At 72.3% G+C, this 54,778-nt stretch carries 55 protein-coding genes and 1 pseudogene (1 of these 56 cut by a window edge); 33 read left to right on the top strand and 23 right to left on the bottom strand.

What is annotated here, in order from left to right:
- Both ACIQ8J_RS30155 and ACIQ8J_RS30150 read right to left on the bottom strand, forming a co-directional pair.
- Window positions 1-781, bottom strand: partial view of a glycosyltransferase family 39 protein gene (locus ACIQ8J_RS30155; protein ID WP_403272752.1) — the 5' portion only. The gene continues 428 nt to the left of window position 1, outside the view; the window shows 781 of its 1,209 coding nt (coding positions 1-781); it begins with the start codon at window positions 779-781; the stop codon falls past the left edge of the window.
- A 111-nt stretch (window positions 782-892) separates the two neighbouring features.
- Window positions 893-2,083, bottom strand: coding sequence for a pyridoxal phosphate-dependent aminotransferase (locus ACIQ8J_RS30150; RefSeq protein WP_403272754.1), 1,191 nt, complete (start codon window positions 2,081-2,083; stop codon window positions 893-895).
- 121 nt (window positions 2,084-2,204) lie between these two features.
- Between ACIQ8J_RS30150 and ACIQ8J_RS30145 the strand changes: the two genes are divergently transcribed.
- The 14 genes from ACIQ8J_RS30145 to ACIQ8J_RS30080 all read left to right on the top strand — a co-directional run bounded on the left by ACIQ8J_RS30145 (window position 2,205) and on the right by ACIQ8J_RS30080 (window position 16,372).
- Window positions 2,205-2,525 (top strand): hypothetical protein, encoded by a 321-nt coding sequence (locus ACIQ8J_RS30145; protein ID WP_403272755.1) that lies wholly within the window; start codon window positions 2,205-2,207, stop codon window positions 2,523-2,525.
- A 336-nt stretch (window positions 2,526-2,861) separates the two neighbouring features.
- The gene (locus ACIQ8J_RS30140; RefSeq protein ID WP_403272756.1) at window positions 2,862-3,386 is read left to right on the top strand and encodes a DUF2617 family protein; all 525 of its coding nucleotides are present in this window, start codon (window positions 2,862-2,864) and stop codon (window positions 3,384-3,386) included.
- A gap of 108 nt (window positions 3,387-3,494) precedes the next feature.
- On the top strand, window positions 3,495-5,048 hold the full coding sequence (locus tag ACIQ8J_RS30135) for a polyamine aminopropyltransferase (RefSeq protein WP_403608006.1): 1,554 nt from the start codon (window positions 3,495-3,497) through the stop codon (window positions 5,046-5,048).
- An 80-nt stretch (window positions 5,049-5,128) separates the two neighbouring features.
- A complete protein-coding gene (locus ACIQ8J_RS30130; protein WP_403272758.1) occupies window positions 5,129-5,896 on the top strand; it encodes an SRPBCC domain-containing protein in 768 nt (255 codons plus the stop codon).
- 34 nt (window positions 5,897-5,930) lie between these two features.
- Entirely contained in the window at window positions 5,931-6,719 is a 789-nt protein-coding gene (locus ACIQ8J_RS30125) for an aldose 1-epimerase (RefSeq protein WP_403272759.1), read from the top strand.
- Window positions 6,720-6,729: 10 nt separating this feature from the next.
- On the top strand, window positions 6,730-7,278 hold the full coding sequence (pyrE, locus tag ACIQ8J_RS30120) for an orotate phosphoribosyltransferase (RefSeq protein ID WP_403272760.1): 549 nt from the start codon (window positions 6,730-6,732) through the stop codon (window positions 7,276-7,278).
- Between the two features lie 213 nt (window positions 7,279-7,491).
- Entirely contained in the window at window positions 7,492-8,514 is a 1,023-nt protein-coding gene (gene fbaA / locus ACIQ8J_RS30115; RefSeq protein WP_114040713.1) for a class II fructose-bisphosphate aldolase, read from the top strand.
- Between the two features lie 72 nt (window positions 8,515-8,586).
- Window positions 8,587-9,732, top strand: a complete 1,146-nt coding sequence (locus ACIQ8J_RS30110; RefSeq protein WP_403272762.1) for a MalY/PatB family protein — start codon at window positions 8,587-8,589, stop codon at window positions 9,730-9,732.
- Between the two features lie 92 nt (window positions 9,733-9,824).
- Entirely contained in the window at window positions 9,825-11,282 is a 1,458-nt protein-coding gene (locus ACIQ8J_RS30105) for an MFS transporter (RefSeq protein WP_403272824.1), read from the top strand.
- Window positions 11,283-11,362: 80 nt separating this feature from the next.
- On the top strand, window positions 11,363-11,776 hold the full coding sequence (locus tag ACIQ8J_RS30100; RefSeq protein ID WP_403272763.1) for a DUF3151 domain-containing protein: 414 nt from the start codon (window positions 11,363-11,365) through the stop codon (window positions 11,774-11,776).
- A 215-nt stretch (window positions 11,777-11,991) separates the two neighbouring features.
- Window positions 11,992-12,882 (top strand): DUF3152 domain-containing protein, encoded by an 891-nt coding sequence (locus tag ACIQ8J_RS30095; RefSeq protein ID WP_403272764.1) that lies wholly within the window; start codon window positions 11,992-11,994, stop codon window positions 12,880-12,882.
- Window positions 12,883-12,983: 101 nt separating this feature from the next.
- Window positions 12,984-13,844 (top strand): tryptophan 2,3-dioxygenase family protein, encoded by an 861-nt coding sequence (locus ACIQ8J_RS30090; RefSeq protein ID WP_403272765.1) that lies wholly within the window; start codon window positions 12,984-12,986, stop codon window positions 13,842-13,844.
- Complete coding sequence (kynU, locus tag ACIQ8J_RS30085) at window positions 13,837-15,033, top strand: kynureninase (protein WP_403272766.1); 1,197 nt, start codon at window positions 13,837-13,839, stop codon at window positions 15,031-15,033. Before ACIQ8J_RS30090 ends, kynU begins: the two co-directional genes overlap by 8 nt.
- A 469-nt stretch (window positions 15,034-15,502) precedes the next feature.
- Window positions 15,503-16,372 (top strand): alpha/beta hydrolase family protein, encoded by an 870-nt coding sequence (locus ACIQ8J_RS30080; protein WP_403272767.1) that lies wholly within the window; start codon window positions 15,503-15,505, stop codon window positions 16,370-16,372.
- 48 nt (window positions 16,373-16,420) lie between these two features.
- Here the strand turns inward: ACIQ8J_RS30080 and ACIQ8J_RS30075 are convergent, their stop codons facing one another.
- Window positions 16,421-17,605 carry a GDSL-type esterase/lipase family protein gene (locus tag ACIQ8J_RS30075; RefSeq protein ID WP_403272768.1) on the bottom strand — a complete coding sequence of 395 codons (1,185 nt, stop codon included), beginning with the start codon at window positions 17,603-17,605 and terminating at the stop codon, window positions 16,421-16,423.
- Window positions 17,602-18,171: a TetR/AcrR family transcriptional regulator gene (locus tag ACIQ8J_RS30070; protein WP_403272770.1), complete on the bottom strand. Its 570-nt coding sequence runs from the start codon at window positions 18,169-18,171 to the stop codon at window positions 17,602-17,604. The genes ACIQ8J_RS30075 and ACIQ8J_RS30070 overlap by 4 nt, the downstream gene beginning before the upstream one ends.
- Before the next feature lie 74 nt (window positions 18,172-18,245).
- Between ACIQ8J_RS30070 and ACIQ8J_RS30065 the strand changes: the two genes are divergently transcribed.
- From ACIQ8J_RS30065 to ACIQ8J_RS30050, 4 genes are all read left to right on the top strand, one after another.
- Window positions 18,246-18,737: an FBP domain-containing protein gene (locus tag ACIQ8J_RS30065; protein WP_403272772.1), complete on the top strand. Its 492-nt coding sequence runs from the start codon at window positions 18,246-18,248 to the stop codon at window positions 18,735-18,737.
- A 108-nt stretch (window positions 18,738-18,845) separates the two neighbouring features.
- Complete coding sequence (locus ACIQ8J_RS30060) at window positions 18,846-20,231, top strand: sensor histidine kinase (protein ID WP_403272773.1); 1,386 nt, start codon at window positions 18,846-18,848, stop codon at window positions 20,229-20,231.
- A complete protein-coding gene (locus ACIQ8J_RS30055) occupies window positions 20,228-20,893 on the top strand; it encodes a response regulator (RefSeq protein ID WP_403272775.1) in 666 nt (221 codons plus the stop codon). The genes ACIQ8J_RS30060 and ACIQ8J_RS30055 overlap by 4 nt, the downstream gene beginning before the upstream one ends.
- Window positions 20,894-21,315: 422 nt before the next feature.
- Complete coding sequence (locus tag ACIQ8J_RS30050) at window positions 21,316-22,536, top strand: cytochrome P450 (RefSeq protein ID WP_403272776.1); 1,221 nt, start codon at window positions 21,316-21,318, stop codon at window positions 22,534-22,536.
- Here ACIQ8J_RS30050 and ACIQ8J_RS30045 read toward each other — a convergent pair.
- Window positions 22,526-24,142, bottom strand: a complete 1,617-nt coding sequence (locus tag ACIQ8J_RS30045; RefSeq protein WP_403272777.1) for an ABC transporter permease — start codon at window positions 24,140-24,142, stop codon at window positions 22,526-22,528. The genes ACIQ8J_RS30050 and ACIQ8J_RS30045 overlap by 11 nt on opposite strands.
- Window positions 24,139-25,068: an ATP-binding cassette domain-containing protein gene (locus tag ACIQ8J_RS30040; protein WP_403272779.1), complete on the bottom strand. Its 930-nt coding sequence runs from the start codon at window positions 25,066-25,068 to the stop codon at window positions 24,139-24,141. The genes ACIQ8J_RS30045 and ACIQ8J_RS30040 overlap by 4 nt, the downstream gene beginning before the upstream one ends.
- A gap of 114 nt (window positions 25,069-25,182) precedes the next feature.
- Between ACIQ8J_RS30040 and ACIQ8J_RS30035 the strand changes: the two genes are divergently transcribed.
- Window positions 25,183-25,683 (top strand): GbsR/MarR family transcriptional regulator, encoded by a 501-nt coding sequence (locus ACIQ8J_RS30035; RefSeq protein WP_403272825.1) that lies wholly within the window; start codon window positions 25,183-25,185, stop codon window positions 25,681-25,683.
- A 159-nt stretch (window positions 25,684-25,842) separates the two neighbouring features.
- Here ACIQ8J_RS30035 and ACIQ8J_RS30030 read toward each other — a convergent pair whose 3' ends face one another.
- Complete coding sequence (locus tag ACIQ8J_RS30030; protein ID WP_403272780.1) at window positions 25,843-26,658, bottom strand: diacylglycerol kinase; 816 nt, start codon at window positions 26,656-26,658, stop codon at window positions 25,843-25,845.
- 176 nt (window positions 26,659-26,834) lie between these two features.
- Here ACIQ8J_RS30030 and ACIQ8J_RS30025 point away from each other — a divergent pair, with 176 nt between their 5' ends.
- Window positions 26,835-28,118 (top strand): adenylosuccinate synthase, encoded by a 1,284-nt coding sequence (locus tag ACIQ8J_RS30025; RefSeq protein WP_403272781.1) that lies wholly within the window; start codon window positions 26,835-26,837, stop codon window positions 28,116-28,118.
- Between the two features lie 55 nt (window positions 28,119-28,173).
- On the opposite strand, the gene ACIQ8J_RS30020 is transcribed toward ACIQ8J_RS30025, so the two are convergent.
- From ACIQ8J_RS30020 to ACIQ8J_RS30010, 3 genes are all read right to left on the bottom strand, one after another.
- Entirely contained in the window at window positions 28,174-28,320 is a 147-nt protein-coding gene (locus tag ACIQ8J_RS30020; RefSeq protein ID WP_403272782.1) for a hypothetical protein, read from the bottom strand.
- Between the two features lie 103 nt (window positions 28,321-28,423).
- Complete coding sequence (locus tag ACIQ8J_RS30015) at window positions 28,424-28,630, bottom strand: acyl-CoA carboxylase subunit epsilon (protein ID WP_403272784.1); 207 nt, start codon at window positions 28,628-28,630, stop codon at window positions 28,424-28,426.
- Window positions 28,627-30,198, bottom strand: a complete 1,572-nt coding sequence (locus ACIQ8J_RS30010) for an acyl-CoA carboxylase subunit beta (protein WP_403272786.1) — start codon at window positions 30,196-30,198, stop codon at window positions 28,627-28,629. The genes ACIQ8J_RS30015 and ACIQ8J_RS30010 overlap by 4 nt, the downstream gene beginning before the upstream one ends.
- 201 nt (window positions 30,199-30,399) lie before the next feature.
- Here ACIQ8J_RS30010 and ACIQ8J_RS30005 point away from each other — a divergent pair, with 201 nt between their 5' ends.
- Together ACIQ8J_RS30005 and ACIQ8J_RS30000 are read left to right on the top strand one after the other, a co-directional pair.
- Window positions 30,400-31,053 (top strand): sensor histidine kinase, encoded by a 654-nt coding sequence (locus ACIQ8J_RS30005; RefSeq protein WP_403272788.1) that lies wholly within the window; start codon window positions 30,400-30,402, stop codon window positions 31,051-31,053.
- Window positions 31,050-31,703 carry a response regulator gene (locus ACIQ8J_RS30000; RefSeq protein ID WP_403272790.1) on the top strand — a complete coding sequence of 218 codons (654 nt, stop codon included), beginning with the start codon at window positions 31,050-31,052 and terminating at the stop codon, window positions 31,701-31,703. The genes ACIQ8J_RS30005 and ACIQ8J_RS30000 overlap by 4 nt, the downstream gene beginning before the upstream one ends.
- A gap of 34 nt (window positions 31,704-31,737) precedes the next feature.
- On the opposite strand, the gene ACIQ8J_RS29995 is transcribed toward ACIQ8J_RS30000, so the two are convergent.
- The 8 genes from ACIQ8J_RS29995 to ACIQ8J_RS29960 all read right to left on the bottom strand — a co-directional run bounded on the left by ACIQ8J_RS29995 (window position 31,738) and on the right by ACIQ8J_RS29960 (window position 38,434).
- Window positions 31,738-32,151 (bottom strand): nuclear transport factor 2 family protein, encoded by a 414-nt coding sequence (locus ACIQ8J_RS29995; protein WP_403272791.1) that lies wholly within the window; start codon window positions 32,149-32,151, stop codon window positions 31,738-31,740.
- Window positions 32,152-32,224: 73 nt separating this feature from the next.
- Window positions 32,225-33,841, bottom strand: coding sequence for an FAD-dependent monooxygenase (locus ACIQ8J_RS29990; protein WP_403272792.1), 1,617 nt, complete (start codon window positions 33,839-33,841; stop codon window positions 32,225-32,227).
- Window positions 33,841-34,083 (bottom strand): acyl carrier protein, encoded by a 243-nt coding sequence (locus ACIQ8J_RS29985; RefSeq protein WP_365435046.1) that lies wholly within the window; start codon window positions 34,081-34,083, stop codon window positions 33,841-33,843. The genes ACIQ8J_RS29990 and ACIQ8J_RS29985 overlap by 1 nt, the downstream gene beginning before the upstream one ends.
- A gap of 47 nt (window positions 34,084-34,130) precedes the next feature.
- Window positions 34,131-35,144 (bottom strand): beta-ketoacyl-ACP synthase III, encoded by a 1,014-nt coding sequence (locus ACIQ8J_RS29980; RefSeq protein WP_403272794.1) that lies wholly within the window; start codon window positions 35,142-35,144, stop codon window positions 34,131-34,133.
- Window positions 35,145-35,250: 106 nt separating this feature from the next.
- The gene (locus tag ACIQ8J_RS29975) at window positions 35,251-35,964 is read right to left on the bottom strand and encodes an AAA family ATPase (protein WP_403272795.1); all 714 of its coding nucleotides are present in this window, start codon (window positions 35,962-35,964) and stop codon (window positions 35,251-35,253) included.
- 40 nt (window positions 35,965-36,004) lie between these two features.
- A complete protein-coding gene (locus ACIQ8J_RS29970) occupies window positions 36,005-37,024 on the bottom strand; it encodes an AvrD family protein (protein ID WP_403272796.1) in 1,020 nt (339 codons plus the stop codon).
- Window positions 37,025-37,068: 44 nt separating this feature from the next.
- Window positions 37,069-38,004 (bottom strand): SDR family NAD(P)-dependent oxidoreductase, encoded by a 936-nt coding sequence (locus ACIQ8J_RS29965; protein ID WP_403272798.1) that lies wholly within the window; start codon window positions 38,002-38,004, stop codon window positions 37,069-37,071.
- A 37-nt stretch (window positions 38,005-38,041) separates the two neighbouring features.
- Window positions 38,042-38,434 (bottom strand): putative quinol monooxygenase, encoded by a 393-nt coding sequence (locus tag ACIQ8J_RS29960; RefSeq protein WP_403272800.1) that lies wholly within the window; start codon window positions 38,432-38,434, stop codon window positions 38,042-38,044.
- A gap of 221 nt (window positions 38,435-38,655) precedes the next feature.
- On the opposite strand from ACIQ8J_RS29960, the gene ACIQ8J_RS29955 reads away from it, so the two are divergent.
- Window positions 38,656-39,588 carry an NADP-dependent oxidoreductase gene (locus ACIQ8J_RS29955; RefSeq protein WP_403272801.1) on the top strand — a complete coding sequence of 311 codons (933 nt, stop codon included), beginning with the start codon at window positions 38,656-38,658 and terminating at the stop codon, window positions 39,586-39,588.
- Window positions 39,589-39,672: 84 nt separating this feature from the next.
- On the opposite strand, the gene ACIQ8J_RS29950 is transcribed toward ACIQ8J_RS29955, so the two are convergent.
- Window positions 39,673-40,560: a LysR substrate-binding domain-containing protein gene (locus ACIQ8J_RS29950; RefSeq protein WP_403272802.1), complete on the bottom strand. Its 888-nt coding sequence runs from the start codon at window positions 40,558-40,560 to the stop codon at window positions 39,673-39,675.
- A gap of 125 nt (window positions 40,561-40,685) precedes the next feature.
- Here ACIQ8J_RS29950 and ACIQ8J_RS29945 point away from each other — a divergent pair, with 125 nt between their 5' ends.
- From ACIQ8J_RS29945 to ACIQ8J_RS29910, 8 genes are all read left to right on the top strand, one after another.
- On the top strand, window positions 40,686-41,402 hold the full coding sequence (locus ACIQ8J_RS29945; RefSeq protein WP_403272803.1) for an SDR family oxidoreductase: 717 nt from the start codon (window positions 40,686-40,688) through the stop codon (window positions 41,400-41,402).
- A 77-nt stretch (window positions 41,403-41,479) separates the two neighbouring features.
- Window positions 41,480-42,019, top strand: coding sequence for a pyridoxamine 5'-phosphate oxidase family protein (locus tag ACIQ8J_RS29940; RefSeq protein WP_403272805.1), 540 nt, complete (start codon window positions 41,480-41,482; stop codon window positions 42,017-42,019).
- 157 nt (window positions 42,020-42,176) lie between these two features.
- Entirely contained in the window at window positions 42,177-42,572 is a 396-nt protein-coding gene (locus ACIQ8J_RS29935) for a carboxymuconolactone decarboxylase family protein (RefSeq protein WP_403272806.1), read from the top strand.
- A 277-nt stretch (window positions 42,573-42,849) separates the two neighbouring features.
- On the top strand, window positions 42,850-44,049 hold the full coding sequence (locus ACIQ8J_RS29930; RefSeq protein WP_403272808.1) for an acyltransferase family protein: 1,200 nt from the start codon (window positions 42,850-42,852) through the stop codon (window positions 44,047-44,049).
- 46 nt (window positions 44,050-44,095) lie between these two features.
- The gene (locus ACIQ8J_RS29925; protein WP_403272809.1) at window positions 44,096-45,562 is read left to right on the top strand and encodes an MFS transporter; all 1,467 of its coding nucleotides are present in this window, start codon (window positions 44,096-44,098) and stop codon (window positions 45,560-45,562) included.
- Window positions 45,563-45,680: 118 nt separating this feature from the next.
- Window positions 45,681-46,607 carry an NADP-dependent oxidoreductase gene (locus tag ACIQ8J_RS29920; RefSeq protein WP_403272810.1) on the top strand — a complete coding sequence of 309 codons (927 nt, stop codon included), beginning with the start codon at window positions 45,681-45,683 and terminating at the stop codon, window positions 46,605-46,607.
- Between the two features lie 115 nt (window positions 46,608-46,722).
- The gene (locus ACIQ8J_RS29915; protein WP_403272812.1) at window positions 46,723-47,490 is read left to right on the top strand and encodes a thioesterase II family protein; all 768 of its coding nucleotides are present in this window, start codon (window positions 46,723-46,725) and stop codon (window positions 47,488-47,490) included.
- 236 nt (window positions 47,491-47,726) lie between these two features.
- Window positions 47,727-48,395, top strand: a complete 669-nt coding sequence (locus ACIQ8J_RS29910) for an HAD family hydrolase (protein WP_403272813.1) — start codon at window positions 47,727-47,729, stop codon at window positions 48,393-48,395.
- A 33-nt stretch (window positions 48,396-48,428) separates the two neighbouring features.
- Here the strand turns inward: ACIQ8J_RS29910 and ACIQ8J_RS29905 are convergent, their stop codons facing one another.
- Together ACIQ8J_RS29905 and ACIQ8J_RS29900 are read right to left on the bottom strand one after the other, a co-directional pair.
- On the bottom strand, window positions 48,429-49,025 hold the full coding sequence (locus ACIQ8J_RS29905; protein ID WP_403272814.1) for a TetR family transcriptional regulator: 597 nt from the start codon (window positions 49,023-49,025) through the stop codon (window positions 48,429-48,431).
- Between the two features lie 166 nt (window positions 49,026-49,191).
- Window positions 49,192-49,815: a ScbR family autoregulator-binding transcription factor gene (locus ACIQ8J_RS29900; RefSeq protein ID WP_403272815.1), complete on the bottom strand. Its 624-nt coding sequence runs from the start codon at window positions 49,813-49,815 to the stop codon at window positions 49,192-49,194.
- Window positions 49,816-49,970: 155 nt separating this feature from the next.
- On the opposite strand from ACIQ8J_RS29900, the gene ACIQ8J_RS29895 reads away from it, so the two are divergent.
- Complete coding sequence (locus ACIQ8J_RS29895) at window positions 49,971-51,038, top strand: ScbA/BarX family gamma-butyrolactone biosynthesis protein (RefSeq protein WP_403608004.1); 1,068 nt, start codon at window positions 49,971-49,973, stop codon at window positions 51,036-51,038.
- Complete coding sequence (locus ACIQ8J_RS29890; protein WP_403608002.1) at window positions 51,035-52,165, top strand: acyl-CoA dehydrogenase family protein; 1,131 nt, start codon at window positions 51,035-51,037, stop codon at window positions 52,163-52,165. The genes ACIQ8J_RS29895 and ACIQ8J_RS29890 overlap by 4 nt, the downstream gene beginning before the upstream one ends.
- A gap of 75 nt (window positions 52,166-52,240) precedes the next feature.
- On the opposite strand, the gene ACIQ8J_RS29885 is transcribed toward ACIQ8J_RS29890, so the two are convergent.
- Window positions 52,241-53,101: an immunity 49 family protein gene (locus ACIQ8J_RS29885; RefSeq protein WP_403272818.1), complete on the bottom strand. Its 861-nt coding sequence runs from the start codon at window positions 53,099-53,101 to the stop codon at window positions 52,241-52,243.
- Window positions 53,102-53,113: 12 nt separating this feature from the next.
- Window positions 53,114-54,778, bottom strand: a pseudogene (locus tag ACIQ8J_RS29880) (hypothetical protein); the annotation flags it as partial.

The raw sequence follows: 54,778 nt of genomic DNA, 5'->3' as shown, positions 1-54,778 counted from the left end.
CCCCGACCCACAGCACGTATCCGCACCAGCCCAGCGGCGCGAGCAGCGCGGCCGCCCACGGCCGCCACGAGCGCCGCCCGCCGTGCCGGATCTCGTACGCCGCCGCCGCGAGCACCGCGGCCGCCACCGCGACGGCGTTCGGCCGGGACAGGCCGGCGAGCAGGGCGAGCGAGCCCGCCCACAGCCAGCGGCGCTCCAGGACCGCCCACAGCGACCAGGCGGCCAGCGCCGTCATCACCGGCTCGGTGTACGCCATCGTCAGGATGACGGAGTGCGGCAGCAGCCCCCAGAGCAGCACGAGCAGCGTGCCCACCCGGCGGCCGTACAGGCGCTCGCCGATCCGGTAGATCCCGCAGGCCGCGACCGCCGCCGCCGTCCACGACACGAGCAGCCCCGCGGTGCCCCCGGCGACCGGGAGGACGGAGGTCACGGCCCGGATCAGGCCCGGGTAGAACGGGAAGAACGCCATGTCGCTCTGGACCGAGCCGTCCGGCCAGGACAGCGTGCGGCCGTAGCCGTGCGCGGCGATCCGGGCGTACCAGTCGGCGTCCCAGGCGGTGGCGAGCCGCACGCGCGGCGAAAGACCCCGGTGCCAGGCCGCCGCCGCCACGACCAGGAGCCCGGTCAGCCGGGCGGCGGCGAACAGGCCGAGCGCGGGCGCCGCCCGGCGCAGCGCGTCCGTCCGGTGCCGGGCGCTCGCGCTGCCGCTGGCCCGGACGGTGGCGGTGATCTCGGCGGACAGGGGGCACCTCCGGGCGCGCGTGGTCGTCAGACCGACCATCAACGCGGATCCGGCTTCCCGCGACCGCTGCGCCCCCGACCGGGTGGAACTTGGCCCACCCGGCGGTGCCCACGCGTGTCGCCGTGACAGCGCGCGGCACCGGGGGACCGGTCAGGCGGCCAGTGCCTTGAGCCGGGTGACCGCCTCTTCGAGCACCGCCGTCCGCTTGCAGAAGGCGAACCGGACGAAGGGGGCGCCTTCTTCGCGGTGGTCGTAGAAGACCGCGTTGGGGATGGCCACGACGCCGCAGCGCTCGGGCAGGGCGCGGCAGAACGCGTAGCCGTCGCTCTCGCCCAGCGGGCGGATGTCGCTGGTCACGAAGTACGTGCCGGCCGGCCGGTGCACCGCGAAGCCGGCCGCCGCGAGTCCCGCGCTCAGCAGGTCCCGCTTGGCCTGGTGGTCGGCGCGGAACGCGGCGAAGTACGCGTCCGGCAGCCGCAGCGCCTCGGCCACCGCGTACTGGAAGGGCCCCGACGACACGTACGTGAGGAACTGCTTGGCCGAGCGGACCGCGGCCAGCAGCTCCGGGGCCGCCGTCACCCAGCCGACCTTCCAGCCGGTGAAGGAGAACGTCTTGCCCGCCGAGCCGATGGTGACCGTGCGCTCGCGCATCCCGGGGAAGGAGGCGAGCGGGATGTGCTCGGCGCCGTCGAAGACCAGGTGCTCGTAGACCTCGTCGGTGATCACCAGCAGATCGCGCTCGCAGGCGAGCTCGGCGACCGCGGCCAGCTCGGCGCGGGTCAGGACCGTGCCGGTCGGGTTGTGCGGGGTGTTGAGCAGGAGCAGCCGGGTGCGGGGGGTGACGGCGGCGCGCAGCTCGTCCAGGTCGAGCACGAAGCGCCCTTCGGACGGCCGCAGGGTGACCGGGACCCGGGTGGCACCCGCCATCGCGATGCACGCGGCGTACGAGTCGTAGTACGGCTCCAGGGCGATGACCTCGTCGCCGGGTTCGAGCAGGGCGAGCAGGGCCGCCGCGATCGCTTCCGTCGCGCCCGCGGTGACCAGGACCTCGCGGTCCGGGTCGTAGGCCAGCCCGTACCAGCGCTGCTGGTGTCCGGCGATCGCGGTACGCAGTTCGGGTACGCCCGGCCCCGGCGGGTACTGGTTGCCGTGGCCCGCGCGCAGCGCGCGGACCGCGGCTTCCCGCACGGACTCGGGGCCGTCGGTGTCGGGGAAGCCCTGGCCGAGGTTGATGGACCCGGTCCGCTGGGCGAGGGCGGACATCTCGGCGAAGATCGTCGTCCCGAACTCGGCGAGGCGGCGGTTGAGGAGAGGGCGCGCGCTGGAGGTCATGACGGCCATCCTGCGGGCAAGCTCTGGAGTTGCTCAAGTGTGCTTTGGCGTACGGCGGCCGGGGCATCCCCCTTCCACGCGGGACAACGGGGGCCGTGCGCCCCGACGGGACCGGAAGGGGGAGGCAGGGATGGGGTACCTCATCGTGTTCGGTGTGGTGGCGGTGTTCTTCGTGGGGTGGTGGATCTATCTGCTGGTGGAGAAGGGCGTCCGTCGGCGCCGCCGCAGGGAGCGGTTCCTCAAGTACCGGGCCCGCGCGGGGAGTTCGGGCTCCGGTTCGGGTTCGGGTTCGGCGGGCGCCGCCGGCTGGTGGGCGGCCGGCGATTCGGGCGGCTCGTCGTGCGGGGGCGGGGGCGGCGGTCACCACGGGGGCCACCACTCCTGCGGCGGGGGCCACTCGGGGTGCGGCGGCCACTCGGGCTGCGGGGGCGGCGGCTGCGGTTCCAGTTAGCGCAGGGGGCCGGGCGGGGGTCGCGGCTGACACGGGGCAGCCGATTCCGCCGCCTGGTCCGCCCGTTGTGCGCCGGGTGGGCCGGCGACGACCGGGTGCTTTCTTTCCCGCCCGTAGTTGAACGTTTGAACCCAGTGGCCCCCCAGGGGATGGAAACCCCATCAAGTTGGGTAAAAAAAGCTGTGAGCGCCGCGCACTTCATGATTCCCTCGCAGATGAGAAACGACGCAGCCCTCGGACCCTCCCGGGCGACCAGAGCCGGTCCCCCGTACTTCGTTCCGTCCGAGGTGACATCGGTCACCCACCCGCCACATGTGTGTTTTGCGGAGCCCACCCATGCTCACGACCCTCAAGACCGCCTACACCGACACGCGTGCCGCCGACCTCGCCTGGGCGCTGGGCCGGGAGCCGCTGCCCGCCCTCGCCGTACTCGATCTCGAACTCTCCGGCGCCACGGTCCAGTTGAGACTTCTGGGCGCCTCGCACCAGGTGCTCCTCGACGAGGAGTGCGGCACCTGCTCGGAGACCGTCGCCTGCATGCCCGGCAGCAGTACGCCGCTGCCGCTCGGGGTGGCCAAGCGGCTCGGCGAGTGGGACTACGAGTTCGCCGCACGCGTCGAGACGCTGTCGCGCGGCTCGTTCGCGGGGCGCGCGCAGGAACTCCTCGCGCTGGTCGCCGACCACCCCAACGGTCTGGCCGGAACGTTTCCCGGCTCCCCGCACGCGTTCACCGCGATGCTCGCGCAGCGCGGCGACGGCCAGGTGTGGTGGCGCACCTGGCACGCCTACCCGCAGGAAGGGCAGTTGGTGGTGACCCGGACCCGGGTCGGGGTGCGCAAGCCCGCGCCCGTCGGGCGCTGAGGCGCCCGATCCGCCGCCGACCCGCTCCAGTTGAACCCGTGTGGGTGACAGGAAGCGAACGGAGTGTCACGTAGCGTTCGCAACGTGATCGAACCGCTCCCCGCTCCCGTGAGTAGTCCGCGGTCGGGTCGGTTCCTCGTCCTGGCCGCCGTGTTCATCTGCGCCGCCTGCGGTCTCGTGTACGAGCTCGAACTGGTCGCCCTGGCCTCGTACTTGATCGGCGACTCGGTCACCCAGGCCTCGGTGGTGCTCTCGGTGATGGTCTTCGCGATGGGTGTCGGCTCGCTGCTCGCCAAGCGGCTGCGCTGCCGCGCCGCCGTCGGCTTCGGCCTCATCGAGACCACCCTCGCCCTGGTGGGCGGCTGTTCCGCGATGGCGCTGTACGCGACGTTCGCCTGGTTCGGCGGCTCGCGGTACGCGCTGGTCGCGTTCTCGCTCGCGATCGGCATGCTGATCGGCGCCGAGATCCCGCTCCTGATGACCCTCATCCAGCGCGTGTCGCGGCGCGCCGCGGGGGACGCGAGCGGCACCGTGGCCGACCTGTTCGCCGCGGACTACGTGGGCGCGCTCGTCGGCGGCCTCGCCTTCCCGTTCCTGCTCCTGCCCCAACTCGGCCAGCTCACCAGCGCGTTGCTCACCGGCGCGGTCAACGCAGTCGCGGGCGGCTCGCTCGTCCTGCTGCTCTTCGGCCGCGACCTGTCCCCGCGCGCCCGCTGGGTGCTGCTCGGCGCCAATGTGCTCGTCCTCGCCGTGCTCGCCCTGACCACCGCCCTGGTGGGCGACTTCGAACAGGCCGCGCGCCGGGCGGTGTACGGCGGCCAGGTGCGGGTCGCCGTACAGAGCCGCGTCCAGGAGATCGTCCTCACCGGCGAGAAGGGCGGCCCCCTCGACCTGTTCCTCGACGGGCGGCTGCGCATCGACGGCCGCGACGAGTCCCGCTACCCCGCGGCCCTCGTCGGCCCCGCGCTCGACGCGGGCCCGCACGGCCGGGTCCTGATCCTGGGCGGCGGCGACGGCCTGGCGGCCCGCGAGGCGCTGCGCCACCCCGGCGTGCGCTCGGTGACTCTGGTGGAAATCGACCCGGACGTCGTCCAACTCGCCCGCACCGACCCGGCGTTGGCGGCCCTGAACGGACACGCCTACCAGGACTCCCGGCTGCGCCCGGTGGTGGCGGACGCCTTCGGCTGGCTGCGCGGCGACGGCCGCACCTCGGGAACGTACGACGTCGTCGTCTGCGACCTGCCCGACCCCGACATCACGGCCAGCACCAAGTTCTACTCGCAGGAGTTCTACGGGCTCGCCTCCCGCGTCCTGGCCCCCGGCGGGCGGCTCGTGGTGTACGCGGGGCCCGTGGCGAGCAGGGAGCGCACCTTCTGGACGGCCGAGGCGACGGTCCGCGCGGCGGGCCTGGAGACCTATCCGTACCGGGCGACCGGGCGCGCCGCCGGGCCCACCACCGGCCCCGACCGCTCCGCCCGCCCGGCGGAGCCGGCCCGTGACTGGGGATTCGTCCTGGCCGCCCGCCCCGCGCCGCTGTCGCTGGCCGCGGCCGGTGCGCCGCCGGGGGTGCGGCTGCCCGCCGGCACCGAGCCGCTGACCGCGCCGCCCGAGGCGGCCGGATACCCGCCGTCGACGCTGGTGCATCCGCGCTACGCCGACTGAGCCGCGCCGCGCCGCCGGGCGCGTGTCCGGCGCCGCGTTTGCGCAGACGTGACGGCCGGTGCTGAGTAGGCTCGGTGGCTATGGAGCATGAGGTGTTCGTTCCGGTTGAGGCCCAGTCACTCCGGCAGACGCTGCGCGACCCCGCCCGGGTCGCGGGCTGTGTGCCGGGGCTCCAGCAGGATGCGGGCGAGCCGCCCATCGCGGGCCGGCTGAAGGTCCGCCTCGGCGGGAGCACCATCACCTACCGCGGTGCCCTGCGCGTCAGCGAGCGGGACGGCGAGGTGTTCGCCTTCGAGGGCGAGGGCGTCGAGGTGCGCGGGGCGGGCGCGGCCGAGCTGGCCCTGACGGTGCGGCTCGAACCGGCCCCCGGCGGCACCCTGCTCGCCTTCGCCGGGACCGCGCTCGCCGAGGGCCGGGCCGCCGACGTCCCGGCCGAGGCGGTCCGGGCCTCGGCGGCCCGGTTGCTCGACCGGTTCGCCTCGGCGCTCGCCCGGCCCGCACCGGCCGAGCTCGCCGACACCGACCTCAACACCGACCTCGACGCGGCAGAGCTCGCCTCGGTCTTCGACACGGAGGTGCCGCCGCCGTCCCTGGACCGGCTCGCCGACGAGGAGTTCGCCATCGAGGTCGACGAGACGATGCCCGCCGAGGCCGCGCACGCCCGCCGCACGATGATCGGCCGCAGCGCCGAGGAGGTCGACCACGCACCGCCGCGCGGCCGGTACGCCCCGGTGCCCGCGCCCACGGGGGCTGGCGCCGGCGTCACCCTGCGCTGGGTCGCACCCGCCGCGGCGCTCGCCCTCGCCTCGGCGGTCGTCGTAGGCCGCGCGCTCAGGCGCCGCCGCTGACCCGTCGACCCGCCCCACCGGCTAGGGTCGGGGCGTGAGCAGTGACCAGATCAAATTGGGCGCCGGCGGCACGGAATTGACCGTCGACGCGGGCAACGGCTGCCGGATCAGCAGCCTGCGGATCGACGGCACCGAGGTGCTGCGCCAGGGCGAGAAGTACGGCTGCTTCCCGATGGTGCCGTGGTGCGGCCGGGTCGAGAACGGCCAGTTCCGTGACGGCGGCGAGAAGTACCAGCTGCCGCTCAACGCGGCCCCGCACGCCATCCACGGCACCGGCCGCGACACCGCGTGGAAGACCGCCCGGGTCTCGGACACCGAGGCCGTCTTCACGTACGAGCTGACCGATCCGTGGCCCTACACCGGCAGGGTCACCCAGATCTTCGAGCTGACCCCGGACGCGCTGACCGTGCGGATGGGCGTCGAGACGTACGACAACTCCTTCCCCGCGCAGGCCGGCTGGCACCCCTGGTTCAACCGGGAGATCGACGGCAGCCGGGTCGAGCTCGCCTTCGCGCCCGAATGGCAGGAGGAGCGCGGCGACGACCACCTTCCCACCGGGCGGCGCATCGAGCCCCTGCCCGGTCCCTGGGACGACTGCTTCGGGATGCCCGACGGCGTGGACGTCACCCTGACCTGGCCGGGGCGGCTCGAACTGAAGGTGACCAGCCCCACCGAGTGGGTCGTGGTCTACGACGAGCAGGAGGAGGCCGTCTGCGTGGAGCCGCAGTCGGGCCCGCCCAACGGGCTCAACACCCTGCCCCGCCTCGTCACCCCCATCGACCCGCTGGAGCTGGCGACCACATGGACCTGGCGGCGGCTCTAAGCTGGCTGGCATGACTGACGTACGCGCTGACCTGCTCCAGCAGATCAAGGACAAGGCCGTGGTCCACGGCAAGGTGACCCTCTCCTCGGGGATCGAGGCCGACTACTACGTCGACCTGCGCCGGATCACCCTTGACGGCGTCGCCGCGCCGCTGGTCGGCCAGGTGATGCTCGACGTCACGGCCGAGTTCGACTTCGACGCGGTCGGCGGCCTGACCATGGGCGCCGACCCGGTGGCCGGCGCGATGCTGCACGCGGCCGCCGCCCGCGGCCGCACCCTGGACGCCTTCGTGGTCCGCAAGGCCGCCAAGGCGCACGGCATGCAGCGCCAGGTCGAGGGCCCGGACATCAAGGGCCGCCGGGTCCTGGTCGTCGAGGACACCTCCACCACCGGCGGCTCGCCGCTGACCGCCGTCGAGGCGGTCCGCGCGGCCGGCGCCGAGGTCGTCGCCGTCGCGACGATCGTGGACCGCGCGACCGGCGCCGCCGAGAAGATCACCGAGGGCGCGGGCGTGCCGTACGTCTTCGCCTTCTCCTCGACGGAACTCGGTCTCGCGTAAAACTCGTGACCTAGGTCCCGAGATCCGGCCATACGGGTGTTGACCTGCGCATTTTTCAAGGGGCGGGCTGTTTCACGTGAAACGGCCCGCCCCTCGCGCGTCCGCCGGGTGGAGCCAGGGCCAGAGTCTGGAAAGATAGGCCGCGACGATGACGTCGCCCCCAGGTCAGGGCCAGCACATATCGCACACCCGCACATCACAAGGAGCGGACAGATGCCCATCGCAACCCCCGAGGTCTACAACGAGATGCTCGACCGGGCGAAGGCAGGCAAGTTCGCCTACCCGGCCATCAACGTGACCTCGACCCAGACCCTGCACGCTGCGCTGCGCGGCTTCGCGGAGGCCGAGAGCGACGGCATCATCCAGATCTCCACCGGCGGTGCCGAGTTCCTGGGTGGCCAGTACAACAAGGACATGGTCACCGGCGCGGTCGCCCTGGCCGAGTTCGCGCACGTCGTCGCCGCCAAGTACGACATCACCGTCGCGCTGCACACCGACCACTGCCCCAAGGACAAGCTGGACGGCTACGTCCGCCCGCTCCTGGAGGTCTCCGCCGAGCGCGTCGCCAAGGGTCTGAACCCGCTCTTCCAGTCCCACATGTGGGACGGCTCCGCCGAGACCCTCGCGGACAACCTGGCCATCGGCCAGGAACTGCTCGCCAAGGCCGCCGCCGCGAAGATCATCCTTGAGGTCGAGATCACCCCGACCGGCGGCGAGGAGGACGGCGTCAGCCACGAGATCAACGACGAGCTGTACACGACCGTCGACGACGCGCTGCGCACCGCCGAGGCCCTGGGCCTGGGCGAGAAGGGCCGCTACCTGCTTGCCGCGTCCTTCGGCAACGTCCATGGCGTCTACAAGCCGGGCAACGTCGTGCTCCGCCCCGAGCTGCTCAAGGACCTCCAGGCGGGCGTCGGCGAGAAGTACGGCAAGGCCTCGCCGTTCGACTTCGTCTTCCACGGCGGCTCCGGCTCCACGGCCGAGGAGATCGCGACCGCGCTGGAGAACGGCGTCGTGAAGATGAACCTCGACACCGACACCCAGTACGCCTTCACCCGCCCGGTCGCGGACCACATGTTCCGCAACTACGACGGCGTTCTGAAGGTCGACGGCGAGGTCGGCAAGAAGTCGACGTACGACCCGCGCACCTGGGGCAAGCTGGCCGAGGCCGGCATGGCCAAGCGCGTGACCGAGGCGTGCGCGAACCTGCGCTCGACCGGCACCAAGCTGAAGTAACCACGTCTTGCCGCTCGGGCCCGGCCTCCCCTTCGGGGGTGGCCGGGCCCGAGCCGTATCCGGAGGCCTTGGATGACGTACGACTTCGACATACCCGTCGACCGGCGCGGTACCTGGAGCATCCAGTGGGACGGGGTGGCCGAGCGGTTCGGGGCGGCCGGGCTGCTGCCGTTCACCATCTCCGACATGGACTTCGCTTCCCCGCCCCCGGTGCTCGCGGCGCTCCAGGAGCGGGTCGCGCACGGGGTGTTCGGCTACACCGACTGGCAGAACGAGGAATTCCGCTCGGCGGTACGCGACTGGTACCGGGCCCGGCACGCGACGGAGATCGACACCGGCCGGCTCGTGTACGCGCCCTCCGTGCTCAACCAGCTCTCGCAGCTCCTGCGCATGTGGACCGGGCCGGGGGACGGGATCGTTGTCCACACCCCTGTGTACGACGGTTTCCGCAAGGCGGTCGGCGGGCTCGGGCGGGAGCTGCGCGGCGTCCCGCTCGGCGACCCGGCCGCACTGGAGGCGGCGCTGGCCCGGCACGACAGCCGGGTGCTGCTCCTGTGCTCGCCGCACAACCCGACCGGCCGGGTGTGGACGGAGCCCGAACTGACCGGATTCGCGGAGCTCGCCGAGCGGCACGGGGTCGCGGTGATCAGCGACGAGATCCACGCGGACTTCGTCCACGACGGCCATCGGCACCTGCCGTGGACGCGGTTCGGGCGGGGCCGCTGGGCGCTGATCACCTCCGGTACGAAGTCGTTCAACTTTCCCGCGCTGACGGGGGCGTACGGGATCGTCGGCGACGCGGCCGACCGTGCGGAGTTCGTCCGCCGCATGGAGACGGGGGAGGGGCTCGGCTCGCCCGCGGTGCTCTCGCTGACCGCGCACATCGCGGCGTACCGGGAGGGCGGAGGGTGGCTGGACGCGGTGCGGGCGTATGTGGCGGGCAACCTGTCGCTGGTCGCCGACCGCCTCAACTCGGCGTTCCCCACGCTGAGTTGGGCCCCTCCGCAGGCGGGCTACCTCGCGTGGATCGATCTTCGTCCACTGGGTGTGGACGACGCGGCGCTCCAGCGCGAGCTGGTGGAGGTCGAGCGGGTCGCGATCATGCCGGGCGAGGTGTACGGCGCGCCGGGGTTCGTCCGCCTGAACGTGGGGTGCCCACGGGCTAAGGCGGAGGCGGGGGTGGGGGCGCTGACGCGGGCGCTGGGCCGGCTGGCCTGACTTTTCCCCACCCCGACCTCTCCAGAACCGGAGGTCCGGGGGCGGAGCGCCCGGTTCTGGGGGACAGTTGTGCTGTGGCGGACGACGTACGCATGGGCACCCGTACCGGCCGGTGGGTGCTGCTCACCACCGTGCTCGGGTCCGGCATGGCCATGCTCGACTCGACCGTCGTCAATGTCGCCCTGCCCCACATCGGCGCCAGCCTCAACGCCGACATGGCCGTCCTGCAGTGGACCGTCAACGCCTACATGCTCACCCTCGCCGGCCTCATCCTGCTCGGCGGCGCCCTCGGCGACCGCTACGGACGGCGGAAGGTGTTCGTCATCGGGGTGGTGTGGTTCGCCGCCGGGTCGCTGCTGTGCGGACTCGCCCCCGACGCCGGGGTGCTCATCGCCGCCCGCGCCCTCCAGGGCATCGGCGGCGCCCTGCTCACCCCCGGCTCCCTCGCGATCATCCAGGCGAGCTTCCACCCCGACGACCGGGCCCGCGCGGTCGGCGTGTGGTCCGGGCTCGGCGGGGTCGGCGCGGCCGTCGGCCCCTTCCTCGGGGGCTGGCTGGTGGACGGCCCCGGCTGGCGCTGGGTGTTCCTGATCAACGTGCCGCTGGCCGCGCTCTGCGTACCGGTCGCCCTGCGCCACGTACCCGAGTCGCGCGACCCGCGCGCCCACACCGGCCGCTTCGACGCGCTGGGCGCCGCGCTCGGCGCGCTGACCCTCGCCCTCGTGACGTACGCGCTGATCGAGGCCCCGGGCCAGGGCCCGTCGCGGCTGGTCGTCGGGGCCGCGGTCGCAGGCCTCGGGCTCGGCGCGGCGTTCGCGCGGCGCGAGCGGCGGCTGCCCGACCCGATGCTGCCGCCGGACATCTTCCGCTCCCGGGTCTTCACCGCGGTCAACGCGGTGACGGTGTGCGTGTACGCCGCCTTCGGCGGATTCTTCTTCCTCGCCGCGCTCCAGCTCCAGGTCGTCGCCGGGTACTCCGCGCTCGGCGCGGGCGCCGCCCTGCTGCCGACGACCGTGCTGATGCTGCTGCTCTCGGCCCGCTCGGGCGAGCTCGGCCAGCGGATCGGGCCGCGCATCCCGCTCACCGTCGGGCCGCTGCTGTGCGCGGCCGGAATGCTGCTGATGCTGCGGGTCGGCGAGCACGCGTCGTACGTACGCGATGTGCTGCCCGCGCTGCTCGTGCTCGGCCTCGGCATGGTCACCCTGGTGGCGCCGCTCACCGCGACGGTGCTCGGGTCCGTCGACGCGGGGCGGGCCGGGCTCGCCAGCGGCATCAACAACGCCGCCGCGCGCGCCGCCGGCCTGATCGCGGTGGCCGCGCTGCCGCTGGCCGCGGGGATGGGGCCGGAGGCGTACCGCTCGGCGGCGGAGTTCGGGGCGACGTTCCGGCGGGCGATGCCGATGTGCGCGGGGTCGCTGGTGCTGGCCTCCGTGGTTGCCTTCCTGACCGTGCGCCGGCCGGGCCTGGCGGCTTCCGAGCCGCAGTGCCGGATGCAGTGCGGGGTTTCCGGGCCGGCGATTGAGCCTGGGCGGGATGCGGGCGCGCCCTGAGCCGCTGGGGGAGCTGCCCCCAGACCCCGCTCCTCGAACGCCGGAGGGGCTGGACATGGTGTTCGGGCAGACTGGGGCCCATGTCCATTCACGAGAACCTGCTCGGGGGCCCCGCCCCGACCCTGCTGCCCGACGACCCGGAGCCGCGTGAGCTGCTCGCCGGGGGTGCCGCGCCCGCCGATGTCGCCGCCAAGTACCCCACCTCCTCGCTCGCCTGGGCGCAGCTCGCCGACGACGCGTTCGACGGCGGCCGCACCGTCGAGTCGTACGCCTACGCCCGTACCGGATACCACCGCGGCCTGGACTCGCTGCGCCGCGCGGGATGGAAGGGGCACGGCCCGGTGCCGTGGGAGCACGAGCCCAACCGCGGCTTCCTGCGCGCCCTGCACGCCCTCGCGCGCGCCGCGCAGGCGATCGGTGAGGACGCCGAGTACCAGCGCTGCACGACCTTCCTGCGGGACTCCTCGCCGCTCGCCGCCGACACCCTGGGCTGATCGCGAACGCTGATCGCGAACGCTGAGCGGAATCGCTGATCGGGAACGCTCAGCGGGAACGGCCGCGCCGTCCGTGCCGTCTGTACAGCTGACACGGACGGCACGGGCACCCGCGTACAGCACCAACCGCGCGCGCCCGGCCGCATTGACAGGCTGGCGCGAGGCCCCACTCCTCTCCCCCCAACTCCAGCCGGGGACCAGAGGAGAACTCCGTCTTGGGCAAGCGAGGCGCCCGCAGCGCAGTCGGTGGTGGCCGCCGACAGGCACCGCATGAGGACCGGGCACCGGGCCGGGCCCGGCGGCAGCGCGGCCGGGCCGCGCGGCGGCGGGCGCGCTCGCGGGTGCTGCTCGTCGTCGGGTGCCTGCTCGGCGTGACGGTGGTCGGCTCGGTCGCCGTCGCCCAGTGGCCTGGCGGCGGGCACAAAAGCGCCGTGGAACCCGGCAACACCGCGCCGAGCCCCATGGAGGCGCAGTCCCCGCTGCCCGCCGAGCCGCTGCCCGCGGGGCCCTCGGCCTCCGACGGCCCGAGCGCCCCCGCCGTACCCCTGTCCGGGCCCGGCACCTTCACCACCGCGCGGGCCTCCGGCCAGATCGTCGGCACGGCGGGACCGGTGCGCCGCTACGAGGTGCAGGTCGAGGACGGGGTGGACGTGTCCGCCAAGGACGCCGCCCTCGACATCCAGAAGATCCTCGCCGACCCGCGCAGCTGGGCCGCGCACGGCAAGGGCCGCTTCCAGCTGGTGGCCGACGGCGCCGATGTCGTCATCAAGATCGCCACCCCCAGGACCACCGACCGGCTGTGCGCCTCCAACGGCGACACCGGCGGCGAGCTGAACTGCGAGGTCGAGGGCGGTGTCATCGTCAACCTGAAGCGGTGGGTGACCGGCTCGCCGCAGTACGACGGGCCGCCCGCCGAGTACCGGCACCTGATCATCAACCACGAGATCGGGCACCTGATCGGCTACCACCAGCACATGTCCTGCCCGGGGCCCGGACAGCTCGCTCCGGTGATGATGCAGCAGATCAAGGGCCTCAACGGCTGCAAGTCCAACGCCTGGCCCTTCACCCCGTCCGGGACCTTCATCTCGGGCCCCTCGGTGCCCTGACCAAGCGGCTCGGGCGTGCTTATGATGCCGGTGGGGACCGGGGCTCCGATGCCGATGAAGGAAGGGGCGGACCGCTACCCGGACACATCGAGGAGACAGCGATGTCATCAAAGATGTCCGAACCGGTCGCGTCGCCCCTGCCGGGTGACGAGCCGGAGACCCCGAATCTGGACTTCGCGGGCACCACGCCGTACGAGGACTACGTCCAGGCGGACGTCCTCACCCACCTCCAGCACCTGCGCTCCGACGACCCGGGCGAGATGGTCTTCCTGGTCACCACCCAGGTCATGGAGCTGTGGTTCACGGTCGTCGTGCACGAGTGGGAGACCGCCTCGCGGGCGCTGCGCGCGGACCGGGTGCAGGTCGCGGTCGACGCCCTGAAGCGTTCGGTGCGGGAGCTGGAGGCGCTCAACGCCTCGTGGACGCCGCTGGCGCAGCTGACCCCGGCGCAGTTCAACTCCTACCGGGCCGCGCTCGGCGAGGGCTCCGGGTTCCAGTCGGCGATGTACCGGCGGATGGAGTTCCTGCTCGGCGACAAGTCCGCGTCGATGCTGGTCCCGCACCGGGGCGCGCCGCGCGTGCACGCCGAGCTGGAGAAGGCGCTGGGCGAACCGAGCCTGTACGACGAGGTGCTCGCCCTGCTCGCCCGGCGCGGGTACGCGGTCCCCGCCACGGTCCTCCAGCGCGACCTGACCCAGAAGTACGAGCCGTCCGCCGAGGTCGAGGCGGTCTGGACCGAGCTGTACGCGGGCGACCAGAACGGTGAACTGGTGCGCCTGGGCGAGGCGTTGACCGATGTCGGCGAACTCGTGTGGAGATGGCGCAACGACCATCTGGTCGCGACCCGGCGGGCGATGGGCGCGAAGGCGGGCACCGGCGGTTCAGCCGGGGTGGCCTGGCTGGAGAAGCGCGCCACGAAGAACGTGTTCCCCGAGCTGTGGACGGCGCGCAGCCATGTCTGAGCCGACGACGCCGGCCGGGAGGGCCGCGGCGCTGGACGCCGCAGACGAACTCGCGGGGCACCGGGAGCTGTTCGCGCTCGAAGAGGGCGCCGTCTACCTCGACGGGAACTCGCTGGGTGCGCTGCCCCGCCACGTTCCCGCCCGTATGCAGGAGGTCATCGCCCGCGAGTGGGGCGAACTGCGCATCCGCTCCTGGGAGGAGAGCGGCTGGTGGACCGCGCCGGAGCGCATCGGCGACCGTATCGCCCCGCTCGTGGGCGCGGCGCCGGGCCGGATCGTGGTCGGCGACTCCACCAGCGTGAACGTCTTCAAGGCGCTGGTCGCGGCGGCCCGGCTCGCGCCGGACGACCGGGACGAGATCCTGGTCGACGCGTCGACGTTCCCCACGGACGGGTACGTGGCCGAGTCCGCCGCCCGTATGACGGGTCGTCAGCTGCGGGCGCTGGCCCCCGCCGACATCCCGGCCGCGCTCGGCCCGCGCACGGCGGCGGTCCTCGTCAACCACGTGGACTACCGGACGGGCCGCCTGAACGACCTGCCGGGGATGACGGCGGCCGTTCAGGCGGCGGGCGCCCTGGCGGTCTGGGACCTGTGCCACAGCGCGGGCGCGCTGCCGGTCGGCCTCGACGCGCACGGCGTCGACTTCGCGGTGGGCTGCACCTACAAGTACCTGAACGGCGGCCCGGGTTCACCGGCGTACCTGTACGTGCGCGGCGACCACCAGCCCCGGTTCGACTCGCCGCTGCCCGGCTGGAACTCGCACGAGGACCCCTTCGGGATGCGGCCGGAGTACGTGCCGGGCCAGGGCGCGGTACGGGGCCGGGTCGGCACCCCGGACATCCTGTCCATGCTGGCCCTTGAGTCGGCGCTGGAGGTGTGGGACGGAGTCTCGATCGAGTCGATCAGGACGAAGTCCCTGGCCCTGACGGACTTCTTCCTGGAGTGCGTGCGGGCGTACGTTCCGGCGGGCCGGGTGTCGTCGGTGACGCCCCTCGCGCATGCGGAGCGCGGCAGCCAGGTCTCCCTCCGCTGCCCGGAGGCGGGCGAGGTGATGCGCACCCTGACCGCACGCGGGGTGGTGGGCGACTACCGCCGCCCCGACATCCTCCGCTTCGGCTTCACCCCGCTGTACGTGGGCTTCGCGGACGCGGAGCGAGCGGCGGCTGAACTGTCGAGGGTACTGAGCTGAGGGAACCTCCACCCTTCCCACCCGCCCACCCGTTCGTCCCCCTGCGAGGCTGAGGAACTGTCCCTGGGTCACCCGCCATTGGCGACCGCGGGCGGACGGTCGCCGGCGCCGGGGCCCACCCACTGGTGCCCGGCTTCCGGCAGGGCCGTTACGGGCGGGCGGGTGGGTGAATTGGCCCGCTGGAGGCGGGCGTTCCGGCCGCGGGTGGGCGGTCGCCGGTGGTGGGTGGCACCTACTGGTGCTCGGCCTTGGGCAGGGCCGTCATGGGCGGGCGGGTGGGTGAACGGCCCGCTGGAGGCGGGCGTTCCGGCCGCGGGTGGGCGGTCGCCGGCGGTGGGTGCGCACCTACTGGTGCTCGGCTTTCGGCAGGGCCGTCACGGGCGGGCGGGTGGGAAAGGAAGGCCCCCCGCCCGCCCCGCAGGGCCCTGGTAGCGTGATCAACCCGCGTGGCCTGGCGAAAGGTTGGGGAATGACGGATCCCGCAGAGCGTGACGCGGCCGAAGAGGCCTCCGCCCTTTCCCATCCCCCCGTCGCCCCGGACGCCACCGCCGCCTACGGCCCCCACCCCGACCAGGTGGTCGACTTCTACCTCCCCCGGGACGGAAACAACGCCGCCCCCCTCGTCGTCCTCCTGCACGGCGGTGCCTGGCGGGCCCCGTACGACCGCCGGCACCTCACTCCGTTCGCCGACTTCCTGGCCCGGCGCGGGTTCGCCGTGGCCAACGTCGAGTACCGGCGGGGGAGTCTGCTGCCGCAGCAGGGCGGCGAGGGCCCGGTCGCCGGACGCTGGCCGGACACCTTCGACGACGTGGCGGCGGCGCTGGACGCGCTGCCCGGCCTCGTACGCGAAGCCGTGCCGCGGGCCGACGCGCGCCGCACCGTGCTGGCGGGGCACTCGGCCGGCGGCCACCTCGCGCTGTGGGCGGCGGCCCGGCACGTACTGCCGGAGGATTCACCGTGGCGCACCCGGGGCCCCGCCGCCCTGCGCGGAGTCGTGGCCCTGGCCCCCATCGCCGACTTCGCCACCGCCGTGGAGCTGGACGTCTGCTCGGGGGCCGTGGCCCAACTCCTGGGTGGAAAAGGCGAGTTGGCGGCGCGCGCCCCGCACGCCGACCCCGCGGCCCTGCTGCCCACCGGGATCGCCACGGCCATCGTGCAGGGCCGCGAGGACATCGTCGTACCACAGGCCGTGGCCGAGGCGTACGTCGACGCCGCGGCCAAGGCGGGCGAGACGGTGGGCCTGACCCTCCTGGAGGACGTGGGCCACTTCCCCCTGATCGACCCGGCGGCCGACGCTAGCGCCGTGGTGGCCGAGGAGATCGCCCAGCTCGCCTATTAGGCGCCGCCTCTGCGAGGCGCCGCCTCCACCGGCTTCCGCCTCGCCCCTCTACGCGTCGACGTCCGCGAACGGCCCCTTCCCGAAGGCGAGTTCGGCGAAGCGTTCGCCGATCCGGAGGTGGGTGGCGGCGTCCGGGTGGAGCTCGTCGGGCAGCGGCAGTTCGGCGGCGTCCGCCTCGCCGTAGAGCGAACGGCCGTCGAGGTAGTGGAGGTTCGGGTCGTCCTCGGCCCGCTGCGCCACGATCCCGGCCAGCTCGTTCCGGATGACCCGCAGCGTCAGCTTCCCCGCCGCGACTTCCGCCGGGTCGCCCGCGGCCCGGAACCGCAGCCGCCCGTCGGCGAGCGCGGCCAGGTCGGGGGCGCTGGGGCCCGGGGTGTCCTCGTGGATGGGGCACACGACGGGCGAGACCACGAGCAGCGGCGTGCCGGGGTGGCCCTCGCGGATGGTGTCGAGGAAGCCGTGCACCGCCGGTACGAACGCGCGCAGCCGCATCAGATCGGTGTTGACCAGATTGATGCCGATCTTGACGCTGATCAGGTCGGCCGGAGTGTCCCGCAGCGTACGCGCGGTGAACGGGTCGAGCAGGGCGCTGCCGCCGAAGCCCAGATTGATCAGCTCGACGCCGCCGAGGGAGGCGGCGTGCGCGGGCCAGGTGGTGGTGGGGCTCGCGGCGTCGGAACCGTGGCTGATCGAACTGCCGTGGTGCAGCCAGACCTTGCGGCCCCGGTCCGGTACGGGCTCGACGGGAGCGTCGGTGCGCAGGGCGACGAGTTGGGTGGTCTCGTTGTACGGCAGCCAGATCTCGATGTCCTTGGGCGCCCCGGACAGGCCGTCGAAGCGGAGGGTGCCCACGGGGCCGTCCCGGTGCTCGGCCGTCCCCGCGGCCATGTCGATGGTGAGGGTGCGCCCGCCGGGCACACTGCCCTGACCGGCCGGGCGTCCGTCGACCAGCAGGTCGTACACGCCGTCCGGCCTGGGCGGGGCGCCGACGTAGACGCGCTTGGTGGGCAGCGCGTCCAGCTCGATCGCGGTGGCCCGGGTGCGGAGGGCGAGGCGGATGCCCGCGGGCTGGGACTCGGCCATGAGCAGTTGCGCGTCGGCGCCCTGCGTGCGGGCCCGCGCGGGCAGCCGGTGCGGCAGTACGCCGTGCTCGGTGTGCTCCAACTCGACGGCTCCGCGCAGGAGTTCGGCGGTGATCGGCGTGGTCGTCCACGCGTGGTTCGGCCCGGTCATGACGCGGGCCAGTTCCGCAGCAGGGCGTCCAGGGCGTCCAGCGTCCGCGTCCAGCTCTCCTGCGGATCGGGGGCGCTGTGGCTGAAGCCTCCGGCCGCCTCCAGGGCGATGAAGCCGTGGAAGGTGCCGCCCAGGAGCCGCACCGCGTGCGTCTGGTCCGGCTCGGTCAGGGAGTAGCCGCGCAGGATCGCCCGCATCATGAGGGAGTGCCGGAAGGCGGCGCTGTCCGCCGCGGTGTCCGGGTCGAGCGGGAACTGCGTCGCGGCGTAGCGGCCGGGGTGCCGGCGGGCGTAGTCGCGGCAGACGTTCGCGAAGCCGGCCAGGGCGTCCTTGCCGGCCCGTCCGGCCACGGCCTCGGCGGCCAGGTCGGCGAGTTCCTCCAGGGCGAGCAGGGCGATCTTGGTCTTGAGGTCCTGGGCGTTCTTGATGTGCGAGTACAGGCTCGCCACCTTGACGTCGAACCGCCGGGCGAGTGCCGACGGGGTCACCTGGTCGAAGCCGATCTCGTCGGCCAGCTCCGCACCCGCCCGGACCAGGCGGGTGGTGGTCAGTCCTGCGCGCACCATGGCGTGGATCCTTCCGTTCTCCTACATCGATTATGCGCTTGCCTAAAAGCTTTAGGCAAATTAGCATCACGTTTATGAAGCCGCTGACCGAGCAAGAGATCCGTGCCGCGTTCGTGAACTGCACCAAGGGCGAGGCGAAGCGCCTGTCCGTACCGCGTGACCTGGCCGACCGGCCGTGGGACGACCTGGACTACCTGGGCTGGCGCGATCCCCAGGCGCCCGACCGCGCCTACCTCGTGGTCGAGCTGGACGGCCGCCCGAGGGCGCTCGCCCTGCGCTGCCCGAACTCCGTCTCCGGGCAGCAGCGGCGCAGCATGTGCTCGATGTGCCTGACCACGCACGGCGGCAACGTGTCCCTGATGGTCGCGCCGAAGGCGGGCAAGCCCGGCAAGCAGGGCAACTCGGTGGGCGCCTACCTGTGCAGCGACCTCGCCTGCTCGCTGTACGTACGCGGCAAGAAGGAAGCGGGCCTCGGGGCCCGGCTGCACGAGACGCTCACCATCGAGGAGAAGATCGAGCGGACCGTGGCGAACGTCGCCGCCTTCGTCGCCAAGGTGACCGCCTGACCCCGCATCGGCCGCCCTCCGCTCCTTCGCGTAGTCCCTGAGGCGGACCCCGCAGGATCCGCATCGCGCCGGACGCCAACGGGCGGTCCGCCGCCTACCTTTGGCGGTGTGAATGAGACGACCAGGCCCCTCCACGGGAGCGGCGGCAAGGCGGGCGGCGCACAGCGCAGCCCGGAGTTCCGGCTGGCCATGGACGCGTACGGCGGGCTGCGCAAGGACCTGTTCCACGACGCGTTCGCCTACCGCCCGCTCCCCAGGATGCGCACCGACGGGCGGCTGACCCGCCGGCTCCGGGGCCGGATACGCGAGTACGCGGGCTGGACCCCGCACGCCTTCGTCTGCCTGCTCGCGTTCTGGGTGCTGATGTTCGGCTACGCGCGCGGCCCGGAGGACTTCGGCGCCGGCATCGCCTGGCTGTTCGGCGGGCTGATCCTGGCCGTGCCGATGGTCATGACGCTGGTGCGCCCGGTCGGGGCGTTCTGGCTGTCCTGCGCGGCGACGGTCGTCACCGGTGTGGTGGGGGACCACGGGAGCATGGGTCCCTGGTCGCCCCCCTCGTTCTCCATGCACCTCGCCGTCCTGACCGTGGTGGCGCTGCGCACCCGCCCCCGCGTGGCGGGCTGGATGTGGCTGGTCACCCTGGTGTTCGGCGTGGTGCTGGGCTCGGTCCGCGGCTACGCGGACTCCAGCAACACCTGGCAGATGGCGACCGTCTCCGGCATCCTGCTGCTCATCATCGCGATACGGCACATCCGGCGGGACGCGGAGCGGCAGGTCATCGCCGAGAAGTCGGTCACCGCCGTGGAGCGCGACAAGCGGACCGTCCTGGAGGAGCGCACCAACATCGCGCGCGAGCTGCACGATGTGGTCGCGCACCACATGTCGGTGGTCGCCATCCAGGCCGAGGCCGCCCCCTACCGGGTGGAGAACCCGCCGCCCGAGCTCGCCCAGGCCTTCGCCACCATCCGCGAGAACGCGGTGGCCGCGCTCACCGAGCTGCGCCGGGTGCTCGGTGTCGTACGCGCCGAGGACTACGAGGCCCCGGACGCGCCCCAGCCCACCCTCGCCGACCTGGAGAACCTGCTCGACAACGTCCGCGAGGCCGGGCTGCCCGTCGAGAAGACCGTCACCGGCGCGGTGCGCGAACTCCCGCAGGGCGTCGAGCTGTCGGCGTACCGGATCATCCAGGAGGCGCTCAGCAATACGCTGCGGCACGCGCCCGGCGCCGAGGCCCGGGTGGAGATCGGGTACGTTCTGGGCGGGCTCGGCCTCAGGATCGTCAACGGCCCCGCGACCAGCGAGGCGGGCCCCTCGCAGGGGTCCGGCCACGGGATCACGGGCATGGAGGAGCGGGTGGCGATGCTGGGCGGCGCGATGACGGCGGAGCCGACCGGGGAGGGCGGGTACGAGGTGACCGTCTTCATCCCCGTCGCCGCCGTCGAGGTGGACGCGGCACCGGCCGGGGCGGGTATGGAAAAGGACGGGCAGGCATGACGATCCGGGTTCTGATCGTCGACGACCAGGTGATGGTGCGCGAGGGCTTCTCCGTGCTGCTCGGCGCGCAGCCGGACATCGAGGTCGTCGGCGAGGCGGTCGACGGCCGCGAGGCGGTCGCCCAGGTGCAGGCGCTGCGGCCCGACGTGGTCCTGATGGACATCCGGATGCCGGGCATGAACGGCATCGAGGCGACGCGGGAGATCGTCGCGGCGGACGCCGCCTCCAAGGTGCTCGTCCTGACGACGTTCGACCTGGACGAGTACGTCTACCAGGCGCTGCGGGCGGGGGCGTCGGGGTTCTTGCTGAAGGACGCCTCGGCGCGCCAACTCGCCGAGGGGGTACGGGTGGTGGCGTCCGGCGAGGCGCTGCTCGCGCCGTCCGTGACGCGTCGGCTGATCAACGAGTTCGCGCGGGTGATGCCGGTGCAGCGGGCGGGGGCGTCCCCGGCCGGGCAGGTCGAGGAGCTCACCGACCGCGAGACGGAGGTCCTGGTCCTGATCGCCCAGGGCCTCTCCAACCAGGAGATCGCGGACCGGCTCGTGGTGGCCGAGTCCACGATCAAGACGCATGTCAGCCGGGTGCTGGTGAAGTTGGGTCTGCGGGATCGTACGCAGGCGGCGGTGTACGCGTACGAAACCCGCCTGGTCACCCCGGCCTGAGCGACGCGGGGCGGGTGCGCTCGCTTTGGCTGCGGGCCGTGCGTGGCCGATCGCGCGGTTCCCCGCGCCCCTGGGTGGGTTGGTGTGTTCGCTTGGCTGCGGGCTGTGTGTGGCTGGTCGCGCAGTTCCTCGCGCCCCTGGGTGGGTTGGTGTGTTCGCTTGGCCGCGGGCCGTGTGTGGCTGGTCGCGCGGTTCCTCGCGCCCCTGGGTGGGTTGGTGTGTTCGCTTGGCTGCGGGCTGTGCGTGGCTGGTCGTGCGGTTCCTCGCGCCCCTGGGGGTTGCACTTGACCGAGTCACGGGCGGGCGGGCGCCGGCGGTGGGTGGGTACCCACTGGTGCTCAGCTTTCGGCAGGGCCGTCACGGGCGGGCGGGTGGGTGAAAGGGGCTTGATCCCCGGCCCCCCGCACCGCATGCTCACCCGCATGGATGCCAGCGCCGTCTTCCTGCCCGGCTCGGCCGAATTCGTGTCCGACCCCTACCCCGCGTACGCGGAGCTCCGTGCCGCCGGCCGGGTGCATCACTACGCGCCCACCGGGCAGTGGCTGGTGCCGCACCACGCGGACGTATCCGCGCTGCTGCGAGACCGACGGCTCGGGCGGAGTTACCAACACCGGTTCAGCCACGAGGAGTTCGGCCGCCCCGCACCACCCGCCGCGCACGAGCCCTTCCACACCCTCAACGACCACGGCATGCTCGATCTGGAGCCCCCGGACCACACCCGGATCCGCCGGCTGGTCTCGCAGGCGTTCACCCCCCGCACCGTCGACCGGCTCGCCCCGACCGTACGGCGCCTCGCCGCGCGCCTGGTCGACGACTTCTGCGCGGCGGGCGGCGGCGACCTGATCGCGGCGGTCGCCGAGCCGCTGCCCGTCGCGGTCATCGCCGAGATGCTCGGCATCCCCGAGGCGGACCGGCCGCTCCTTCGCCCCTGGTCGGCCGCGATCTGCGGCATGTACGAGCTCAACCCGGACGAGGCCACGGCCACCCGGGCCGTCACCGCCTCCCTCGAATTCAGCGCGTATCTACGGGAGTTGATCGCGGCGCGCCGCAAGAGCCCCGGTGACGACCTCGTCTCCGCACTCATCGCCGCGTACGAGGACGACAGCGGCGACCGGCTCAGCGAGCAGGAGATGGTCTCGACCTGCGTGCTGCTGCTGAACGCCGGTCACGAGGCCACCGTGAACACCACCGCCAACGGCTGGTCGGCGCTGCTCCGCGACCCCGCACAGCTCGCCGCCCTCCGGGCCGCGCCGGATGCGCTGCTCCCCACCGCCGTAGAGGAGTTGATGCGGTTCGACACCCCGCTCCAGCTCTTCGAACGCTGGGTCCTCGAAGACATCGAGTTCGCCGGGCGGACCCTGCCGCGCGGCAGCGAGGTCGCCCTGCTCTTCGGCTCCGCCAACCGCGACCCGGCGAGGTTCGCCGACCCGGACACGCTGGACCTGGCCCGCGCCGACAACCCGCACATCTCCTTCGGCGCGGGCATCCACTACTGCCTCGGCGCCCCGCTGGCCCGCGTCGAACTCCAGGCGTCCTTCGGGGAGTTGATCAGAAAGGCGCCCCGGCTGCGGCTGGCCGCCGAGCCGGAGCGCAGGCCCGGATTCGTCATCCGGGGTCTCAAGGAACTCCAGGTCACGTGCTGAGGTCCCGGCGCCGCAGTGCCGTGAGCCCCGCCGTCACCAGAGCCGCCGCGATCAGCGTCAGAACCAGCACCGGAGTCCACGCCATGTCCGTGCCCGGCAGCTTCGGCAGGTGGCCGAAGGGCGAGAGGCCGAGGACGGCCCGGGGCAGGTTCAGCGCGGGCCCGATCCAGCCGAGCGCCAGACAGAGCCCGACCACCCCGAGCGCCGCCTGCGCGGCCTTCGGGAACGCTCCGTACAGCAGCACCGCGAGGCCCGCCAGCGTCCAGATCGCGGGCAGTTGGACCAGCGCAGCGCCGAGGATCGCCCCCGGCTCCCTGCCGTAGCCGGCCGCCAGGCCGAGCCCGCCGACCACCATGATCAGGGCCGCCCCGCCGAACGCGATCACCAGGTGCCCGGCCGCCCAGCGCAGGCGGCCCACCGCGTTCGCGAGCACCGGTTCGGCCCGCTGCCCGGTCTCCTCGCCGTGCAGCCGCAGTACGGAAGAGGTGGCGTACAGCGCCGCGACCATGCCCAGCATGCCGACCATCGTGGCGAGGAACGCGTCCGTCAGGCCGGACTGGCCGCCCATCCGCTGGATGATCTCCTTGGTCTGCGCGTTGTTGCCGACCAGATCGGCCGCTCCCTTGGTCATCCCGCCGAACAGCAGCCCGGCCAGGGCGAATCCGATGCTCCAGCCGATCACGCCGCCCCGCTGGAGCCGCCGGGCGAGCCCGTACGCCGTCGTGATCCGCCCCTCGGCGGGACCGGGCCTCGGCGGCACGAAGCTCATCCCGATGTCACGCCGCCCGGCCAGCACGTACGCCGCCGCGCCCTGCGCGAGGACCGCCGCCGCGATCAGCAGCAGCGCCCACCACCGCTCGCCCGCGAACGGCCGCACGTTCTCGGCCCAGCCCAGCGGCGAGAGCCGGTCGAGCACCGAGGAGCCGTTGTCGGTCGCGGTGTCGCCCGCCGCCTTCAGCAGGAAGGCCGCGCCGAGCACCGCACCCGTGAGCCCCTTGGCGAGCCGCGCGCTCTCCGTCAGCTGCGCCATGATCGCCGCCATGCCCGCGAAGAGCATGCCGATCGCCCCGGTCGTCAGCCCGAGCGCGGCCGAACCGGCAGTGTTTCCGGTGGACTTGGCGAGCCCGGCCGTGATGATGAGGGCGACGCCCGCGTTGGCGACGAACGCGGCGAGCAGCGCCGCCGTCAGCGGCGCCCGCCGCCCCACCATCGCCGAGGACAGCAGTTCCTGACGCCCGCTCTCCTCCTCTTCCCTGGTGTGCCGTACGACGATGAGCAGGCTCATCACCGCCGCGAGCACACACCCGAACCCGCCGAACCGCCACGCGGTGAGCCCGCCGGGCGAGTCGCCGAAGACCGGCCCGTACAGCGCCCGCAGCGAGCTGTTGCCGCTCATCGAGCGCGCGAGGTCGGCGCGCTGGGCGGCCGTCGTGTACACCTTCTCCAGAGTGCTCGCGCCGCTCGCGATCAGGCCGCCGAGCGCCACCGACCACACCGGGATCATCACCCGGTCCCGCCGCAGCGCGAGCCTCAACAGGGCGCCGGTGCCGGTCAGTTCACCGGTGGACCGGGTCCGTACGGACATGGTCAGGGTTGCCGTACTCATCGCGCCACCGCCCCTTCCCGTCCCTCCGCGCCGGTGTAGTGGCGCAGGAACAGCTCCTCCAGGGTGGGCGGGGTGGAGACGAGGGACCGTACGCCCGACTCGGTGAGCGAGCGGAGCACCGCGTCCAGCTTGTCGGTGTCGACCTGGAACTTGACCCGCCTGCCCCGGCTGCCCTCGATCTCGTGGGTGGCGAGGTCGTGCACGCCGGGCAGGCTCGCCAACCCGTCGGGTGCGCCCGCGAGTTCGGCGGTGACGGACGTACGGGTGAGGTGGCGCAGCTCGGCGAGCGAACCGGTCTCCACCGTCTTCCCCCGGCGGATGATGCTCACCCGGTCGCAGAGGCTCTCCACCTCGCTGAGGATGTGCGAGGACAGCAGCACGGTCCGGCCCCGGTCGCGCTCCTCCTCCACGCAGCCCTGGAAGACCTCCTCCATCAGCGGGTCGAGTCCGGAGGTCGGCTCGTCCAGGATCAGCACGTCCACGTCCGAGGCGAACGCGGCGACCAGGGCGACCTTCTGCCGGTTGCCCTTGGAGTAGGTGCGCCCCTTCTTGGTGGGGTCGAGCTCGAACCGCTCGATCAGGTCGGCACGGCGGGACGTGTCGAGACCGCCGCGCAGCCTGCCGTACAGATCGATGACTTCGCCGCCGGAGAGGTTGCGCCACAGGGTCACGTCTCCCGGTACGTAGGCCACGTGCCGGTGCAGGTCGACCGCGTCGGTCCACGGGTCGCGGCCGAGCAGCCGGGCGGCGCCCGAGTCGGCGCGCAGCAGGCCGAGCAGCACCCGGATGGTGGTGGACTTCCCGGCGCCGTTGGGGCCGAGGAAGCCGTGGACCTCGCCGGTCTCGACGGCGAGGTCGAGGCCGTCCAGCGCGTGTGTGCGCCCGAACGACTTGTGCAGTCCGGCGACCGTGATTGCCTTCGTCATGCTTTTGAACGTACAGTACTTTCACGAAGTTGTGAAGTTAAGGAAGCGTGTAAAGTCTGGGATCGGTGGCGCAGGGTGAACAGCGAGCGGGAGGTGCGGGACGTGCGGGAGGGCATGCCGGTGGAGCGCGACGAGGACGCGGTGGCCCGGTTCGTCGAACGGTTCGCCTCCGAGCTGACCGAGGCGGGCATGCAGCGGATGGCGGCCCGGGTCTTCGCGGCGCTGCTCGTCTCCGAGTCGGGCTCCATGACCTCGGCGGAACTGGCCTCGGCCCTCCGGATCAGCCCGGCGGCGGTCTCGGGCGCGATCCGCTACCTCTCGCAGGTCAACATGGTCGGCCGGGAGCGCGAACCCGGTTCGCGGCGGGACCGGTACGTGCTGCACAACGAGCTCTGGTACGAGACCTTCACCAACCGCGACCGGGTGCTGACGCGGTGGGAGCAGGTCATGCGGGACGGGGTCGCCAGTGCGGGCGGGCCGGATACGGCGGCGGGGGCGCGGATGGCGGAGACGGCGGCGTTCTTCACGTTCCTGCACGGTGAGCTGTCCCAGCTCATGGACCGCTGGCGCACCCACCGCACCACCCTGGACCTCCCGCCCATCCCCCCGAAGTAGACCCTGGGGGCTCCGCCCCCTGGACCCCCGCCACTTCGTCCGCGGACCGCGCCTGGGGGCTCCGCCCCCAGACCCCCGCTCCTCAATCTCCCCCAAGGCCTAAAGGGCCAGGGGGGACCCCCATGAGGGGCTTGATTTTGCTGGTCGGCGACTGACGGGTCACCCCGGCAGGACCAGCCCCCACGCGCCCGCCAGTGCCGTCCACGTGCGGGTGCGGACCGGGCCCGCCACGACCTCGTCCGCGCGGTAGCGGAAGCCTCCCGTGGAGACGGAGCCGGACACCGTCACCGCCCGTGCCGCCGCCCGCACCCGCTCGCCGGAACGCCCGTGCACCACCACCTGCGCGAGCCCGTCCGCCGAGGCCAGGGACACCCCGGCCACCGGGCGGTCCACGTCCGTCAAGAGGATGCCGTCCGCCTCCACCCGCAACCGGTGCGCCACCGCCGCCACCGGTGCGGGCGCCCGCACCAGGGTGCGGACCAGCGAGCGGCAGGTGCCCCATACCGTCGACGGCGCGACCGGCGCGACCGGCGCGGGGCGGGTCAGGGCGGGGATCCGCAGCGCGCCGAGGACCACCCCGTCGCTGTCGTCCACGAGCAGGTCGAGGCGGCGCTCGGTGCCTTCGAGGACCGCCCGCGCCGCCGCCACCGCGCCCAGCGGCACGCCCAGCGTGCGGGCCAGTTCCAGCGAGGCCGCCGGGCCCACCGGCACCAGCGCGAGCGCACCCCGGTCCAGCTCACGCTCCTTGTGCAGCAGCGTCACGGTGCGTAGCAGCGCCTGGTCGTCCCCGACCACCACCGTGCGCCGCCCGCCCCGCCGGGCCAGCGCCCGCGCGAATTCCTCCGGGTCCTGCGGCCAGCAAATCTTCGCCTGTGCTCCCGCACACAGCACATCCTTCGCGATCCGTACGGACTCGCCGTCAATACGGCGGGCGACCGGGTCGATGAGCACGACGAGCTGGTGCGCAGCCGACACCTCGGTCCTTCCTCGGGTAGCATCTTTGTGCAAGAGCCCCTTGCGCTATTGCGCCAGGGGCTTCGTCTATTCCGGGGCAGCGGTTCAACGGATCAGGCCCATGGTGTACGCGTCCACGTATGGAACGCGTATGCCCCTGACCTTGGACATGCCCCGCCCGGAAGGGGTGTACGCCTGTGCCCGCACTTGTGCTGCTCGGTGCTCAGTGGGGTGACGAGGGCAAGGGAAAGGCCACCGACCTCCTCGGTGGATCCGTTGACTATGTGGTGCGTTACCAGGGCGGCAACAATGCCGGCCACACGGTTGTCGTAGGCGACCAGAAGTACGCGCTGCATCTTCTCCCTTCCGGGATCCTCTCGCCGGGGTGCACCCCGGTGATCGGCAACGGAGTCGTCGTCGACCCGGCGGTCCTGCTCTCCGAGCTGAGCGGTCTCAACGAGCGCGGCGTCGACACCTCCAAGCTCCTGATCAGCGGCAACGCTCACCTGATCACGCCGTACAACGTCACGCTCGACAAGGTCTCCGAGCGCTTCCTCGGCAAGCGGAAGATCGGCACCACCGGCCGCGGCATCGGCCCGACCTACGCCGACAAGATCAACCGCGTCGGCATCCGCGTCCAGGACCTCTACGACGAGTCGATCCTGGAGCAGAAGGTCGAGGCGGCCCTTGAGGGCAAGAACCAGCTGCTCGCCAAGATCTACAACCGCCGCGCGATCGAGGCGGGCAAGATCGTCGAGGAGATGCTCCAGTACGCGGAGCAGATCAAGCCGTACGTCGCCGACACCACGCTGATCCTCAACAAGGCGCTGGACGACGACAAGGTCGTGCTCTTCGAGGGCGGCCAGGGCACCCTGCTCGACGTCGACCACGGCACGTACCCCTTCGTCACCTCCTCGAACCCGACCGCGGGCGGCGCCTGCACGGGTGCGGGCGTGGGCCCGACGAAGATCAGCCGCGTCATCGGCATCCTGAAGGCGTACACGACCCGTGTCGGCGCGGGCCCGTTCCCGACCGAGCTGTTCGACGAGGACGGCGAGGCGCTGCGCCGCATCGGCGGCGAGCGGGGCGTCACCACCGGCCGTGACCGCCGCTGCGGCTGGTTCGACGCGCCGATCGCGCGGTACGCGACCCGGGTGAACGGCCTGACCGACTTCTTCCTCACCAAGCTGGACGTGCTGACCGGCTGGGAGGAGATCCCGGTGTGTGTCGCGTACGAGATCGACGGCAAGCGCGTCGAGGAACTCCCGTACTCCCAGACCGACTTCCACCACGCGAAGCCGATCTACGAGAAGCTGCCGGGATGGTCCGAGGACATCACCAAGGCGAAGTCCTTCTCCGACCTGCCGAAGAACGCGCAGGCCTATGTGAAGGCGCTTGAGGAGATGTCGGGCGCCCCGATCTCCGCGATCGGCGTCGGCCCCGGCCGCACCGAGACGATCGAGATCAACTCCTTCATCTAGGCGGACGGTCAAGCGAGCGGGGCTCCCGGCGGCACGGTGCCGCCGGGAGCCCCGCTCAGTCGATTCCGGGCAGTATGTGCGGCTCCGCGAGGTCCTCCTCGTATCCGGCGAGCCGGATCGGCGCGCATCTGGCCCAGGTGTCGAGACTGCTCAACTCCTGTTCCCCCGCGGCCTGTTCGCGGATGGTGGTGTCCGGTGCCATCGGCTGACTCCTTCCGTCCCTGACGTTCCGGGAACGCTAGCGGCCGCCGCGGGGCTCCGGACGGCGGCTGCCACGGAAGTGGGAGCCCCCGGTACCGAAGGTGTCAGCGGTGCCAGGACCCGGCGCCGGGGTGGTGGGCCCGGCGCGGGCGGCGCCAGCCGGGTCTGGGCGGCGGGCCGGCCGGGTCCGGATCGGCGGCGGAGTTCCGGGCGAGGCCGAGCAGCACCGCGGTGAGCGCGGCCAGTTCGTGCGGGTCGGGTTCGCCGCGTACGACGTGGAAGGCGGCGGGGCGGCACTCCGGCGCCGTCATACCGGCGGGTTCCCGTGCTTGCGGGCCGGCAGGTCGGCGTGTTTGGTGCGCAGCATGGCCAGCGCGCGGATGAGCACCGAGCGGGTGTCGCGCGGGTCGATGACCTCGTCCACCAGGCCGCGCTCGGCGGCGTAGTAGGGGTGCATCAGCTCGGTCTCGTACTCCTTGATGCGCTGGGCGCGGGCCGCGTCCGGATCGTCGGCCGCGGCTATCTCGCGGCGGAAGATGACGTTGGCCGCGCCCTCGGCGCCCATCACGGCGATCTCGTTGGAGGGCCAGGCCAGCGACAGGTCGGCGCCGATGGAGCGCGAGTCCATCACTATGTACGCGCCGCCGTAGGCCTTGCGCACGATCAGCTGGATGCGGGGCACGGTGGCGTTGCAGTACGCGTAGAGCAGTTTGGCGCCGTGCCGGATGATCCCCTCGTGCTCCTGGCCGACGCCGGGCAGGAACCCGGGCACGTCCACCAGGGTCACCAGCGGAATGCTGAACGCGTCGCAGAACTGCACGAAGCGCGCGCCCTTCTCCGACGCCTCGATGTTGAGGACGCCCGCCACCGCCGAGGGCTGGTTGGCGACGATCCCCACCACCTGGCCGTCGAGCCGGGCGAGCGCGCACACGATGTTGGCGGCCCAGGCGGTGTGCACCTCGAAGAAGTCGCCGTCGTCCACGACCTCCTCGATGACCCGCCGCATGTCGTAGGCGCGGTTGGGCTCGGCGGGCACCAGGTCGAGCAGCCCGTCGCAGCTGCGGTCGGCGGGGTCCTCGCACGGCAGGGCCGGCGGCAGCTCGTGGTTGTTGGCGGGCAGCAGGGACAGCAGATGGCGTACGTCCTGGAGGCAGCCCTCCTCGTCGTCGTAGGCGGCGCTGGCCACCCCGGAGAGCTGGGCGTGCACATCGGCGCCGCCGAGCTCGTTCTGGCTGACCTTCTCGCCGGTGACGGCCTGGACGACGTCGGGTCCGGTGATGAACATCTGGGAGATGCCGCGGACCATGAAGACGAAGTCGGTGAGCGCGGGCGAGTAGGCCGCGCCGCCCGCGCAGGGCCCGAGCATCACGCTGATCTGCGGGATCACCCCGGAGGCGGCCACGTTGCGGCGGAAGATGCCGCCGTAGCCGGCCAGCGCGGAGACCCCCTCCTGGATCCGGGCGCCCGCGCCGTCGTTGAGGCTGACCAGCGGGGCGCCGGCCGCCGACGCGAGGTCCATCAGCTTGTGGATCTTCTCTGCGTGCGCCTCGCCGAGGGCGCCGCCGAAGATCCGGAAGTCATGGGCGTAGACGAAGACCGTGCGGCCCTCGACGGTGCCCCAGCCGGTGACCACACCGTCGCTGTAGGGGCGTCTGTGCTCCAGGCCGAAGCCGGTGGCGCGGTGCCGGCGCAGCGATTCGATCTCGGTGAAGGAGCCCTCGTCGAGCAGCAGCGCGATGCGTTCGCGGGCGGTGAGCTTGCCGCGGGCGTGCTGGCGTTCGGTGGCCTCGGGCTCCGGTCCTCGGCGGGCCCGGTCGCGCAGCCGTTCCAGCTCGCCGAGCCGGGTGTGCGCGTCGGACCTCTCCTTGAGCACGGTCATGTGTACTCCTGCCTCCACTGGGGGCCGGCGTCGGCCGGCCGGGGCGGTGATCCGGGAAACAGCATGCCAGAGATTGATTCCTTCGTGAAGGTATTTTATTGTGGGGGTCGTTGGTGAGGGTGCGTGCGCCGTCGGTGCCGCCCCGGGCCTTCCCCTGTTTGTACGTACTCCGTCACGCACCCAGCGAGGAAGGAACGACCGATGCAGCAGCAGGAGACCGGCCGGCGCCGGCACCAGTGGGTGGCACGCGAGCTGCACGACCGGGTGGGGAACGAACTCGCCGTCGCGCACCGCCAGTTGGAGCTCGTGGAGCTGCATCTGACCCGGGATCCCGCGCTGGCCGCGGAGCGGATCTCCGGCGGTCTGCGGGCGCTGGCCGAGGCGATGCGCGTCACCCGCGAGCTGGCCGGTGAGCTGTCCGCGGGCCGCGCCCCGCGCCCCGCCCGCGGCGATCTGGCCGACGACCTCCGCTCCTTCGCCGAGGCCCTCCTGCCGGCCGGGACGCGGGTGGCCGTCCACCTGACCGGGCACCAGTCCCAGCTTCCCGACCGGCACCGCGGCCAGCTGTTCCTGATCCTGTGCGAAGCGCTGCGCAACGCGTCCACGCACGCGGCGGCGGAACACGTCGTCGTCCACGCGGACATCACCGCGAGGGCCGTATCCGCGGTCGTCGAGGACAACGGAAAGGGATTCGACATGATCGGCGACCCACCGGCCGGCCACGGGATCGGCCTGGCCTCCATGCGCGAGCGCGCCCGCGCCCTGGGCGGCACGGTCACCGTCGTCTCCGCGCCGGGCCGGGGCACCCGGGTCACCGCGTGCCTGCCGCTGCCGGCCGGCGGGCGGCGGTCATGACCGGGACCCCGGTACGCATCCTGCTCGCCGACGACCACGCCATCCTGCGGGAGACCCTGCGCGAATGCCTGGAGGCGGAGGCGGACTTCGAGGTGGTGGCCGACGGGGCGGACGGCGCTCAGGCGGCCGCGTTCTCGGCCCGGCTGCGGCCCGATGTGCTGCTGCTCGACGTGGAGATGCCGGGCGCCCCGGTGGGCGTCACCGTCCAGCGGGTCCTCGAAGTGTCCCCGCGCACCCGGATCATCATCCTCAGCATGCACGAAAGCCCGGACCTGGTCCGGGAGTTGCTGGCGCTCGGCATCCGCGGCTATCTCAACAAGCGGGTGAGCAGGCACCATCTGGCGTCGGTGATCCGCGGTGTGATGCGCGAGGGCGACGAGGTCCAGATCTCGGTGTCGCAGTTCGCGGCGCTGGCGCCGGGCGCGCAGGACAACCGGATCTCGCCCCGGGAGCGGGAACTGCTCACCCTGGTCGCCCAGGCGCTGAGCAACCGTCAGATCGCGGCCCGGCTGAACATCACCGAGGGCACGGTCAAGCGCCATCTGCGCAATATCTTCGGGAAGTTGGGCGCGGTCTCCCGGATCGACGCCGTCAACAAGGCGGTCGCCGCCTCGCTGATCGCGCCGCAGCCCGCGGGGCGGGAGAGGTGAGCCCCCTCCCGCCCCGCGCCGGGCACCCCGGCGGTCAGGCGGCGAACGCCTCGGCGGCCGCGTGGCCGTCCTCGAACATGTGGTAGAGCCGGATCCGGCCGTCGGCGACCGCGATGTGCAGCGCGAACTCCGAGCTGAACTTCTTGCCGGTACGGCGGATCACGTGGATGAAGCGCCCGAGCGCGATCCCGGTGTCGCCGTCGGCGACGATGCGGTCCACCTCGAACCGCTCGGTGGCCTCGACCTCTTCGCCCGCGCTCTTGAAGAACGCCGCCAGCTCGTCCTTGGTCGAGCGGCGCCCGGTCCACGGCACGGTGGCCGAGCCGGGGACGTTCCAGTCGACCTCGTCGGCGAACAGGTCGAGCAGCGCGGTCAGATCGCCCGCGCCGAAGCGGGTGAAGAACTCCTGGATCGTCTCGGTGGCGTTGGCGACGGTCTGGACGGACATGGTTCTCTCCTGGTGACTGGTGTGCTGGACAAGGGAGTTCGGCAGGTGCAGCTGCCGGATGCCGGACGGTTCCTCAGGTGAGGACCGGGACCGGGACCTCGGTGGGGGCGGCCTTGCGCAGGAAGGCCTGCGCCTGTTCGGGCGCGGTGACCGGCGCGAGGTGGGCCAGGTGGCCGTCGGGGCGTACGGTCGCGATGACCGGGCGCCTGCCGAAGGCCCGGCGCAGCGGCTTCGCGGCCGACGGGTCCACCGCGCCCAGGTCGAGCACGGCCACCTGGTCGGTGAAGCGGCGCCGCAGCCCGGCGGCCGTGGCCGCCCAGCCCTGCGGGGTCCGGCCGCCCGGCCAGAGCACCACGGTGTACTTGTACGGGTCGAGCGCCGGCACCCCGTTGTCCTGGACCGGCGGCGCGAACAGCGGCACCCGCTGGCCGACGCGGGCCGGGTGCGGGATCCGGCGGAACAGCGGATCCGAGACGGACTCGGAGTAGTCGACGTCCGCCTGGGCGAGCAGCGGCACCAGGATCTTCTGGATCAGACCGGTCCACCTCGCCGTCACGAAGACGGCGTCGCGCACCGCGATGCGCAGGGTGGAGCGCTGCATGGCGAACCTGGCCTGCGCGGCGGACGTCTTGGACATCCGTACGGCGCCGACACTGCGCTCGGGGTGGTACGTCTCCAGGATCGCCTCGTCGAGCCGGCCCTGGATCACCCCGCCGAGCTTCCAGCCCAGGTTGGCGGCGTCCTGGAAGCCGATGTTCATGCCCTGGCCGCCGGCCGGGCTGATGACGTGCGCGGAGTCGCCGACCAGGAAGCAGTGCCCCTGGCTGAAGCGCTCGGCGAGCCCGAGCCGGGGCCGGAACGAGCGCGTCCACACCGGCTCGCCGACCTTGAAGGCGGTGTGCGCGCGGCGGTTGATGACCTCTTCGATCAGCTCCCGCGACGGGTTGCCCTCGTCCGCGCCCCGATGCGGGATGTTGGCCGCGATCCGGTAGTGCCCGCCGGCCAGCGGCACCAGCGCCACCACGCCGTCCCGCGAGTAGTAGTACTGCGCGTCGGCGGGCACCCCGCCGGTGATGGGCGCGTCCCCGATGGCGTACGTGACGTCGATGGGCTCGCCGTCGAAGCGGATGCCGAGCATCTCGCGGGTGGCGCTGCCGGGGCCGTCGGCGCCCACCAGATACAGCGGGAGCACGGTCTCGGCGGAGCCGTCGGCGTGGCTGAGCACGGCCCGCGGCAGGGTCTGCGAGGTGGTGTCCAGCTCCTCCAGGGTGACGCCGAACTCAATGGTCCCGCCGAGCTCGGCGAGCCGGTCCCGCAGCACCCGCTCGGTCTCCCGCTGGGGCAGCGTGAGGACGAACGGGTACGGCGAGTCGGGCAGCCTGTGCAGGTGCGCGGTGCCGCGCAGCCGGCCCTCGGAGTAGTAGCCGACTCCCTTGCTGCGGTGGCCCGTTGCGGCCAGGCGCTCGCTGACGCCGATCCGGCGCAGCACCTCCAGGCTGCGCGGCCACACCAGGATGCCCTTGGAGTGCGGGTCGGACTCGTCGATGCGTGCCCGGCGGTCGATCAGACGGATGCGTACGCCCTGCTGGAGCAGCTCGCAGGCGAGCGTGATGCCCACCGGGCCCGCGCCCACGATCAGCACCTCCGGCGAGTCGCCGGCCAGCGGCGCGCGCGTGGTGTCCCACTCCATCAGACCGTCACACCCTTGGTGCTGAGCAGCTCGGCGGCCTCGCCGATGGACTCCACGGACAGCAGCTCGTCGTCGGTGACGGGGATGCCGAGCCGGCGCTCCAGGATCACCGCGAGCTCCACCATGACGAGCGAGTCGAACTCAAGCGCGTCGAAGCGCGTCTCGGGCGAGAGGTCCTCGCCGGGCAGGCCGTACTTGTCGGTCAGGATCTGTATGAGGTCGTCGGCCAGCAGCTGTGACATCGACTTTCTCCTTCTTCCGGGTCAAGTGGTGGGAGATGCGGGGCAGTTCACACGGGGACGAGCTCGGGCCACACCAGGGCCGCCGAGCCCCAGGTGACACCGCCGCCGAAGGCGCTCATCAGGACCCGGTCGCCGGCGGTGATGTCACCGGCCGCCGCGGCATCGCCGAGCGCGAGGGGGATGGAGGCCGCCGAGGTGTTGCCGACCTTGTCGAGGTTGATCACCGCGCGCTCCACGGGCACCCCGAGCTGCTCCGCGACGGCGTGCAGGATGCGGACGTTGGCCTGGTGGCCGACGAACCGGTCCACCGACTCGACCGGCCAGCCGATCCGTTCGAGCAGCCCGCCGGCCGAACCGGCCATCCGCTTCACGGCGTTGGTGAACACCTGGCGGCCCTGCATCGTGAACCAGGAGTCCGCCGGGTCGGGTGCCTGGCCGCCGGCCCGCTGCCGCGAACCGCCGCCGGGGATCTTGATGAGGTCGGCGAGCGCACCGTCGCTGCCGAGGTCGAAGCCGAGCAGCGCGCCCGGCTCGTCGGCCCGGCCGGCCCGCAGCACCACCGCGCCCGCGCCGTCGCCGAAGATGACCGCGCCGGAGCGGTCCTCGGGGTCGATGATCGAGGTGAAGGTCTCCGCCCCGATCACCAGCACGCGTTCGGCCTGGCCGGAGGCGATCGCCCCGGCCGCGCCCGAGAGCGCGTACACGAATCCGGAGCAGACCGCGGCCATGTCGTACGCCGGTATCGGGCCGAGGCCGAGCCGGGAGGCCACGTCGGGTGCGGTGGCCGGGCACGGGTGGTCGGGGGTGGTGGTGGCCACGACGACCAGGTCGACCTCGCTGACCCCGGCGGACTTCAGGGCCCGCTCGCCCGCCTCGACCGCGAGGTCGCTGGTGGCGACTCCCGGTCCCGCCATGCGCCGTTCGGTGATTCCGGTGCGGCTGCGGATCCACTCGTCCGAGGTGTCGAGCCGCTCGGCCAGCTCCGCGTTGGTGACGACACGGGGCGGGAGCGCGGTCCCCAGCCCCTCCAGGACAGCCGTCAGTCGGGTAGTACTATCCATGCTGGACCCTCGATGGTCTGAGCGAGACCATTCGGCGACTGACCGGCTCACGGCGTCAACTGTCTGCCGGTTGGTCGTCGGATGGCTCGTGTGGACGGTTGGGTGGTCAGCCGGCGAGCGCCGGCTCGCGCTGCGTCTCGATCGTGGTGTCGATCCGCCCGTACGCCTCCCGTGCCTTGGCTATCGCCTCGTCCTCGGTCATGACCGGGGTCAGACCCGTGATGGCGACGATGGTCCGCAGCCGCTCCGGCAGCGGGCCGCCGACCACGTGGACGGGGATCTCCAGCTCGGCGAGGACTTCGAGCAGCCGCTCGTCCGCCATGGTGCGGAACCGGTTGTTGACCGGCCGGTGGCCGTCGGCCGACAGCGGGAGCTCGTTGCGCAGGTGGATGAAGGCGTCGAAGCTCCGCTTGACGTGCTGCTTGAACGAGACGCCCAGCTGCCGCATCACCTGGTCGAAGAAGGCGATCTCCGCGGTGCGTTCGACGTCCTCGCCCTCGGCGAGGTTCACCGAGTCGTTCGGGTTGATGCCGACCCGCACCCGCAGGGCGCCGTAGATCCACTCCTGGAGCGAGGAGCCGTCGGAGACGAAGCCGTCGGCGAGCTGGTACTCGTACTTCACCCGCTCGGTGTGCCGCACGACGATCATCTGGAGCAGTTCGGCGGCGGTGCACTCCTCCAGGGTCTTGCCGGGCGCCGCCTCCGGGAGGATCTCCCGCATGGTCTTCGCCATGGTGCGCGGGAGCCCGGTGTAGTGCGCGAGGGCGAGCGCGGTCAGTGTCTTCCCGGACGAGTAGGTGCCGGAAATGCCAAGCCTCATGTGCGTACTGCCTTTTCAGCTAGGGGAGTTGGGCCGATGCTCAGCCGGCGGCGGTGGCGGCGAGCCGGGGGATCTCATGGGTCACGGAGCACATGACGCGGACGCCCGCGCAGTTGCTGGTGATGTCGGCGGTGCGCCACAGGGCGCCGCGCACCTCCAGGAGGGTGCTGTCGGTGAGCTCGGTGGTCACCTCGAACGGGTCCGCCGCGGGGCGGTCGGGGCTCTCGCTCTCCAGGACGGTGCGGCGCATCCACAGCGTGTTGCTGCGGGCGCGCTCCACCTCGTCCAGGCCGTACAGGAGCGCCTGGCCCATCTGGAGGGCGACGACGAAGGCGTCCACGAAGGAGACGGACGGCTGGTGCGCGCCCTCCATGCCGACCGCGCTGCGGTGGGCGCCGGGCACGGGCACCACGCTGACGGTGGCGTCCGCGCGCTGCCGGGCGAGGTCGACGGTGACCCCGGTGATCGGCTGGCGGCGGTGCTTGAAGCCCTCGCCGTACACGCCCGCGGGCAGGTCCACGAGGTCCGTGTCGTAGGAGGCGGTGCCGGCCTCGGCGAGGCGGCCCGCGGGGTGGACGATGTCGCACCGGATCCGCATCCCGCCGACCGTGCAGTCGAGGACCGACAGGGCGGCCGACGGGTCGGCGTCGTGCTCGCGGGTGGTGCGCAGCCGCGCCTCGGCGCTCAGCGCTTCGAGGTGCTCCTCGTCCGGCGCGTTACCGGCGCGGATCTCGACGCGGCGCACCCACATCGCGGCCCGCTCGCGCTCGCTCAGGCCGTGCCGGCGGGTCAGGAACATCTCGCCGAGCCGGCCGCCGATGATCAGGGCGTCGATGGTGCTCAGGTGCGGACGCTGGTCGGTGTCGCCCTTCTTGGACCAGTCGGGCGGGCAGATCACCGAGGCGGTCGCGGTGATGGTGCCGCTGCCCGGCGGGCCCGGGGCGACGACCACGTCGCCGAACCGGTAGTCGACCCTCCGGTGTCCGTCACCGAAGAACCGCCGGCCCACCGGGCCCAGACTGTCGTCGATGGACGCCCACGAAGCCATCGCGGAAGTCATGACACTCCTTTCCTGTCGCTGGTCGTGCGGTGCAGGGGGTGCGCTCAGCCCCGGACAGTGGCGCGCAGCAGGGTCGGGGCGCCGGACATCCGGAAGCTCACCGGGCCCAACGCGCCGCCGACGGCGGGGAGTTGGCCCTCGTACGTGTAAGGGCAGACCCCGGCGGGCACCTCCACCCGGCCGAGCAGCTGGTCGGTGACCTTGCGCAGCTTCCCGAGGAACTGGCGGTCGTACGCCTGGGACAGGGCCCGGCCCGGGAAGAAGCCGTCGAAGTACTCGCCCGTGACGTGCGCGACGGACGGGTCGGTGATCAGGCGCAGGGTGGGCGCGGCGCCCTGCTCGACGGTGGCCAGCGGCTGGATGTGGCTCTCGCGCACCATGCCGGTGTCCATGAAGCCCGCCGGATGCAGGCAGTTGACGGTGACCCCGGTGCCGCGCAGTTCCTCGGCGAGGTCGAAGGTGAAGGCCACCAGGGCCAGCTTGGCGCGCCGATAGGCCACCACACCGCGGTAGTTGTCGTAGAAGGTGGCCTCGGCCGGGTCGAAGGGCGCCTGGCCCACCGAGCCGATGTTGACCACGCGGGCCGGGGCCGTGCGGGTCAGCAGCGGCAGCAGCGAGCGGGTGAGCGCCACCGGGGCGAGGTAGTTCACGGCGAAGCGCAGCTCGTGCCCGTCCCGGCTGGTCTGCCTGGTCTCGCCGGGCGGGCCGAAGCCCACGGCGGCGTTGTTGACCAGGACGTCCAGGCGGGGCGTGACGGCACGGACCTGTTCGGCCAGATACTCCACCTCGGCGAGCGAGGACAGATCGGCCGTGCACGGGATGGCGAGCGTGCCCAGTTCCGCGGCGAGTTGGCGGACCCGCTCCGGATCCCGCCCGTGCACCAGCACGCGCCGGCCGCCGGCCACCAGCTCCCGGGCCAGGTGGCGGCCGAGACCGGCGGTGGCTCCGGTGATCAGAACGGTGGGCGTGTTGTCGGTCATGTCCTGCTCCATCGAAGGGGGGCGGGGGCCGGTTGCCTCAGATGCCGCGCGGCGGGTGGTTGACGTTGGGGACGGAGAAGTTGTTGACGTAGATGTTCGGCCCGTCGATCTTGTTGCGGGCCACCATCTCCAGGAATTCCTGGGCCGGCGCGTTGTTGCGGTGCTGCTCGTACGAGGCCTCGTCGGTGAACGTCGCCTGGAACACCACCCGCGTCGGGTCGTCCTGGTCGGGAACGATGTGGTAGCTGATCGTCCCCTCCTCGTCCCGCAGCGAGAGGAATGCCTCGCGCTGGGCCGACTCCAGGAATTCGTCGCGGTGCTCGGCGGCGATGTTCTCGAAACTGGCGACGACGGTCAGGATGATTCCGTCGTCGCCTTCCGAGCCGAGCGTGGCGGGTGCGGAAATGGCGACATCCTGCTGAATGGTCACGGGTTTTCTCCCTGAAATCCGGTGTGGCCTTGAGTTGTTGCGGCCTGACGTGATCCGACATTAGTGAGCGGTCGGCCGGAATTGAATTCCCCCATGGGTCCCCGGCCGGGTTTCAAAAGTGGTATCCGGCTACCCCGTCGGAACAGTTCGGGCTTCCCCCGTGGTGGGGAGCGGGAAGGATGGAAGGCGTACCGACTCCCGGACACGACAGGAGAATTCGTATGCGAGCCATCGTCCAGCAGGCCTTCGGCGGCCCGGAGGTACTGAAGGTGGGGGAGGCCGAGCGGCCCCGGCCCCTGCCGACCGAGATCCTGGTGCGGGTCAAGGCGATCGGGGTCAACCCGGTCGAGGCGATCATCCGCAGCGGCGCCTTCCCGCTGCACGGGCAGCCGCCCTTCGTCCTGGGCTGGGACGTCTCGGGCGTGGTCGAGCACGTGGTGCCGGGCACCTCCCGCTTCCAGGAGGGCGACGAGGTCTTCGGCATGCCGCTGTTCCCGCGCGCGGCCGGCGCCTACGCCGAGTTCGTCGCGGCCCCCTCGCGGCACTTCGCCCGCAAGCCCGCCGCGCTGACCCACCCGCAGGCCGCGGCAATCCCGCTGGCCGGGCTCACGGCCTGGCAGAGCCTGGTCGAGGTGGGCCAAGTCGGGCCGGGGCAGCGGGTGTTGATCCATGCGGGCGGCGGAGGAGTGGGGCATCTGGCCGTGCAGATCGCCAAGGCGCACGGCGCGTACGTCATCGCCACCGCGAGCGCGGCCAAGCACGCGTTCGTGCGGGGGCTCGGCGCCGACGAGGTGATCGACTACCGGGCGGTCGACTTCGCCGACGCGGTCTCGGACGTCGACACGGTCCTGGAGCTGATCGGCGGCGACTACGCGGACCGCTCGCTGCGCACCCTGCGCCCCGGGGGCCTCCTGGTCACCGCGATCGCCCGCTCGGACACCGCACTCGCCGCGCGCACCCGCGAGGCGGGCTTCCGGTTCGCCGGGGTGTCGGTGGAGCCCGACTACGTGGGCCTGGAGGCGATGGCCGCCCTCGCGGACAAGGGCCTGCTGCGCCCGCACGTGGACCGCGCACTCCCCCTCGAAGAGGCCGCGGCCGCCCACGAGTTGATCGAGTCGGGCCATGTGACGGGGAAGGTGGTGCTGGAGCCGTAAGGGACCGGCGGGGGGCTCAAGGGGCGCGGGGAACTGCGCGCCCAGCCACGCACGGCCCGCGGCTGTCCGACGACACTCGGAGGTCTAGGCCGGGGCGAGGGGGCGGGCCCCGGCCCACCCCACCCCCTCCGCCACGCGAACAAACGCCGCGGTCAGCTCCGAGCGATCCGTGGCCGCGCGGGCCAGGCAGATCTCCTGCGGGGGCAGGCCGAGGACGGGTACGTAGCGCACGTCCGGGCGGGTGTAGAAGGCGGCCGCGGACTGCGGAAGCAGGGTCAGTCCGCAGCCGCGGGCCACCAGCTCCAGCTCCTCCTCCACCGGGCCCGCCCCCCACGCGGCCCGCACCAGCGAGGCCGCGCCGCGCACCACGGCCGGCGCGCTCCCGGCCCGGCGCAGCAGCGGCTCGCCGTCCAGGTCCGCGCCGGTCAGCGCCGCGGCCGGGGCGAGCCGGTGGCCGGCCGGAAGCGCGGCCACCAGCTCCTCGCTGCCCAGCGGCGTGAGCTCGATCCCGTCCTGCGGCACCGGCGTCCGTACGAACGCGACGTCCACCGCTCCCCGCAGCACGGCCGCCGCCTCGGTGCGGGCGGCCAGCTGGCGCACGTCCACGGCCACCTCGGGGCGGCGCGCGGCGAATTCGGCGGTGATCGCGGCCACCGTCATCCCCCAGCCGAAGCCGACGGTGAGATGGGATTCCCCGCCCGCCGCCCGGTACATCCGGTGCCGGGCCGCCTGCGCGGTCGCCAGCAGGCCGCGGGCGTCGTCGAGAAACTGCCGCCCGGCCGCCGTGAGGGCCACCGAACGCCGGTTCCTGGCGAGCAGTTCGAGCCCGATGTCCTGTTCCAGCGAGCGAATCTGCCGACTCAGTACGGGCTGTGCGATATGCAGCACCTCGGCCGCCCTGCCGAAATGCAGCAGATCGGCCACGGCCACGAAGTAGCGCACTTTGCGGAGATCGAGGTCCACTGTATTCACCGGCCTTCTCTTGCGGTTTGGGTATCACAGGAATCAATTTAGGTATTGGACGGCCGAGTTGATTTCCGGGCACTGTTGGCACAGCAGAAATTCGACTCGCCGAAAACAATCGGGAAGGTACGGAAATGAGCCTTGCAGGAAAGCGTGTGGTGCTCCTCGGCGGCAGCTCGGGAATCGGTTTCTCGGTCGCCGAACTGGCCGCCGCGGAAGGCGCCCGGGTGGTCATCGCTTCCAGCAGCCAGGACAAGGTGGACCGGGCCCTCAAGCGCCTGCCGGACGACGCCCAGGGCTTCCGCCTGAACGTCACGGACGAGGACGAGGTACGCCAGTTCTTCGCGGAGCTCGGCGAGTTCGACCACCTCGTCTACACCGCGGGCGACCCGCTCCAGATCAAGTCCTTCGACGAGACGGACGTGGCGCAGGCGCAGGAGTTCTTCAAGGTCCGCTACTGGGGCGCGTTCACCGCGGCCCGGCACGGCGCCGCCCACATCCGCAAGGGCGGTTCCATCGTGCTGAGTTCGGGCAGCGCCGGCGCCCGCCCGGCCAAGGGCTGGATGGTCGCCGCCTCCATCACCAGCGCCTCCGAGGCGCTCGGCCGCGCGCTCGCGGTGGAGCTCGGCCCGATCCGGGTGAACGTGGTCCGCCCCGGGCCGACCCGCACCGAGCTGTGGGACGGCAGCGTCGCGGAGCCGGAGGAGCTGTACCAGGCGCTCGGCGACAAGCTGCTCGTCGGCCGGGTCGGCCAGGTCTCCGAGGTCGCGCAGACCTACGTGTACCTGATGAACAACGGCTTCAGCACGGGCTCCGTCGTCACGGTCGACGGCGGGCACTTCCTGTCCTGAGCCCCGGCCCCCCAGATTCCGGCGGCGGCCAATCCCCCGGGCCGCCGCCGGCCCCCGTAGAGGAGACGCATTCCCCGATGCGCATCGAACTGGACCACGGCCCGGACGGCGAACCCGGCTTCCTGGCGGTGACGGAGTCCATCGAGTGCCTGCTGGCCGGCACCAGACTGCTGTCCATGGCGACCGTCGGCGACGACGGAGCGCCCTGGTCGCACAACGCCTACTTCGCATACGACTCGGACCTCCATCTGTACTGCCTCACACGGCCCGCGTCGGGGCACGTCAGGAACCTGGTGAACAGTGCGGGCCGGGTGTCGGTGACCGTCGCCGACACCGGCCAGCCGGGCACCCCCGGCACCCGGCAGGGCCTCCAGCTGCAAGGCCGCTGCGAGGCGGCGAAGGGCGCCCAACTGGCGCGCGGCATCGAAGAGTTCGGCGCCCGCTTCCCGGTGTTCGCCGAAGCCGCGCGCACCACCGTGCGGCCCGATCCCTCCGGAGCGGCCCCGCGGCTCTTCGCGTTCACCGCCGAGGAGTTCAAGGTCTTCGACGAGCGCGCCTTCGGCCCGGACACCTGGCTGAGCGGACGCATTCGCCGCGCTTCCCCGGCCGTCGTATGACGCCCGTTCCGCCCTGACGCCCTTTCGCCCCGCACCTGTTCCGCCAGCCAACGCTATGCACTCAGCGGCCCGCCGGGTATTCCGATTGCGTGACACCGGAATGCCTCCGGCGGCATGCCCAAGTGCGTCCTAAGAGGTATTTCCCAGGAGGCTCACCATGTCCGTCGACGTCAGTCCCGCCCTCGCCCCGCGCACCGGGGAGGAGGTGTTCCGCGCGTTGGCCGCCCCGGGCGACAGCACGCCGTGGGAGTCCATCGGCGACCTCGCGCCGGGCCTCGGCGCGCACATCCAGCACGGCCTCGGCGCCCTGATCGGCGACGCGGGCCTCGACCTGCGCACCCGCGAACTCGCCACCGTGTGCATGCTCGCGGCGCTCGGCGACAGCGCCCCCCAGCTGGCCTTCCACACCGCGGGCGCGCTGCGGGCCGGCGCCACGAAGGGCGAGGTGGTCCAGGCGGTCGCGCAGGTCGCGCTGTACGCGGGCATCCCGCGCACCCTGAACGCGCTGGCCACCGTCCGCCCGGTCCTCGCCGCCCACCCCGACGCCGCTTAAGCGCTCCGCGGGAAGTGGCGTTCGTCGGCTGCGGACCGGCCGTGGCTGGTCGCGCAGTTCCCCGCGCCCCTTCAGGGCGCGGTGCCGCGGACTCCCACATGACCGCTCAGCCGCCCCAACACCCCTGGCCCGTACCACTTTTGACACAGCCGGACGCACCCAAAGCGGAATTCCCGGAGCGTGGTGGCGCCACTAGCGTCAAAAGGGCGCCGGGACATGCAACTGCACTTACGTAAGGCAATGCGCCTGGAGAAAAAGAAAGCAGGAATTGATCGCCGTGACCACGTCCGTCGCGCCACCCAGCAGAGACAGACTTCCCTCGCTCACCGGCCTGCGCACCGTCGCAGCGCTGATGGTCTTCTCGTTCCATATCTACGCCGTGGCCATCTTCGCCTCGCCCGCCGTCAACAAGTGGATGTCGCACTCGGCGAGCCAGGGCGGCGTCGGGGTGACCTTCTTCTTCATCCTCAGCGGCTTCCTGCTCACCTGGACCGCCCGGAAGTACGACCCGGCCCGGAAGTTCTGGCGCCGCCGTGCTGTGAAGATCATCCCGAACCACCTGGTGACGTGGGCCCTCGCGTTCGTCTTCCTGTCGCTGAGCGGCCTGACGCTCACCGGCTCGTTCGGCGGCATCGGGCTGGACTCGCTGCCCAACCTGTTCATGATCCAGGACTGGTTCCCGCGCGCCGGAGTGTTCTTCAGCATGAACATCCCCAGCTGGTCGCTGGGTTGTGAGGCGTTCTTCTACCTCCTGTTCCCGGCGACCCTGTGGGCCGTACGCCGCATCCGTCCCCAACTCCTCTGGCCGACCGCCGTGTTGCTGGTCGGGCTCGTCTGGCTGATGCCGGTGCTCGCCAACACCTTCTTCCACGGCGGACCCCTGGTGCCGGGCCTCCCGGTGTCCGAGGACCGCATGTGGTTCGTCTACACCCTGCCGCCGGTGCGGATGCTGGAGTTCGTGCTCGGCATCGTCCTCGCGCTCATCGTCGAGTCCGGCCGCTGGCCGCGCATCGGCCTGTGGCCCGCGACCGCCCTCGCGCTGGCCGGCTACATCGGCTCCTCGTACCTGCCCTACCTGTTCGGTCTGGTCGCCGGTGCCGTCATCCCGCTCGCCCTGCTGATCCCCACGGTCGCCGTGGCCGACCTCCAGGGCAAGTCCTCGCCGTGGCGCGGCCGGACCATGGTGTGGCTGGGCAATGTGTCCTTCGCCTTCTACATGGTCCACCAGCTGGTGATCCGCTGGGTGCACTACGCACTGGGCGCCACCCGCTCCTGGGACACCCCCCAGGCGATCGGCGTCACCGCGCTGATCCTCGCCATCTCGCTGCTCGCCGCGACGGTTCTGTACTACGCCGTCGAGATGCCGCTGGTCCGGCTGCTCAGCCGGTCCCGCCGCCCGGCCCCCGCCGCGGCGCCCGTCCCTGCCCCCGTGGACGAGGCGGAGGTGGCAAGCCGCTCGCTCACCCTCCAGCGATGAATCCCCCCACTGCCGTCACCGCATCCCCTCCCGGGTAGGAGTTCCCATGTCCGCAACCGTCAGTGAAACGCCGACCATCGCCTCGGTCGCCGATCCGCCGCAGCCGCGCATGACGTCCCGTCAGCGCCTCATCCTGGTCCTGCTCCTCGGCTCGCAGTTCATGCTGGCCGCCGACTTCTCGATCCTGAACGTGGCGCTGCCGGACATCGGCACCGGGCTCGGCTTCTCGATCGGCTCGCTCCAGTGGGTGACCACCGCGTTCGCGCTGGCCGCCGCCGGATTCACGCTGCTCTTCGGGCGGGTCGCCGACCTGTTCGGCCGCCGCAGGCTGTTCCTGACCGGCATGGGCATGCTGACCCTCGCCTCGCTGGTCGGCGGTCTCGCCACCTCGCCCGAGATGCTGCTCGTCGGCCGCGTCGCGCAGGGCCTGGCCACCGCCATCGTCACCCCCGCCGCACTCTCGCTGCTCACCACGACGTTCTCCGAAGGCCCGCTGCGCGCCAAGGCCCTCGGCCTCAACGGCGCGATGCTGTCGGCCGGCTTCATCACCGGCGCGGTGCTCGGCGGCGTCCTGACCGACCTGCTGAGCTGGCGCGCGACCTTCTTCATCAACGTGCCGGTCGGCGCCGCCGTGTTCTTCATCGGCCTGTCCGTCATCCAGGAGAGCCGCGCCGAACGTACCGCCAAGCTCGACGTCCCCGGCGCCATCACGGTCTCCGGCGGTCTGCTCGCCCTGGTGTACGGCATCAGCACCGCCCAGGAGAAGGGCTGGACCAGCGCCGCGACGCTCATCCCGCTCATCGCCGGCATCGCCCTGCTCGCGCTGTTCTGGGCCATCGAGCTGCGCACCGCCGAACCCCTGGTCTCGGTCCGGGTGGTCAAGCGCCGCACGGTCCGCTGGGGCAACCTCGGCGGCTTCATCAGCTTCACCATGGCGAGCAGCCTGACCTTCCTGATGACGCTCTACCTCCAGCGCGTCCTCGGCTACTCCCCGCTGGTCACCGGCCTGACCTTCGGTCTGCTCGGCGCCGCGGCCTTCGTCGGCGGCACCGTCGCCCCGCGCCTCATCGGCAAGGTGGGCGGCCCCGGCGGCCTGGTCGTCGGCCTGGCCGTCCAGGCCTCGGCGAGCTTCCTGCTGTTCTTCGTCGGCGACACCAAGAGCTGGATCACCCTGGTCCTGGTCGGCACCGCGGTCTCCGGCTACGGCCACATCACCGCGGTCGTCTCCTACATGGTGACGGCGACCTCCGGCCTGCCGGACGCCGAGCAGGGCCTGGCGACCGGTCTCACCACCCTGACCCAGCAGGTCGGCCTGACCCTGGGCGTCCCGGTCCTGAGCACCATCGCCACCGCCCAGGCCAGTCAGGCGCACCCCGGCCGCAGCGACGCCCAGGCGGTCCTCGACGGCGTACGCACCGCGACGCTCGTCAACGGCGGCGTGCTGCTGGCCGGCATGGTCCTGCTGGCGGTGTTCTTCGTGCCCAAGTCCCGCCGTGCAGAGGCCAGTTCGTAATTGTCTCGCGGTTCGTAGCTCTTCTACGGTTCGCGGTTCTTCCACGGTGCCGGGCCGCCCCCAGCGCGGCGGCCCGGCACCTCGCTTCCCAACCATCCCCCTGTGAAAGGTTCCTTCCATGCGCGCGATCGTCGTCAAGGCCTTCGGAGACCCGGACGTCCTGGAAGTCGCCGAGGTGCCGCTTCCCGAGCCCGCCGCCGGCCAGGTCCGCATCAAGGTCCAGGCCGCCACGGTCAACCCGGTGGACGTGGCCACCCGGGCCGGGGGACTCGCCCCCTTCCTGCCGGAGCTCGACCAGTACCCGCTCGGCTGGGACGTCGCCGGTACCGTCGACGCGCTCGGCGAGGGCGTGGACGACTTCAAGACCGGCGAGGCCGTGGTCGGCCTGTCCGACTGGTTCGGCACGCTGGCCGGCGCCCAGGCCGAGTACATCGTCCTGAACGCCTCAGCTGTCGCCATCGCCCCCACCGGCGCCTCGGCCGCCGAGTCGGCCACCCTGCCGCTCAACGGGCTCACCGCCCTCCAGGCCCTGGACCTGCTGGGCCTGTCCGAGGGGCAGAGCCTGGTGGTCACCGGCGCGGCCGGCGCGGTCGGCGGCTACGCCCTCCAGCTCGCCGCCCGCCGCGGCCTCAAGGTCTACGGTGTCGCGGGCCCCGAGGACCGCGACTTCGTCACCGGTACGGGTGCCACGTTCATCGCCCGCACCGACGCCCTCACCGAGGCGGTCCGCGCGGCCCTGCCCGAGGGCGCGGACGGCGTCCTGGACACCGCGGTGCTCGGCGCCCCCGCACTGGCCGCGGTCCGTGACGGCGGCGCGTACACCGGAGTGTTCGGCCCGGCCGCGCCGCAGTCCGAGCGCGGCATCCGCGTCGACGCGGTCTCGGTGCAGAGCAACGCCGACCAGCTCGCCGAGCTGGTGTTCCTGGTCGAGTCCGGTGCGCTGACGCTGCGCCTGGCCCGCACCTTCGGCTTCGACGAGGCCGCCGAGGCGCACGCCCGGTTCGCCAAGGGCGGCACCCGCGGCCGCCTGGTCCTGGTGCCCTGAGGCACTCGCGCGCGGGGCGGGGGGGGGGGGGGGGGGTGCCCCCCCCCCCCCCGCCTCGTCCTCTTGATCGCAACGGCAGTCGGAGGTGGCAGCAGTGATCGCGGAGGTGGCAGAAGTGAATGACCCGTACGCCCTGTCCGTCGTCAGACCGCGACCGGTCGCCGATCCCTCGGTGCGGATCTTCCTGTTCCACCACGCGGCGGGATCGCACCGGGTGTTCGCCGACTGGGTGCCGCACTTCCCCGCCGACTGGGAGGCGTGCCTGCTTGAGGCGCCGGGCCGCCGCCGGCTGAGCCGGCTGCCCGCCCTGCGGGACGCCGGAGCGCTCGCCGCGTACTTCATCGACGCCATCCGGCCCCGCCTCGACCGCCCCTTCGCCCTCTTCGGGCACAGCATGGGGGCGGCCGTCGCCTATGAACTGACCGCCCGGCTCGCCGAGTTGGGGGCGCGGATGCCGCGCTGGCTCGGGGTGTCCGCCTGCCGGGCCCCGCGGCTGGCCGCCGAGACCCTGCGGAGCAGCCCCGTGCACACCCTGCCCGACCGGGAACTGCGTACGGTCCTCGCCGAGATGGGCGGGATGCCGGCCAGGGCGCTGGACGACGAGGACGTCTGGCGGCGGATCGCCCCCCGGATCCGGGACGACTTCCGGCTCGCCGAGGGCTGGCGGCCGCGCGCGGCGGGCGTCCGGATGCCGGTCGCGCTCTCGCTGTTCGGCGGCGCCGACGACCCGGTGGTCTCCCCGCGCCAGCTCGTGGCCTGGGTGGACGCCACCGACCGCCCGGCCGGACAGCACCTCTACCGCGGCGGCCACTTCTACTTCCAGGACCGGACCGCGGCCGTCGTCAGCAGGATCGTGACGGAGGTCCAGCGGGTAGGCGACTAGCCGAAACTGGCCCGAACACGACTTGTTTTACCTCGGGTTGGCGGAGGGTTGAGCTCCGCCACGCACCCGGTACCAGCCACTGGAACCGGGGTTTTCAGGGCGATCCGCACAGTCGATGATCTCGGGCGTGATGGCTGTGGCGGCCCTCGGGCCCCGTTTCCTGTCGGCCACCCCCACATTTTCGGCCGCGCCCGCGTCCGCTGACGCGCGCACGCCCTCCTCAAGGAGAGATCCTCATGACCCCGCCCCGCCGTGCGGCCTTTTTCGACGTGGACGAGACGCTGGTGACCCAGAAGACCCTGTTCGGCTTCCTCCGCTTCCACTTCGCGGCCGAGGACCGTCCGGCGAGCGCGTACGAGGACGCCCGCGCGGGCATCCTGGGGCTCCGGGACCGGGGCGTCTCGCGGGAGGTGGCGAACCGCGCGTACTACGCGCTGTACGCGGGCGCGTCGCAGGACGCTCTCGCCGAGCAGGGCAACGCCTGGTTCCAGGAGCAGATGAGAGCGGGCGGCTTCTTCCATCCGCCCGGCCTCGACGCGCTGCGCCGGCACCGGGCGGCCGGTGACGCCGCGGTCCTGGTGTCCGGGTCGTTCTTCGCCTGCCTGGACCCGATCGCCGAACACCTCGGCGCGGACGACGTGTTCGGCACCGCCCCGGTGGTCATGGACGGCCGGCTCACCGGTGAGGTGGTGCGGCCGATGATCGGCGCCGCGAAGGCGTCCGTCGCCGTCGCCTGGGCGGCCGGTCACGGGGTGGATCCCGCGGACTGCTTCGCGTACGGCGACCACGCCTCGGACCTGCAACTGCTGCGCGCCGTGGGCCATCCGGTCGCCGTGGGCGACGACCCGGCGCTGTGCGCCCACGTCACCGAGGCGGGCGGCCGCATCCTGCCGGGCGTGAACTAGGGGGTGTCCGGTGGGTCATGGCCGGGCATCGGCTCAACCGCGGGCGCGGGTTCCGCTGATCATCGCGAGGACCAGCTCCCACACCCGCTCCAGCCACGGTTCGAAGGAGTCCTCGCGGGTCAGGGCGGCCGCCGACTGCGCGCCGAGGATCACCGAGAGCAGGAGTTGGGCGATGGTCTCGGCGCGGTAGCCCGACGTCACCGCGCCCGCGGCCTGGCCCCGCCGCACCACGGACACGACGGCCTGGCGCACATCGCCGAGCAGGCCGCCACCGCCGCCCCCGGCGAGCAGTTCGTCGTTCTCCAGCCGGACCGCGGCCCGCAGCCTGGCGTCCTCGCGCAGCGCGTGCGCGAGACCCACGGTGATCGCCCGCAGCGCGGCGAGCGGGGCGGTGCCCGGCTCCTGGGACTCCTGGAGCAGCCGGGCCCAGCTCTGGGCGCCGACGGCCACGAGCGCGTCGGCCAGCCTCTCCTTCGACGGGAAGTGGCCGTAGAGCGCGCCCTTGGTCATCCCGGTGCGCGCGGCGACGGACTGCACGGCGGCATCGGCGTATCCGAGGCGGGCGAACTCCTGGGCCGCGGCGTCGAGAACCTGCTCGCGCGTACGCCGGGACCGCTCCTGCTGGTTCATCTGCCACCTCTCCGATGAGCTGGGCTCTTTTGACGAAAGATACCCTCCAGAAGGAATTTTTTTAAGATCGAAAAGATGCCACTTTCGATACGGCATCCGGACGCCGTGGTACGCCATCCGGTCATCGCGCCCCCGGGCCGCGGCCCCAACGGGGCCGCGGACGCCCCTAGTTGCGCGCCGCGCCCGGGAGCACGATGGTGAGGATCTCGCGCACCCGGTCGGCGATGTCCGCCCGGTTGTTCATCACCCAGGACATGTGCTGGGCGCCGAAGAAGGCCGAAACCAGCACCCGGCCGATGGCCTCGGGGTCGCTCCCGGCCGGCAGCGCGCCCTCCGTCTCAGCCGCCCGCAGCAGACCGGTGACGATCTCCGTGTAGCCGAGGAACGGCGTCGGCAGGTCGGCGTCGATGAGGGACTGCTCGATCTGCAGCCTGGCCCCCGCCCGGATGACCTCGTCGTCCCGGAACATCAGGCCGGTACGGGTGAGGAGTTCGGTGACCGCGGCCACCGGCGCCAGCGCCTGGTCCTGCACCTCCTTCGCGGCGGTGCGCAGGCGTACGTAGAACTCCTCGGTCACCGCCACCGCCAGCGCGTTCTTGTTGGCGAAGTGGAAGTAGACGGCGCCCTTGGTGGCGCCCATCAGCTCGGCCACGTCGAGGATGGTGGTGGCGGGGTAGCCCTTGTCCGCGAACGCGCGCGCCGCCGCGTCCAGGATCAGGGCGCGGGTGCGGACGGCGCGCTCCTGCTTGAGGTCGGAGGCGGCGGGTTTCTGGCGGGCCCTTGTGCTCATGCCCAGTCCCTTCTCTTGGCTGTGCGGTGCCTGGCGTTCTGTCTCAGCGCCTGGGAAGGCTTCCCCATTATACCTTCTTGAAGGTATGTTCTTGGAGTGCCGAGCGGCCCTCGCGCCGCGGCACGGCCCGTTCACTCACTTCATTGGGGGATTTTGTGAGGCAGACGTCCATCGCGCCGAGACCCGTTCTCGAACCTTCGGTGCCGGGCACGAGAGCCACGTACGACAGCGCCACGTACGACAGGGACGGCGAGCACGGGCTCTCCTTCCAGCAGCCGGTGCCCCGGCGCCTGGTCCACCGGGCGGCCGTGGCGGAGGTGCTGCTCACCGACAGCGTCCGGCTCGGCGAGCGGCGCTTCCTGGTCGCCGCCCAGTGGCCCCGCGACCACGCACTGCACAACCCCGACGCGGCGGGCCGCACCGATCCGCTGCTCTTCGCGGAAACGATCCGGCAGATGTTCGTCTACCTGCCGCACACCTACTTCGGGGTGCCGCTGACGCACCGCTTCATCGGTGACCGGCTGAGCTTCGACTTCGAGGACGCCGCGCCGCTCAAGGTCGGTGCCGCGCCGCTCGACGTGGTCCTCGAAGCCGAGTGGACGTGGGAGGGAAACCGGCCGCCGAACCGGTTCGGCATGCGCCTCGACGTGGTGCTGACCATCGACGGCCAGGTGTACGGCCGCGGCCGGATCAGCGGCATCGCCGTCGACGACCGCCGCTACTCGCTGCTGCGCCGACGCGACGCCGGTACCCGCCGGACCGAGGGCGACCCGATGGAGCGGACCCCGGTCGCTCCGGCCGCGGTCGGCCGGCTCCGCGGCAAGGACTGCGTACTGGAGCGCGGCGTGCGCGACGGCTCGTGGTGGCTCCGGGTCGACACCGACCACGCGATCTTCTTCGACCACCCCAGCGACCACGTGCCGCTGATGGTGGCGATGGAGGGCGCCCGCCAGCTCGGCCATCTGCTGGTCCGCGAAGGCGACGCGGGCGCCCCGCTGTCCCTGGTCTCCGCGCAGGTCGAGTGCCTGGCCTTCGGCGAACTGGACGAGCCCACCCGGCTGGTGGTCGAGGAGGCGGACGAGCCGACGGGCGACCCGTCGCTGCGCCGGCTGCGCATCGGCGCCTACCAGAACGGCCACTCCTTCGTCACCATCACCACCCTGTGGTCCCGCCCCGCGGCACCCCGGCTCGCCTACATCCCCGCACAGGGGGCACGGGCATGACGCTGCGCACGCTGGAAGCCGAACTGACCGCCCCACACGAGCTGTTGGTGGGCCAATCCATCACCATGGCCGCGCGCGGCGCCGAATTAGCGGACCAGGAAAGGCAGTTGGCCGCCGACACGGTGACGGCCCTCACCCGCGCCGGGTTCCCCGCCTACTTCGTACCCCGCCAATGGGGCGGCCGCGAGGGCGACTTCGCCTCTCTGCTCACGGCCGTGGCCGAGGTGGGCGAGGCGTGCGCGTCGGCCGCCTGGTGCGCCGGACTGTGGGCCGCGCACAGCAGGTTCGGGGCGTTCCTGCCGGAGCGGGGCCGGCGCGACCTGTGGGGGGCGTCGCCCGACGTCCGGATCGCCGCGGGACTCGCGCCCCACGCGGCCCGCGCGGTGCGCACCCCGCGCGGCGACTGGACGCTGAGCGGCGAGTGGGAGTGCGTCAGCGGCATCGACAGCGCCCACTGGGTGCTGCTCGCGGCCACCCTCCCCGAGGAGCCGGGCGCGGTACGCGTCTTCGCCGTACCGTACGCCGATGTCGAGGTGGTCGACTCCTGGCACAGCACCGGACTGCGCGGCACGGGCAGCAACACCGTGGTCCTCGCGCCGACTTCGGTGCCCGGCCACCGCTCCTTCGCGCTCGCCGACCTCATGGCCGGGCGCACGGACGGCGACGGCCCCCGCTGCCACAGCGTCCCCGCCCACCTGGTCGGCGGCCTGATCTTCTGCGCCCCCGCCCTCGGCGCGGCCCGCGCCGCCCTGCACGCGTGGTCGACGTGGGCGGCCCCGAAGGTCGCGGCGGGGGCCGCTGCGGGCGGCGAACTGCACCGGACGCTCGCCCGCTCGTCGGCGGAGATCGACGCGGCCGCACTCATGCTGGCGGAAGCGGTCCGGCGGGCCGACGAGGATCCGGTGACCCGGCTCGGCGTCGCCCGCAACCAGCGGGACGCCTCGGTCGTGATCGACCTCCTCGTCACCGCCGTGGAGCGCCTCTTCCGCACGGGCGGCCTGCACGCCCGCGACGCGGCGGGCACGGTGCAGCGCTGCTGGCGCGACGTGCACACCGTCTCGGCACACGCGGTGCTCCAGTTCGAGCAGGTGGCCACCCAGTACGCCGAGGCGGCGCTGGCTCCATAGAGCCCGAGGCCCTGAGCAGTGGCCCGCCCCCTCCCACGGGGGACGGGCCGCGCGCTCCTCGGGCCTCGTCCTTACTCAGGTGGGGAATTCGCCGAGCCAGGCGCGGCGCAGGAGTTCTCCCGGCAAGTAGGGCGTCTCGATGTCGATCTCGAAACCGGCGTCGTGGGCGAGGCAGGCGATGGCGAGCGGGCCGAGGGCGAGGTAGCCCTCCACGCTGCCCTCCCGCTTCGCGGTGGCGGTCCAGTACGCCTTGTGGGCCTGGACCGCCTCCAACAGCGCCTGGTTGAAGGCCTCGTGGTCCTTGACGAGGAAGCGGTGGAAGAGATTGATGGGCTGGTAGAGGATGTTCTGCAGCAGATCGCGGGGGGCGATGGTGGCGACGTCGGGATGCGAGGTCTGGATGGCGAGGGTCAACTTCTCGGCCAGGCCCGGACGTTCGAGCCAGTAGGTCTGGAGCGCGTCCACCCAGTGGTGGACGTACTCGTCGCCCTCGGCGCCGGAGGCGCGCAGTACGTCGAGGGGGATCTCGCAGAGCTGGGTCATCCGGGCCTGGTCGCGGCAGACGACCGCGAACCAGAACGCGGTCAGCCAGTTCCCCGCGTTGGCGTAGTACTGCGGCCCGGTCGCGGGGATGGCGTGGAGCTCGTGGTTGATCCGGTACTCGCCGGTGCCCTCCGTGGCGCAGGCCGCGGCGAACGCGGCGGAGTGCACCTGCATGGCCGTGGTCACGGCCTCCCAGGTTTCCAGCTGGGAGCCGTCGGGGTTGACGGCGAGCCAGGCCTGCACGCAGGAGAGCGAATTGTTCAACGCCAGACCGAAGTTGCGCGGCCTGTCATGGAGGCTCGCGATCGTGCGCGCGAGACCTTTCCAGAGCGTCTGCGCGTACGCCTCGTCGTCGGGTCCGGGGCCACCGTGCCGCGTTACGTTCACCGTCATCAGAAACTCCCGTTACCCAAGGTCGAAGCGGCGCATCGAATATCCAGCGTACATTCCTGCCTTGGGGTTCCCCTTCACCAGGATGTAGTCGAGCTTTCCCTGCTCAAGGGCCTCGCTGAGCTCCTGGTGGAGTCTGAGTTCGTTCGGGTTGGCACGCCCCCGCTTCTCCATCTCATTGAGAATGTCCTCGAAGTATTCGCGGGATCCCTGGCGTGCGTTGAATCCGTTCGGCAGCCTGCGCTGGCCGAGTTCGGTCTCGATACTGCTCTTCGCCTCGACCACGACGAAACTGCCGTCGTCACGCTTCCACACCTGGTCGAACTGGTCGTTGCCGTTCTTGGGGCCGTCGAGCGTCTCCCACTTGGCGTCGGGATAGTGCTCCGGGATCACGTGGTGCCTGGCGACGGCCTCACCGAAGGCCTCGGTGTCCTTCGTCATCGCCTCGTGCAGCGGTGCGTGCTCGGCCTTCGCCTCGTTCCAGGCGTCGAGGTTCTCCTGCGTCGGGTGCGCCTCGTAGAGCTTCTTGGCGTCGTTGACCTTCGGGTGGATCGCGTTGTCGGCGGTGACCGAGACATGCCGGTCGTGGGCGGCCTGGTCGAGGATCTTCCGGCCCTCGGGCGTGACCACCGTCGAGGGGCCGCGCTTCACGTCGCCGCCCGCGTGGTACTTCTCCGGGATCGGCGGCGGCTCGTCGCTCTTGGCGATCCACTCGCCCGTGGTCGGGTGCTTGACGAGCTGCGGCGGTACGAGGCCGCTCTCGTCCGGGACGTTGGAGAACTTCCGGTATCCGTTGTCCCGGTAGTACTTCTGGAGGTACCCGTCCTCGTGCCGGGCCCGCTGGACCTGATGGTCCATGATTTCGCGCGCGCTGGCTCCGTTCCACCGGCTGGGACCGTCGTAGCCCGGGTGCGGGCCGCCGCTGCCGCCGTGCCCGCCGCTCGGCGGCTCGCCGTCGTGGCCGCCGGAGCCGGACCCGCCACCGCTGGGCTGGTGCCCGCCGTGGCCAGGGGTGCCGCTGTGGTCAGGAGTGCCGCCGTGACCCGGGGTGCTCCCGTGGTCCGCATCGGCCGAGTGCCCCGCCGTGTCGCCCGTCGAGGGCCCCGAGCCACCGCGGCTTCCGCCCGTCGTGCCCCGGTCGAGGTCGTTGGCCGGACCGCGGCCGAGGTCGTGGGCGGTGCCGCCAGGGGTACGGCCGAGGTCGCCGGACGTACCGCCGGGGGTGCGGCCCAGGTCGTGGGACATGCCGTCGGGCACCCGGCCGCCCGGCGTGGTCGGGGGCTCGCCGACGTGGCCGGCCCGGTCTCCCGCGCCGACCAGCACCGGCTGCTTGGCGCCGACCGGGACCGATTCACCGGCGTGCGGGAGGGACTTCTCCAGCAGCGCGCGGTCGGCGGCCGACAGCTCGCCGCTGGCCGGGGCGTGGGTGCCGTCCGGCTTGATGACGGAACCGTCGTCCAGGTTGAGCCGTGTCCCGTCGTGCCACTCCACGTAGTTGCCCTTGATGACGGGCTCGTCGGTACCGAACTTGACGTTGTCCCCGTGCCCGACGCCGGGCACGCTGTCGCCGAGCTTGATGTTGTCACCGAGCTTGATGTCGTTGAGGTGTCCGAGGCCGGGGAGGGCGTCTTTGTAGGTGCCGGTGTAGATGTTTTTGAGTCCGCTGAGGAGGTCGCCGAC

The sequence above is a fragment of the Streptomyces sp. NPDC094147 genome (assembly GCF_044764265.1).
GTDB lineage: Bacteria > Actinomycetota > Actinomycetes > Streptomycetales > Streptomycetaceae > Streptomyces.
This window is presented reverse-complemented; position numbering and strand designations above follow the sequence as displayed.

Bases quoted from the DNA above. Each gene is read 5' to 3' on its own strand.
- ACIQ8J_RS30150 (WP_403272754.1), bottom strand. From the start codon at position 2,083: ATGGCCGTCATGACCTCCAGCGCGCGCCCTCTCCTCAACCGCCGCCTC.
- ACIQ8J_RS30145 (WP_403272755.1), top strand. From the start codon at position 2,205: ATGGGGTACCTCATCGTGTTCGGTGTGGTGGCGGTGTTCTTCGTGGGG.
- ACIQ8J_RS30140 (WP_403272756.1), top strand. From the start codon at position 2,862: ATGCTCACGACCCTCAAGACCGCCTACACCGACACGCGTGCCGCCGAC.
- ACIQ8J_RS30130 (WP_403272758.1), top strand. From the start codon at position 5,129: ATGGAGCATGAGGTGTTCGTTCCGGTTGAGGCCCAGTCACTCCGGCAG.
- pyrE (WP_403272760.1), top strand. From the start codon at position 6,730: ATGACTGACGTACGCGCTGACCTGCTCCAGCAGATCAAGGACAAGGCC.
- fbaA (WP_114040713.1), top strand. From the start codon at position 7,492: ATGCCCATCGCAACCCCCGAGGTCTACAACGAGATGCTCGACCGGGCG.
- ACIQ8J_RS30110 (WP_403272762.1), top strand. From the start codon at position 8,587: ATGACGTACGACTTCGACATACCCGTCGACCGGCGCGGTACCTGGAGC.
- ACIQ8J_RS30105 (WP_403272824.1), top strand. From the start codon at position 9,825: ATGGGCACCCGTACCGGCCGGTGGGTGCTGCTCACCACCGTGCTCGGG.
- ACIQ8J_RS30100 (WP_403272763.1), top strand. From the start codon at position 11,363: ATGTCCATTCACGAGAACCTGCTCGGGGGCCCCGCCCCGACCCTGCTG.
- ACIQ8J_RS30090 (WP_403272765.1), top strand. From the start codon at position 12,984: ATGTCATCAAAGATGTCCGAACCGGTCGCGTCGCCCCTGCCGGGTGAC.
- kynU (WP_403272766.1), top strand. From the start codon at position 13,837: ATGTCTGAGCCGACGACGCCGGCCGGGAGGGCCGCGGCGCTGGACGCC.
- ACIQ8J_RS30080 (WP_403272767.1), top strand. From the start codon at position 15,503: ATGACGGATCCCGCAGAGCGTGACGCGGCCGAAGAGGCCTCCGCCCTT.
- ACIQ8J_RS30075 (WP_403272768.1), bottom strand. From the start codon at position 17,605: ATGACCGGGCCGAACCACGCGTGGACGACCACGCCGATCACCGCCGAA.
- ACIQ8J_RS30070 (WP_403272770.1), bottom strand. From the start codon at position 18,171: ATGGTGCGCGCAGGACTGACCACCACCCGCCTGGTCCGGGCGGGTGCG.
- ACIQ8J_RS30065 (WP_403272772.1), top strand. From the start codon at position 18,246: ATGAAGCCGCTGACCGAGCAAGAGATCCGTGCCGCGTTCGTGAACTGC.
- ACIQ8J_RS30055 (WP_403272775.1), top strand. From the start codon at position 20,228: ATGACGATCCGGGTTCTGATCGTCGACGACCAGGTGATGGTGCGCGAG.
- ACIQ8J_RS30050 (WP_403272776.1), top strand. From the start codon at position 21,316: ATGGATGCCAGCGCCGTCTTCCTGCCCGGCTCGGCCGAATTCGTGTCC.
- ACIQ8J_RS30045 (WP_403272777.1), bottom strand. From the start codon at position 24,142: ATGAGTACGGCAACCCTGACCATGTCCGTACGGACCCGGTCCACCGGT.
- ACIQ8J_RS30040 (WP_403272779.1), bottom strand. From the start codon at position 25,068: ATGACGAAGGCAATCACGGTCGCCGGACTGCACAAGTCGTTCGGGCGC.
- ACIQ8J_RS30035 (WP_403272825.1), top strand. From the start codon at position 25,183: ATGCCGGTGGAGCGCGACGAGGACGCGGTGGCCCGGTTCGTCGAACGG.
- ACIQ8J_RS30020 (WP_403272782.1), bottom strand. From the start codon at position 28,320: ATGGCACCGGACACCACCATCCGCGAACAGGCCGCGGGGGAACAGGAG.
- ACIQ8J_RS30015 (WP_403272784.1), bottom strand. From the start codon at position 28,630: ATGACGGCGCCGGAGTGCCGCCCCGCCGCCTTCCACGTCGTACGCGGC.
- ACIQ8J_RS30010 (WP_403272786.1), bottom strand. From the start codon at position 30,198: ATGACCGTGCTCAAGGAGAGGTCCGACGCGCACACCCGGCTCGGCGAG.
- ACIQ8J_RS30005 (WP_403272788.1), top strand. From the start codon at position 30,400: ATGCAGCAGCAGGAGACCGGCCGGCGCCGGCACCAGTGGGTGGCACGC.
- ACIQ8J_RS30000 (WP_403272790.1), top strand. From the start codon at position 31,050: ATGACCGGGACCCCGGTACGCATCCTGCTCGCCGACGACCACGCCATC.
- ACIQ8J_RS29995 (WP_403272791.1), bottom strand. From the start codon at position 32,151: ATGTCCGTCCAGACCGTCGCCAACGCCACCGAGACGATCCAGGAGTTC.
- ACIQ8J_RS29990 (WP_403272792.1), bottom strand. From the start codon at position 33,841: ATGGAGTGGGACACCACGCGCGCGCCGCTGGCCGGCGACTCGCCGGAG.
- ACIQ8J_RS29985 (WP_365435046.1), bottom strand. From the start codon at position 34,083: ATGTCACAGCTGCTGGCCGACGACCTCATACAGATCCTGACCGACAAG.
- ACIQ8J_RS29980 (WP_403272794.1), bottom strand. From the start codon at position 35,144: ATGGATAGTACTACCCGACTGACGGCTGTCCTGGAGGGGCTGGGGACC.
- ACIQ8J_RS29975 (WP_403272795.1), bottom strand. From the start codon at position 35,964: ATGAGGCTTGGCATTTCCGGCACCTACTCGTCCGGGAAGACACTGACC.
- ACIQ8J_RS29970 (WP_403272796.1), bottom strand. From the start codon at position 37,024: ATGACTTCCGCGATGGCTTCGTGGGCGTCCATCGACGACAGTCTGGGC.
- ACIQ8J_RS29965 (WP_403272798.1), bottom strand. From the start codon at position 38,004: ATGACCGACAACACGCCCACCGTTCTGATCACCGGAGCCACCGCCGGT.
- ACIQ8J_RS29955 (WP_403272801.1), top strand. From the start codon at position 38,656: ATGCGAGCCATCGTCCAGCAGGCCTTCGGCGGCCCGGAGGTACTGAAG.
- ACIQ8J_RS29945 (WP_403272803.1), top strand. From the start codon at position 40,686: ATGAGCCTTGCAGGAAAGCGTGTGGTGCTCCTCGGCGGCAGCTCGGGA.
- ACIQ8J_RS29940 (WP_403272805.1), top strand. From the start codon at position 41,480: ATGCGCATCGAACTGGACCACGGCCCGGACGGCGAACCCGGCTTCCTG.
- ACIQ8J_RS29935 (WP_403272806.1), top strand. From the start codon at position 42,177: ATGTCCGTCGACGTCAGTCCCGCCCTCGCCCCGCGCACCGGGGAGGAG.
- ACIQ8J_RS29925 (WP_403272809.1), top strand. From the start codon at position 44,096: ATGTCCGCAACCGTCAGTGAAACGCCGACCATCGCCTCGGTCGCCGAT.
- ACIQ8J_RS29920 (WP_403272810.1), top strand. From the start codon at position 45,681: ATGCGCGCGATCGTCGTCAAGGCCTTCGGAGACCCGGACGTCCTGGAA.
- ACIQ8J_RS29910 (WP_403272813.1), top strand. From the start codon at position 47,727: ATGACCCCGCCCCGCCGTGCGGCCTTTTTCGACGTGGACGAGACGCTG.
- ACIQ8J_RS29905 (WP_403272814.1), bottom strand. From the start codon at position 49,025: ATGAACCAGCAGGAGCGGTCCCGGCGTACGCGCGAGCAGGTTCTCGAC.
- ACIQ8J_RS29900 (WP_403272815.1), bottom strand. From the start codon at position 49,815: ATGAGCACAAGGGCCCGCCAGAAACCCGCCGCCTCCGACCTCAAGCAG.
- ACIQ8J_RS29890 (WP_403608002.1), top strand. From the start codon at position 51,035: ATGACGCTGCGCACGCTGGAAGCCGAACTGACCGCCCCACACGAGCTG.
- ACIQ8J_RS29885 (WP_403272818.1), bottom strand. From the start codon at position 53,101: ATGACGGTGAACGTAACGCGGCACGGTGGCCCCGGACCCGACGACGAG.